Source organism: Exiguobacterium sp. s70 (assembly GCF_018618315.1).
GTDB classification, from domain to species: domain Bacteria; phylum Bacillota; class Bacilli; order Exiguobacteriales; family Exiguobacteriaceae; genus Exiguobacterium; species Exiguobacterium chiriqhucha.
Genome location: NZ_JACSLV010000001.1, coordinates 457,339 through 513,773, shown reverse-complemented (window position 1 = coordinate 513,773; position 56,435 = coordinate 457,339). Strand labels below are relative to the sequence as shown.

The following is a 56,435-nucleotide window of genomic DNA, read 5'->3' as shown; positions in this document are numbered from 1 at the left end:
CTGTTCAGCCTCGGCTCGGATACGGGTGGCTCGATTCGTCAACCGGCGGCCTATTGTGGCGTCGTCGGGATGAAACCGACGTACGGTCTCGTCTCACGTTACGGCCTCGTCGCATTCGCCTCGTCGCTCGACCAAATCGGTCCGCTCACACGTACGGTCGAAGATAACGCCTACTTGTTGAACGCGATTGCCGGTCATTGCGACATGGACTCGACGTCAGCGACGGTCGACCTTCCGGATTACACGAAATCGCTTCACGGCGACATCAAAGGCATGAAGCTCGCGCTTCCAAAAGAGTTCATGGCCGAAGGCGTGTCAGACGGTGTCCGCAAACAGATTGAAGAAGCGGTCGAGACGCTCAAGTCGCTCGGTGCGACGGTCGAGACGGTCTCGCTCCCGACAGTGAAATATGCGCTCCCGACATATTACTTGCTCGCGTCATCAGAAGCGTCTTCGAACCTCGCCCGGTTTGACGGCATCCGTTACGGACGCCGCGCCGAGGCCGATGCGCTCGAAGAAGTGTTCACGTATTCGCGCGAACAAGGTTTCGGGGAAGAAGTGAAACGCCGCATCATGCTCGGGACGTATGCACTCAGCTCGGGTTATTACGATGCGTTCTACAAAAAATCGCAACAGGTCCGCACGCTCATGAAGCAAGACTTTGCGAACGTGTTCGCCGACTACGATGCGATTATCGGACCGACTGCGCCGACGGTCGCGTTCAAACTCGGTGACCAGCTCGAAGATCCGCTCACGATGTATGCCAACGATATTATGACGATTCCGGTCAACTTGGCGGGCATCCCGGCCATCTCGGTACCGGCTGGCTTGTCAGAAGGCCTCCCGGTCGGTTTACAGATCATCGGGAACCATTTCAGTGAACCAACACTCTACCGCGTGGCCCATGCTTTTGAACAAGCAAACGGCGGTTTCAAGATGCCACAGTTCTAAGGAGGACGTACGATGAACTTTGAAACGATCATCGGGATCGAGGTGCACGCCGAGCTGAGCACGAAGTCGAAGATTTGGTGTGGCTGCTCGCGCACATACGGTGCCGAAACGAATACACAGACGTGTCCGATTTGTCTCGGACACCCGGGCGTCTTGCCTAAATTGAACGAAGAGGCGGTCAATCTCGCCATCAAGGCCGCGATGGCACTCAACTGCGAAATCGCGACCGATACGAAATTTGACCGCAAGAACTACTTCTATCCGGATACGCCGAAAGCGTACCAAATCTCGCAGTTCGACCAGCCAATCGGTTTCAACGGTCACGTCGATGTCGAAGTCGACGGTGAGATGAAGCGGTTCCGCATCGAACGCGTCCATCTCGAGGAAGATGCCGGGAAGATGAACCACACGGGCGAGAAACACTCGGTCGTCGACTTCAACCGGACCGGGTCACCCCTCATCGAAATCGTCAGTGAAGCCGACATGCGCTCACCGAAAGATGCCGTCGCGTACCTCGAGCGCTTGAAAGAAGTGCTCTCGTTCGCGGGCGTCTCGGACGTCAAGATGGAAGAAGGGTCGCTTCGTTGCGACTGTAACATCTCGGTCCGTCCATTCGGTCAAGAGCCGTTCGGAACGAAGACGGAGCTCAAAAACTTGAACTCGTTCTCGAACGTCTTGAAGGCGCTCGAGTATGAGGAAGACCGTCACCGCAAACTGCTCATCACGGGCGGCGTCATGCGTCAAGAGACGCTCCGTTTTGACGAGGCAGCGAAGAAGACGATCCTCATGCGTGTCAAAGAAGGAGCGGCCGATTACCGCTACTTCCCAGAGCCGGACCTCGTCCGTCTCGAAATCGATGAGGAATGGAAAGAACGCATCCGCGCCACGCTTCCGGAACTTCCGGTCGCACGTCGCGAACGTTATATGAACAACTACGGCTTGTCGGCTTATGACGCCAAGGCGCTCACGTCGACGCGGGAGTTCTCGGACTTCTTCGAAGCGACGACTGCGGCCGGTGCCGAACCGAAAGCGGCAGCGAACTGGCTCATGGGCGAAGTGCTCGGTCACTTGAACAAATCGGATGATACGATCGAGACGATGAAATTGACGCCGAGCTCGCTCGCGGAGTTGATTCGTTTGATTGGAGAAGGTACAATTTCTTCGAAGATCGCCAAACGCGTGTTCACAGCCATGATCGAAGAAGGCGCCGAGCCGAAGGCGTACGTCGAAGCGAACGGTCTCGCCCAAATCTCGGACGAGAACTTGCTCCGCGGCTACATCCTTGACTTGTTCGAAGCGCATCCGCAGATGATTGAAGACTTTAAGAACGGGAAAGACCGTGCCAAAGGCTTTATCATCGGACAGATCATGAAGCAGACGAAAGGGATGGCGAACCCGGCACTCCTCGATGGCTTGTTCCACGAAGAGATCGCCAAACGCTAAACAAGCGGCGAGGCACTTGTGTCTCGCTTTTCGCTCGACTTGAGCATGGGGAGAGAATAGTATGCAACGAAAACGCGCACGGGTCATCTATAACCCGACATCTGGAAAAGAAGTGATCAAACGGGAACTCCCGTACATTTTGAACCGCCTCGAGGATGCGGGTTATGAGACGTCGACGTACGCGACGAAAGCAATCGGCGACGCGACGCTCGAAGCCGTTCGAGCCGCGGAGGCCGAGTTCGACTTGATTATCGCGGCTGGTGGGGACGGGACGCTGAACGAGGTTATCTCGGGACTCGCCCCGCTCGACACGCGTCCGACAATCGGACTCATCCCAGTCGGAACGACGAACGACTTTGCCCGAGCGATGCGGATTCCGCTCAACGTCGTCGGTGCCCTCGACGTCATCTGTGACGGTTTCGAGATGCCGGTCGACCTCGGTGAGATTGAAGGGGAGACAGGGGATATCCACTACTTCATCAATATCGCCGGGGGCGGCATCATGACGGAGCTGTCGTACGAGGTGCCGTCGAAACTGAAGACGGCGCTCGGTCAGCTTGCCTATTACGTCAAAGGGATGGAGAAGCTTCCACTCATCAAGCCGACGTATATCGAGCTCGAGCACGATGAGGGCACGTTCAGCGGCGAGGTCATGATTTTCCTCACGTCGAACTCGAACTCGGTCGGTGGCTTCGAGAAGATTTCACCACACGCCTCACTGAACGACGGACTGTTCGACTTGTTCATCTTGCGCAAGTGTAACTTGTTCGAGTTCATCCACGTCGTCCGTTTGTTGCTCCGTGGTGAGCACTTGTCGAGTCCGCTCGTCGAGCACGTCAAGACGGGACGCGTCAAGATGAAGACGACGACGGAACGGATGAGTCTCAATATCGACGGCGAATACGGCGGCGAATGCACGGGCGAGATGCGAAACTTGTTCCGTCACTTGACGGTGCTCGCACCGAACGCGCGCATCCGTGAGATGGAAGACTTGAACGCCCAGTATGAACGCGAGCAGATGATCAAACAGCTGTTCAACGTGTCAAACGAGAAAGCAGAATGATTCGGCTCGGCGTGGCGCACACGCCGAGCTTTTCGTTCGCTTGGAACGGGTATGAACCAATACACACTATTTTTTGAATCGGGAAAGGAGAGACTCATGTTACCAGTCCAAAAAAATGACCGTCTCGACGTCCACATCCACGACCTCACACACGAAGGCGCGGGCGTGGCACGGGTCGACGGTTACACGTTGTTCGTCCCGAACGCACTTCCGGGAGAGACCGTGGAGATCGTCGTGACGAAGACGAATAAACAGTACGGATTCGCCCGCTTGATCGATGTGAAACAAGCGAGTGAGGACCGCGTCGAGCCACCGTGCCCGATTTTCTATCAGTGCGGAGGCTGTCAGCTCCAACACTTCAGCTACGACGGCCAGCTCCGCCAAAAACGGGACCGTGTCGTCGATGCGTTGAAACGACTCGGTCAGTTCGACGTGCCCGTCCACGAGACGATTGGCATGCCGGAACCATGGCGTTACCGCAACAAGGCGCAAGTGCCGTTCAAAGACGAAGCCGGTCGTCTCGTCGCGGGTTTCTATCGTCCACGTTCGCACGATATCGTCGAAATGAAGGAATGTCTCATCCAAGACGAGCGCAACGATGAGGCCGTCCAAGTCGTCCGTGACGTGCTCGCGGCGCACGGTGTGCCGGCGTACGATGAGAAGACAGGGCGCGGCGTCATCCGCCACGTCATGGCCCGTTACGGGTATCATTCGGGTGAATTGATGATCGTCCTCATCACGAAGACGACGAAAATCAAAGGTGTGAACGAGATCGTCGCCGACATCTTGAAGCGTCTCCCGGACGTGACGTCGATCATGCAAAACGTCAACCCGGACAAGACGAACGTCATCTTAGGGTCGACGAATAAATTGTTATATGGCCATGAGACGATTGAGGACAAGATCGGTGGACTGACGTTCACGATTTCCCCGCACTCGTTCTTCCAAGTCAACCCGGTCCAGACGGAGAAGCTATACGGCAAGGCGCTCGAATACGCGCAACTCACCGGGACCGAGCAAGTCGTCGACGCCTATTGCGGCATCGGGACGATCAGTCTGTTCCTTGCCCGGAAAGCGGCGCACGTATACGGCGTCGAAGTCGTACCGGAAGCGATTGAGGACGCGAAACAGAACGCGCTCGTCAACGAAATCGACAACGTGACATACGCGTGTGGAGCGGCAGAAGATGTGTTGCCAAAGTGGAAGCAGGATGGCATCAATCCTGACGTCATCGTCGTCGATCCACCACGTAAAGGCTGTGCCGAGTCGTTCCTTGAGACGATGGTCGAGATGGCACCGAAGCGGATCGTTTACGTGTCGTGTAACGTCGCGACGCAGGCACGCGATATGCGTTATCTTGCGGACCGTGGCTACCGACTCGTCGAAGTGACGCCGGTCGACATGTTCCCGCATACGGCGCATGTGGAGACGGTGGCGTGGCTAGAAAAAATGGAATAAGATGAATGCAGATGGACCTTCGATTTTGTTTGAAATCGGAGGTTTTTTGTTTAGTCGTGTCAAAAGGGGTGATGAAGATGAGGAAAATCATTGTACTTGAACATGTATCCTTGGATGGTGTGATTCAGTCACCGGGTGGGCAAGACGAGGACGTGAGCGAAGGGTTTACATATGGAGGATGGACAGAACCATTTGCGAGTGATGAGTTAGGTCGTCTGATTCGGACGCAAATGCACAGCGACTTTGCATTGCTACTTGGGAGAAAGACGTATGAACAATGGGGAGACTATTGGCCCCAACACGCGAATGTTTGGCCGGAAGCACAAATTGCGACAAAGTACGTAGCGTCACAAACGTTGCGTGAAAGTCTATGGGAGCCGACCGTTTTTTTGACGGACCCCATCAAACAGTTAAAGCTATTGAAGCTGGAAGCTGGGCCCGATTTTCATGTGTGGGGAAGCAGTGATTTGGCCCATGCTCTGTTTCAAAACGACCTAGTCGATGAATGTTGGTTGATTATCTATCCGATTATCATAGGGGCAGGGAAGCGCTTGTTCCCAAATGGGGAAATGAATCCAATCACTTTTAAATCAATTGAGCATTATCCGATGACGAAAGGTGTCATCGTCTCTCATTATCACAGGATGTGATTGCACATTGCGGTTTGAGTAGACCTTGAAGCTTCAATAGACAGAAACATATAATTGATGTAAACCCATGTTCTCCTAGCGAAAGGGAGCGAAAAAATGAAGACTATCACTAAACTCGTAATCGGTCTCTTGCTCGTTTTAATATTGGTCATTGGGTGGTGGTTAATCTCTCCTCTCTTTCTCGATCAAACAGTAGATGAGGGGCTCCCACCCGTCTCTACAGACACTGTTGAGATGACCGAAGAACCGGAAGCTGTAACGCCCGATGCGGAAGATGAAACAATGGATCCAGAGACTCTCGGTTTGTCAGGAATGTTTATGGATGGAGAAAAGAATTACCAAACTTCTGGAACGATACAAACAATTAACGCGGACGATGGTTTGTACCTCAGATTTGAGGATTTTCAAACGACCAATGGACCCGATCTGTTTGTTTATTTGATTCAGCCTGGGACGGAAACGACAGAAGGAATCAGCTTAGGGGCTTTGAAAGGAAACACGGGGAATCAAAACTATTTAGTCCCTGAAGACGTCGACCTCACTCAGTATTCGACGGTCGTGATTTGGTGCCGGGCCTTCGATGCGGATTTTGGTTTTGGTGAACTAAAACAATAATCGATTTACGAGTTGATTGCGCCTATGATGAAAGACTAAAGACTCCTCAAGAATGAACCCTTCAATCGGTAGATTGGAGGGTTCTTGCTTCGTCATGACCGGAACGCGCGTACGAAGAGACTGCGTTTTACTGCTAGTAGTGTCAAGCCGCTCCGCTTAGAGATTTCCTCGACGACCTGTTCGACTGTAAGGTGATCGGTCTCGATTTTGTCACGTGTGATGTCGTGATGAAAAGCGTGGAGGCAGCGGTCGATTTGTATCTTGCCCCACGAATTGAACCATTCGAAGCGTTTATTTAATCGTCTTACGAGTGTCCGTTTATCGGCGTGAAGAATATAATGGTCGACCCGAATCCCGTCACATTGTAAGGCTCCGATGATTTCATCGTAGTATGGGCGGTCCACGAGCGTCATCGGGACGATGACTACGCCATCGTATGAACGGGCAATCTTCGCCAACATCTCAACATTGAATGCCCGCCATTCCGGATGATGTTGGAAATCGGCAAGTTGCATGTCTTTGGGCAGATTGTCGCGAATGAAAAAGCCGACTTGTTCCGGGTCATAGATAAACGCGTTCGGTAACCGTTTTTGCAATTGTTTGGCGGCTGTCGTTTTTCCTGATCCGAAAGCGCCGTTGATCCAAACGATCATCTTTATCCATCCTTTCAAAATACTTTCTGTATTACCATTCTGATTGGTTTGATGATTGTCCTGTAAAAAATAAAAAAGACGGACTATCACGCAGTCCGTCTGTCTCATATTTACAGCACTCTACTGGCCGCAGTTTCCTGTTCAGAAACAGTGTCTTCACGCATCGCGTTGATTTCTTTATATTCGTTCGTATCTTTCCACAATTCATCTTTCAATGGATTGAGTTTATATTTGACGATTCGCGTCACTTGCCAGACGGCGAGGACGACGTTCAGTGCCAAACTGAGCAGGGCGATCGTCCAGTTCGCTGCCGGGTTGTATGACACACTCACATTGAACGTACTACCGACAGCAAAGAAGTAAGGGAACGTCATGACCCACATCATCCAAAACGAAAGCGTCTGGGCACGGTTTTGCATCCATGTACCTTTTGCCCATAAGAGTACGGGCACTGTCGCAGCGATGTTCAAAGCGAAGCCTGAGTAAAAAGCGTTACCCGGTGCACATGAATAGACGTAGGCAATGTTCCAAATACCATAGGCGATAATCCATAGCTTCGTCTGGTCCGGCCAGAGCATGTCTTTCTTTTTACCAGATGTCGCGAAAATCCCGACCCAGCCGCAGATGAGGACCAAGTTCAAGATTCCCGCGACGGCGTTCACGTAGTTCCAACCGCCCGAGATGTAGTACATTCCATCGACCATCCCTTCAAATCCCATGATCCCGACTTGGAACTCTCGAACGACGGCCTCGGCGATGTTGAGTGCCAAAATACCTGGGACGAGCATCAAATACCATGGATGCTTCTTATGGTAATCGGTGAAGCGGATGACCATGTAAATTAAGCTTCCGGCTAATGCTGAATACACTTTCACCCAATGGAACCATGAGGTAATTTCAGGATCGGCGGTGAAAAACCAAATCGGGGTCAAGGCGATCGGTACGGCCATGAACATGAAGATACTTGCTTTTTTGCTAGATCGGACGATTTCATTCAACCCGATCAATAGACCGAAGACGACGAACCACATCACGACATTGTACCAAGGGATAGACTCAAAGAAGAACATACGATAACGCCCCTTTCATTTCTAAAGGATAGTGATGAAGCAACGATGAAAAGATGATGTCTTTAAACATACCGAACGTTCGTTATGTTTATGTGAAAAGTGTAACAAACTAGTGAAAGCGATGTCAATACGGTTTGGTACGTCACAGGGACATGTCATAAATCAGACAAATCATTATGATATAATTAGCCATTATTACGTGAGGAGCGTCGGGCATATGATGAACGAAGGAAAACAAAAGATATTAGAAGCGGCGCGAGCGACGATTATCGAAAACGGGATTCAAGGTACGACGCTTCGAGGAATCGCAAAAAAAGCAGGCTTTAGCACGGGCGCGATCTATCATTATTACAGTTCGAAAGAGGCTATTCTGTATGACGTGATGGACGAAGGATTAGGTGAGATTCGACGAATCGCGACCATCTCGATTGAAGATAAGAAAGAGGCCCGCGAAATCATTCAAGAAATCTTTGATGGGATGCAAGACCGACTCAAAAAAGATGCGGAAAGCCGTTTGCAGTTTTATTTGGCTCATGAGGCGATGCTCGGGAATGTGGAGTTACAAAATAAGTTTAAGGAAAAATATGAGGATTGGATCAATCGCGTCGAAGCTATCTTTGTGAGAGCGTACGGCGTTAAACGCGGACCCTCGACGAGAGCGGTCGCCGCGTGGACGATGGCTGCAATCGATGGGATGGTGCTCCAAACGCTGTTGAATGTTCAAGTTGTCGAATCTGAGCACACGAATCGTATATTAGAGTATTTGCTGCAGGACGGGTTTACACACTTCTTTAAACTCATCGAAAATGAACAGCGTTTCGATTCTTGAAGTATTGTCAGTTGATACATTCCCGCGTCCATAATAAGATAGATAAAGTGATTTTATTGGATTGACTACGAAAGGGAATGATTTGACATGAAAGAAAACTTCTGGCGCGACTTGCCGCGTCCATTCTTTATACTTGCCCCGATGGAAGACGTGACCGATGTCGTCTTCCGCCACGTCGTCGCCCATGCGGGACGCCCTGACGTGTTCTTCACCGAGTTTGCGAACTCGGACAGCTACTGCCATCCGGAAGGGAAAGGCAGCCTGCGCGGGCGCTTGACGTTCACCGAGGACGAGCAGCCGATGGTCGCCCACATTTGGGGTGACAACCCGGATTACTTCCGTGAGATGAGCATCGGCATGGCCGAGATGGGCTATAAAGGCCTCGACATCAATATGGGGTGCCCGGTTCCGAACGTAGCCAAGCGTGGCAAAGGGAGCGGACTCATCCTCCGTCCTGACGTCGCAGCCGAACTCATTCAAGCGGCGAAAGCCGGCGGCATCCCGGTCAGCGTCAAGACGCGTCTCGGTTTTGCGAAGCTCGACGAATGGCGCGACTGGTTGACGCATCTTTTGAAGCAAGACATCGCCAACTTATCGATTCACTTGCGCACACGCAACGAGATGAGTAAAGTCGACGCGCACTGGGAGATGATCCCGGATATCGTGAAACTGCGTGACGAGATTGCACCGGACACGCTCATCACGATTAACGGTGACATCCTTGACCGTCAAATGGGATTAGAACTCGTCGAGAAATATGGCGTCGACGGCGTCATGATCGGCCGCGGGATTTTCAAGAACCCGTTCGCGTTCGAGAAAGAGCCGCGTGAGCATTCGATGGAAGAGTATCTCGACTTGCTTCGTCTCCAACTCGATTTGCAAGATAAGTTCCAAGAAGAGGTGCCGCGTTCAATCTCGAACTTGCACCGCTTCTTCAAGATTTACGTGAAAGGGTTCCGCGGGGCGAGCGACCTCCGTGTGAAGCTCATGGACACGAAATCGACAGACGAAGTGAGGGAGCACCTTGATGCGTTCGTCGAGAACTATCATAAAGAAGAAGCTGCGCTTGCCGAAGCGGCGTCGACAGTCGAATAATGTTTTACCGGGATTCAGTGTATACTGGGTCCCTTTTTTCGATAGAATTGGAAGAGAAGTTTGAGTAGTCGAAACGAAACAGGAGGAGTAGACATGCATATTTTAATCGTTGAAGACGACCGGACAATCGCCTCCGGTCTCCAATATTCGCTCGAACAAGAACAATTCACGACGACGCTATGCCAGAACGTGGCTGATGCGACCAAGTTGATTGAACAACAGTTACATACGATTGACCTGTGTCTGTTCGACTTGTCGTTGCCGGACGGGAGCGGCTATGACTTGTGTCGGCTCGTAAAACAAAAACAGGACATACCTGTCATCTTTTTGACAGCGTTCGATGATGAAGTGAACGTCGTCATGGGACTCGATATGGGGGCAGACGACTACATCACGAAACCATTCCGGGTCCGTGAACTCATCTCACGGATTCACTCGGTATTGCGCCGCTACAATAAACAAGCCAGCTCGCCCGTTTTGACAATCGGGGCGGTTGAAATCAATACCCAAGACGCCAAAGTCAAAAAAGATGGAAGCGAGATCCTGTTGACAGCGCTCGAGTATCGTTTACTGCTCATCTTCGGGAAACATACGGGCCAAGTGTTATCACGGGCCCAGCTGCTCGACCAGATTTGGGACATGGGCGGGGACTTCGTGAATGACAATACGTTGACTGTCTACATCAAACGGTTACGCGAGAAGCTCGAAGACGACCCGCAACGGCCGACGTTGATTAAGACGGTTCGCGGGATTGGCTATAAGGTGGAACGCTGACATGTTGCGCAATCGAGAAATCCGTATCTATTTAGTCAGTCTGTTGCTGCTGATTGGGGTGGCTTCTATCGTCGCAGCTTTGTTCCTATCGATGGAGGCCGTCATTCTCGTCCTCCTTTTGTCGGTCGCGTTCTTGATCGTGACATATCGGTTCACGGCGTGGCGCTATCGGGAGATCGATCAGTTGTCGAGTTACCTCCAAGAAATCAGCAACGGTAACTATAAACTCGATGTCCGCGACAACCGTGAAGGCGAGCTCAGTCTATTGAAGAGCCAAATCTATAAAGTGACGAAGATGCTGTCGGAACAAGGGACGCATCTCGAAGAGGACAAGCAGAAGTTGACGGATGCCATCTCCGACATTTCCCATCAGCTGAAGACCCCGCTCACCTCGATGACCGTCATGGCGGACTTGCTCAGTGACCCCCGGCTGTCAGATGACAAGCGTCAAGAGTTCACGCATAACGTACAGGTGCAGCTCGAGCGGATGGAGTGGCTCGTCTCGTCACTGCTCAAGCTGTCTAAAATCGATGCCGGGACGATTCAGTTTAAACGGGAACGGGTATCCGTCCCCGTGCTCGTTCAAGCCGTGACGGAACCGATGCTTGTGCCGATCGATATTAAAATGCAGCGGCTTCAGATTAAGGGTGAGCGTGATGTCACGTTCGAAGGCGACTTGAAGTGGACGACCGAGGCGCTCATCAACATCTTGAAGAATTGCGTCGAGCATACACCGGAACAAGGGGAGCTGTTCATCGACTTCAGCGAGAACACCCTGTATACGGAAATCGTCATTCGCGATACGGGGAGCGGCATCGCCAAACAAGACGTCCCGTATATTTTCCAACGTTTTTATAAGGGTATGAATGCGAGTGACGACAGCGTCGGCATCGGGCTCGCCATGGCCCACAGTATCATCACGAGTCAACAAGGGGAATTGACCGTCCGCAGTGAACGTGGAGCCGGGACCGCGTTTCAAATTCGATTCTACAAAGCAATCGTCTAAGTGACGAAACAGTCACTTTCGAGTCACGGACGTGTCACACTCGCTCGGTACACTCAAAGTAGATCAAGTACTGGAGGGTGCAAACATGAACATATTAGAAGTGCAACACTTATCGAAAGTATACGGAAAAGACGAGATGGAAGTCAGGGCGCTCGATGACGTGTCGTTCACGGTCAAAAAAGGCGAGTTCGTCTGTATCGTCGGACCGTCGGGCTCGGGGAAGTCGACGTTGTTACATTTGCTCGGCGGCGTCGATGTCCCGACGAGTGGACAAGTGTTGATTGACAACACGGATATTTACAAGTTAGACGAGACACAGCTCGCCATCTTCCGCCGCCGTCAAATCGGTTTGATTTATCAGTTTTACAACTTAATCCCGATTTTGACGGTCGAGGAGAACATTACACTGCCGATGTTGTTGGACGAGCAAAAAGTCGACGCCGCCCATTTGGAGCGCATCATCGGCATCCTTGGTCTGTCGAACCGATTGACTCATCTGCCGAACCAATTGTCTGGCGGGCAGCAACAACGCGTTTCCATCGGTCGGGCGCTCATCAGCAACCCGGCCATCATCTTGGCCGATGAGCCGACGGGGAACTTGGACAGTCAAAACAGTGAAGAAATCATGAGCCTCCTCAAACTGTTCAACAAGAAGTTCAATCAGACGCTGATCATCATCACGCATGACGAACGAATCGCCTTGCAGGCCGACCGGATCATCTCGATCGAGGATGGGAAGATTGCGAAGAACGAGGTCGTCCGCTCATGAACATCATCAATAAAATGACGCTTCGACACTTGCGTGAAAACAAGCGGCGTTCGCTCGTCACCATCATCGGGGTTATCATCTCGGTGGCGATGATCACGGCTGTGACGACACTCGGTTCATCGTTCTTAGACTTGATGATCCGTCAAGACATCGCGGACAATGGAGAATGGCACGTCCAATACATCAACACGAATGAGGAGCAGGTCGAGGCAATTCGAAATGATGCATCGACGAAGGATGTCATCCTTTCAAGTGACGGCTATGCAGAATTAAAGAATTCACAGAATGCCTATAAACCGTACTTATACGTCCGGAACTATAACACGTCAGGGCTCAAGAACTTTCCCGTCGACTTGACGGAGGGACGCTTGCCAAACAAAGAAGGCGAAGTCGTTATTTCTGAGGCCATCCGTCAAAATGCGCAAGTCACGTACAATATCGGGGATGAATTGACGATTGAGATCGGTGAGCGCATGGACGAATCATCAGGTCGCGTATTAACCCAAAACGATGGCTTGATCCGTGACGGGGAGACGATGCTTGAACAGTTGAAAATCGAGGATACGGTGACGTTGACCGTCGTCGGCACGATGACGCGCCCAGCCTGGGAGCCGACTTGGTCGCCGGGCTATACGGTCGTCGGATACATTGACGACAAAGCGTTGAACGGTGCGATCGTCGATACGTTCGTCGCCTTGAACGACGTGAACGGCTCGATCTATGAGGATACGAAACAAGTGATGAACGAACAGAAGATTGAAGGGGTCGCTTATAACTCATCGTTGCTCCGCTATTATGGGGTGACGGATGATGACGGCTTGCGCAAGACGCTGTACGGGTTCGGTGGCATCATCATGGCGGTTATCGTCATCGGCTCGATTTCGCTCATTTATAACGCTTTTGCCATCAGCGTATCTGAGCGCTCGCGTTATCTCGGGATGCTCGCGAGTGTCGGGGCGACGAAACGGCAAAAACGAAACTCGGTCTTCTTTGAAGGACTGATCATCGGAGGGATTAGCATCCCGATCGGTATCATCGCCGGGGTGACCGGAATCGGGGTCACGTTCTTGTTCATCAACGCTTTTGCGGAGAAGGCGCTCAACGTGACGGAGAAGTTTGAAGTCGTCGTCACCCCGCTCACACTCCTGTTGACGGTCTTCATTTCGAGCGTGACGATTTTCATCTCGTGTTATCTGCCGGCGCGCCGCGCTTCGAAGATTTCTGCGATTGACGCGATTCGTCAGACCCAGGACGTGCGACTGACGTCGAAGAACGTGAAGACGTCGAAACTCGTGCGACGGATCTTCGGATTGGAAGCGGAGATTGGGCTGAAAAACACAAAACGCAACCGGAAACGGTATTTGGCGACGGTGTTCTCGCTCGTCATCAGTATCGTGCTGTTTTTAGTCGTCAGTTACTTCACGGATCGACTCGAACAGTCACTCGAGATGTCACAAGGCACGTACGAGTTCGACATTCTCGTGAACGGGTCGAATCTCAGTAAAGATGACTTACGTCGCTATGAGACGTTGGATAATGTGACGAGCGGGACGTACTTCGAGAACACGACCGTCCAGACGGTGGTTGACGAAGCGCGGTTACCGAGCGCGGTCACCGAGAATGAAGACTTGGTGTCCACGTTCGTCGATGGGAAATTTGTGTACTACGTTTCTCTTTATCAATTAGATGATGAAAGTTTCGATGCGTACTTGAAGCAGATCGGGGCATCCGCCAGCAATTTTGAAGACGGGGAGATGCCGGGTGCTGTCTTGATTGATGAAGTATCGTATCAAGACGTCGACAAGAAGAAATTTGTGAACTCGAAGACGATTGAGACCGAAATCGGCGATACGCTTGAACTCCGGGACGAGAACGCAACGGACGAGACGGCACCGCTCAAAACAATCAAAATCGGCGCCATGACCGACGTCCCCCCGACCGGTGTGATGACGAGCTCACTTGGATGGCTTGATGTGATCGTTCGGGAAGGGACGTTTGAAGAGGATGCGATTGGTCAATTGATGAAACAATCAAGTCCATCAATCGCCTTGAACACGAGTAATCCTGAGGCGACGCAACAAGTGATTGAGGCGGAACAAAATATGGACCAATACATCTTCAACGTGTCGGAGCAGCGTGAACAACAAGAGCAGGTGTTGTTGTTGTTATCGATTTTTGTCTATGGGTTTATCGTCTTGATCTCGCTCATCTCGGTGGCGAATATCTTCAACACGATCTCGACGAGCGTCTCGCTCCGTCGTCGCGAGTTTGCGATGCTGCGGTCGGTCGGGATGACACCAAAAGGGTTCAACAAGATGGTGTACTATGAGAGCATTTTCTACGGCATGAAAGCATTGGCGTATGGGGTGCCCGTCAGTGTTCTGATCATGTACCTGATTTACCGGGCGCAAATCAACACGTTCGAAGCACCGTTCACGTTGCCGTGGGGCGATATCTTGTTCGTTACGGTCATAATTTTCCTGATCGTTGGTTCTTCGATGGTATACGCGATTTCGAAAGTGAAGTCGGATAATATCATCGACCGGTTGAAGCAAGAGAACAATTGATGATTGACGTAGAGTCACTCAAAAAATAGATGGAACGGGATTCAGTGTCTACTGAGTCCCGTTTTTTGTAAAATGAGAGAGAAGAAAGAGGTGGGAGAATGGACATCCGAGAAGTATTGAGTGGCGGGGATTTGCGCTCAATTGGTCATGTCGATGCGGTCGTCGCTTACGTCGGGAACGACCCGGACCGATTCAGCGAATTGATGACCGGCCTAACCGATGACCGTCCCGTCGTTCGGATGCGGAGCGCAGACGCGATAGAGAAAGTGACACGCCGTCATCCAAAGCTGCTTCGAGCTCATCAGGCGTCCTTGTTCGAGCAGTTACAGATTGCCACCCAACAAGAAGTGAGGTGGCACTTGGCCCAACTCATGCCACGGATGACGTGGACAGAGGAAGAGGCGTCCGGCATCGTTCACGTGCTCACCGATTGGATTGACACGGAGACGAGCGCCATCGTCATCGTCAACGCTCTGCAGGCGATGTTTGATTTGAGCGCCGTGCATCCACGATTTCATGACGAGCTGAAAGCCTTGCTCGAGTCGCAGATCGAGACGGGAAGTTCGGCCGTGAAGAGCCGCTCCAAAAAACTTTTACAGAAATTGTGACCGATGGACTTCATTTCCGGTCTATAAAGATGTAAGTACATCGAGAGGGGGATTCGATTGGACGATCAAGCGATTATCGATTTGTATTGGCAACGTTCCGAGCGGGCGATTGAGGCGACGGCGCAAAAGTACGGCGGCTATTGTCATACGATTTCTTATAACATTTTAAACAGCCGAGAGGACGCGGACGAGTGCGTCAATGATACGTACATGAAGGCGTGGCAAGCGATTCCGCCGACACGTCCAGCGCGGCTAGCCGCCTATTTGGCAAAGCTAGTCCGTAACGTCTCGCTCCATAAGTATGAGAAAACGAACGCGAAGAAGCGCGGGGCGGGGCAAGTCCCGCTCATTGTCAGTGAGCTCGAGCACTGTCTCGCCTCCTCCGTCGCGACGGATTCAGAAGTCGTCGAGTTGTTGAACGACTTTTTGGCCCAGTTGTCGCAAGAGACCCGGCAGATCTTTATGGGGCGTTACTTTCACTTTCAATCGATTAAAGACATCGCGAAGATGCGACACGTGAGTGAGAGCAAGGTCAAGATGGTGCTGCTGCGGACTCGGAACGACTTGAAGCAAGTGCTCGAAGCGGAAGGGGTGGCGCTATGAACGGAGATCGGCTCACACGTTTGATGGGAGACGTCGATGACCGTTTCGTTGAGGAATCGATGGAAGTCGAGGTAAAGAAACGAAGACATTGGCGTTGGATGGGCGGTCTCATCGCAGCAGCCGCTGTCACACTCTTTGTCGTGACATGGAACGGTTTTAAAGAATTGATTCCGCTGTCGGACAGCTCGAGCAACATGTCGGTCGCATATATCGATGAAGAGGACATCGATGTCGGGATGTCATCAGCAAACCTTGCCGAGATGAGTGAAGACGAGCTGTTCTCGAAATGGGAACCTGCGGTGGTACGGGGCGTCGTGAAACAGATTGACCACATCGAGCTCGACTTCAACGGACAAGCGGAATATCAGTCGATTGTGACGATTGGCGTGACAGACGTCTATCGGGGCGAGATCGAGCCAGGCAGCACGATTCAAGTCCTCACGGTTGCCGGTGTCGGTTCTGAAGTGCTTCAGTCGGATGCGGATGTCATCTCTGAACTTCGTCTCGGCATGGAAGGGATTTTTATGCCGAGACGGCATGATGCTTCCCACGTCTGGTCACAAAACGGGGCCACGCTTCAAGTGATGGACGTGAGTGATTACGGATTTCCAGACGGTGAGCGTTACATGTTCTTGAACACGGACGAAGGACTCGTTTTCAGTCGCGACGCTTATCCGTCGCTACGTGGCGCTGAAACACTCGATGACATAGAAGCGTTCATGATGGAACGGTTCCGTTAACGGGAAGGGGATACGGAAGGGAGGGGGACTACAATGACAGAGCAGAATTGGCGAGCGTCAGGGGTAGGGCTCGGTTTAGTATTCGGGGCAGGGATTGGCATTATCAGTTCGCTCCTACTTGGATTTGAATTGGTGTATGGGATTGCGGCAGGTGCAACATTCGGCTATCTCATCGGACTCGTGGTGTCATTGACAGCTCGGGCGTGAGAAGTGAGAAGCGTAAAAAAATCAACCTCGCCGATGATGGGAGGTTGATTCTGGCATCCATTATTCACAAGCCCAGCCGTCTTTATCACGGTCCATGCTTGGCTGATAAGCCGCATGATTTGAACTGACACCACCTGGGTAAGTGCCGCGGAGGTCCGTACAATTTTGGAACTTTTGACTTGTCGGCGCAGCAGCGGCCGAGTAAGATGAACTTTCATTTGCGGCTGCAGCTTTCAAAGCGCTTGCCTCTTGTTCGGCTTGTGCAATGAGATCGGCAGCTTCTTCTTTCGCTTCATTGAGTTGAGATTGAGCGACGCTAGCCGCTTCATCCTCGGCTTTGGAAACAATCGTGTCGGCTTTAGACTCTGCCTCTTTTACAAGTTGTAAAGCTTGTTTCTCGGCTTCGGCAATTTGAAGCTTGGCTTTTTCGTCAGCTTCTACACGAAGTACTTCGACTTCTTCCATCGAATCGTCTAATTCTTGTTGGGCGGCCTCGACTTTGGTTTGGAGAGCTACGTATTTAGCTTGTTCTGCCGAAAGATCCTGCTCATACACTTGTCGACTCACTTTCGTCGCTTGTGTGTAAGCCGAACCAACTAAAATCAAGATGGCGCAAGTAATCAAGACGCGTGTAGATTCGTTAAATTTTTGATGACGCCACATCAGGAATAATCCTAAAGGGAAAAGTAAAATGAGTGCAATGATAATGACATCAGTTCGTTCGAATATTTTTTTGTTCAATGAATAAATCCTCCTCGTATATAAGTGAAAAACAACTTTACCAATATACCATCATTTAACAATAAAGGGGAATGGAATAATTAATTTCCAGATAAAGAATTTACATGTTTTTTTAAACTCAGAAGGAGGAAATCACATGGACCGCACGATCACCGTGAAAGGAACAGGAAAAGTATCGGCTAAGCCCGATTTGATTGTCGTGAGAATGGATTTGACGTCAAGAGCCGTCCGTTATGAGGAGACGATGAACGGGGCGGCGATGGCCGTCACGCGTCTACAAAAGGCAGTCGAGCAGGCCGGATTCGAGAAAGCAGCGCTCAAGACGACCGACTTCTCGATCGACACGGACTATGAGAGTTATCGTGATAAGCAAGGCAACTATAAATCTCGTTTCCGGGGTTATGTCTGTCAGCAGAAGACGAAACTCGAGTTTCCGCTCGATACGAAACAATTGTCCTCGGTCATCGAACACGTCAGCAACTCGCTAGCCGAACCGAAACTGTCCATCTCGTTCACGATCAAGGATGCGGATACGATTCAAGATGAACTGCTCGCGAGCGCGGCGGCGAACGCGCGTCATCGGGCCGAACTGTTGGCGAAAGGGGCCGGGGCGACGCTCGGTGACTTGCTTCAAATCGATTACACGTGGGGCGAGCTCCATCTTTACTCCCCGACACGTCTCACGCTCCATGACGAGGTGCTCTTCTCAGAGGCCGCGATGCCGGAACTCGAACCGGACGAGATTGACTTGAGTGACTCGGCGACGTTCGTGTGGGCGATTCGATGAGGCGTGTCATCGGATTAGTATTGCTCCTTCTGTCTGTCTCTCTGTCGGCTCAAGCGTTGTCGTGGGCGTATGCGTTCGTCGTGTTGGATGGACGGGTGTATGAAGTGATGGATGTTGCCGTATTGGAGGCTGACTTGGGAGAAGTCGTCGGCGAGGTGAAGACGATGGCCGACGATATGGATGGCAGCTATTATGGGGATGCCTCGAACATGTATCCGATTGGGACGACCTATCGAGAAGTGAACGGGGAAGCGATGCAGGATGTGCTCGCGGTCGAGGACGAGTTGGGATGGAAGCGGGCCGAATATCGGCATGACGCCCCGTTCAGCATGCGTGACCATCTCGATACAGTCGCATATGCGGTACTTGGGATCGGCGCTGTCCTTTTTGTGTCCACACGAGTAAAGAAAAGATACAAAAAATAAATGATTCCGTGATGAGGTATCGTTCATTAAGGGAAGAGTCATATGTAGATACGTAGAGATTTCACTCAATGGAGGGATATTCTATGAAAATCCTCATCATCTTTGACTCGATGTACGGGTGTACCGAAAAAGTCGCATATGCCATCAAGGACGGGTTCAGCGACTTGCACCAAGTTGACATCATGCAAATCAGTCACGTCGGATACGGCGACCTTGCCAATCTCGATTTGTTCGTCGTCGGTTCGCCGACGCATGGCGGGCGCGAGACCGAGGACGTGAAAACCTTTTTAGACGGCCTGTCGGATCATGCGCTCCGAGGCATCCGGGCTGCGGCATTCGATACGAGCATGGCTGAAGAAGACCAAGGCTTTTTCGTCGGAAAAATCGTCAAATGGTTCGGCCACGCCTCGACCCGGATCGAGCAGCTCTTATTGGACAAAGGAGCGGAACCGGTGTTGAAAGAGTCGTTCATCGTCCTTGATAAAGAAGGTCCACTCAAAGACGGAGAGCTCGAGCGGGCGACCGAATGGGCTCGTCACTTGATGGACAAATAATCTGGCGTGTTCCTTATGGGACGCGTCTTTTTTGACGCGGAATTGTCCGAAGCGTTCGCAAAACGGGTAAATATAAGGGTAGCTCTTTTGTATGGAACGGAGGGAGAATGATGAAAAAATGGGAACGTGACGTCCTCATGGGTTGGATTGTCGTCTTGTTGGTGCTCGTTGCGCATTATGTGATCACGGTATCGCTCGGAAACACGTATTTTGCCGAGTCGACGATGAATCGGATGCTTTGGCTCAGTAGCTTCCCGGCCTTTTTGATTGCCTTTCTCGCAGCCCTCTTCCAAAAAACGAACACGCTCATGCTCGCCGTGCGTCGTGGCGTCATCTGGACGGCCGAACTTGTCGTCGGCTTCTCGCTCGTCGCCTGGTTTTTCCGGGCGTTCGAGACGCTGTTCGTGTCTCCGGGCGCGTATTGGGTGTTCGGAGCGGTCCTACTCGCACCGCTCGTCTATTTGTTCGAATTCCGCCGTCAGAACCGGGGCACGAAGGCCGGTGCCCACTAAGCGTAGAAAACGTCTCCTCAAGGGGGCGTTTTTAGTCTGGCCAGGAATGGGAATGGGATACAGAAGATTAGAATGGAGGGAGTCACTATGAGTCAGTATTTTTCATCATCATACGAAGAGTCGCGCGAGAAGTTTCTCGCCCTGCTCGACCGCGTCAAACCCTATTATCCGACGGCCCGCGTGATGTCCCACTCAATCGGCGAGGATACGATTGATGTCATCATCGGTGAACCTGCGGGATCACGCGAAGCGGTGCTTCTCATGACAGTCGGGGAGCACGGCATCGAAGGGTACGCCGGGGCCGCCGTGACACACCAGTTCGTCGAGACGCAACTTGAAAACCTTCGGCACGAGTCGACCGGCATCTGTCTCATCCATGCCGTCAATCCGTGGGGAATGAAACACTTCCGCCGCGTCAATGAACATAACGTCGACTTGAACCGAAACTATGTCATCGACCGGAAGGCCCTCCCGCGTAACGTCAATAAAGAATATGAGGTCATGCGGCACTTGTTCGTCCCGGACGGCGTCATCGATGATTACCATGAGGCGCGCGAACACATCTACTCGTTCCTCGGATCTGGCATCAAGCTCGACGGGTTTGACGCGATGACCGAGGCGAAAGGCATGGGACAGTATCAGTTCCCGAAAGGTGTCTATTACGGCGGCGAGTCAGATGAACCGTCCGCCATCTTTTTAAAGGAGATTCAGCACGATTTGCTCGACCGCTACGACCGCGTCATCCACATGGATTGGCACACGGCGCTCGGTCCGACGAACGAGGTGACGATGGTCATCAGTGAACGGGACGGGCGTGATGCGGACGAACTGAAGCGGACATACGGATTGAAAAATATCCAGACGTATGACCCGACCGACGTCCTCGGAGACTCGACGAACCATTTTTATTACGTACGGGACACGCACTATCCGGGCAAACAACTCGTCTCGGCGTTGTTCGAGTTCGGGACATTCGGGACGTCGACGAAAGCGACGATTCGCGAGTTTTTGACGATTATTCTCGAGAACCGGCTCTACTTTGAAGGAACGAAAGACCCGGAAGCCCGCAACGGCATTCGAAAAGAATTCATGGCCATGTTTTATCCGGAAGATGAGTCGTGGCGGACGTCCGTATTACGCGAAGGAGCGGCGGCGATTGAGCATGTCTTGAAAGCCGAATCGCTCTGGCGCGACAGTTGACAGGTTTCCACTTCGGTCAAACGGGAAAAAGTGGGTTGTGGGCAAACACGCACGCCGCTCAACAATTCAACTGGGGGTTTTGACCAATGGGGAACTATATTACAGCACATGATGGAACGAGTATTTACGTGGAAGACGTCGGGACAGGCGATGCCGTCGTCTTCTTGCACGGCTGGCCGGCCAACAACAACATGTTCGAGTATCAAAAGAATGCGTTGCTCGAAGCAGGCTACCGTTACGTCGGGATCGACTATCGTGGCTACGGCAAGTCGGATGCACCGGCGACAGGTTATGACTATGCGACGATGGCGTCGGACGTGCACATGGTCGTTGACGGGCTTGGCATCAAAGATTTCACGCTCGTCGGCTTCTCGATGGGTGGGGCAATCGCCATCCGTTACGCCGTCGATTTCCCGGATGACGGGTTGAAGAAACTTGTCCTGTCAGGTGCTGCGGCACCGGTGTTCACGCAACGTCCGGACTATCCGTACGGTATGACGCAAGCCGAGGTCGACGCGTTGATTGAAGACACGTTGAAAGACCGACCGAAGATGCTCGAAGGGTTCGGTGAGATTTTCTTCGAGAAAGAACATTCGAAACCGATGCAAAACTGGTTCCATCATCTGTCGCTCGTCGCGTCGAGTCACGGGACGATCGCTTCGGCGAAAGCACTCCGAGATGAAGATTTGCGCGAAGACTTGCCGAAAGTCAATGTCGAGACGCTTATCATCCATGGCGTGCATGACAAGATTTGTCCGTTCGAGTTCGCGCTCGAGATGGAAAAAGGGATCCCGAACTCCCGCATCGAGCGGTTCGAGGAGAGCGGTCACGGTACCGTCCTCGACGAGATGGCCAAGTTCAACAAGACGTTGCTCGAATTTATTTGAGTGTGTGACAAGCCTAGGACGTTCCTAGGCTTTTTTTAATGGCTATCTGTAGCATGTTTGTTACGGTTTTTGAGGCTAGAATGACTTCTAGTCGGGTATAGCTACAGTGAAGCCGTTTCGGGTGATTTCGTTTAGATTGGTCAACAATATATGTGAGACAAGAGGTTTGATTCACGGTCAAGATTGGCTTTGTAGAAGCCGCTCCGGGCCGTGCCTGTTTGTGTGCTGTCACACAATGCGAATAGCTTGTCTGGAAACGCTTCATCAGAAAAATGAAATGAACCTCCTTTTGACAGAACAGATGCAGATTAGATGGTCAATTTGTGCTGACTAGACCCTAATACATGGTACAATGAAGAGGTGGATTTTTAGATTGAGGAGAGATTGTACATGAATATCGCTTTCTTTTTATATCCGAAAGAAGACGTCAAATATCTAGACCCGGAATCGACGGTACGTCAAGCGCTCGAGAAGATGAAGCATCATCGCTTCACCTCGGTGCCGCTCGTATCCGAGAACGGCTTTTACGCCGGGACGATGACAGAAGGGGATTTACTCTGGGCACTCGCCGAACAGCTTCGCGGGGAAGAAGACTACGAAAAAGTGCTCCGGACACGGTTGAAAGACATCAAGCAACGCGTACGGTATAAGCCGGTCGCCATCACGGCGCAAATCGAGGAGCTCGTCGATGCGATCACGGATCAAAACTTCGTGCCGGTCGTCGATGACGGGAAGTATTTCATCGGTATCATCCGGCGCCGCGACATCATCGAGTACTACTCGACGAAGTTGCAACAGCTCGAGAATAAAGTGAACTGAACGAACGGACCAACCTGTGTGAAAGCAGGTTGGTTTTTGTATGTGTGAGTACAAGCAACGGGGAGGCGAGCTATAGATGGAAGCACGAGTCATTGAATCGATTGAGCTATGGTTTCAAGAGGCAGGGTCTGAGGAAGCGGTGAACTTCATCGATTTCATGCTGTTTATGAATGAGTCCGCCTATTCTTTGCTTCATCGAGACACGTTACATGGCATCTTCACCTATCAGGTCCGCTACCAAGACGGGACCTCTCAGTCCGTCTCGTACGATAAAGACGAGTGGGTCGGCTATGAACGTAATGAATGGCAAACCGGTATGAACGGCGGTGAGTGGGTATGGTGGCTCATCGAACGATGGCGTTTTGTCGTGGAGTGGCGCAGTGGTCGGGACTTCCGGTCGGGTGACGTAATCGAAGAAAACTTCTATGGGATGATCCCATACGGTGAAATTCAACACCTCGACACTCTGCTGTATTCAATTATTGAAAATGATGACCTCAATACAAAAGCATTGATCAAAGAAGGTTATTACCATGACCCGCTACTGCATGAATGGATTGTCATTCCCGATTCGACGGACAGCCTACGACCGCTCGTCTTGGCCTTCTGTTACAACGAAGGGATTCTGGAGCCACACCGAACCATCGAGCGGATTGAGGTGACGTTCACCGATTTGACGACAGGAGCGGTCCAATCACTTGCGAGTGCACTCGAAACGTATGAGAAGCCGGCAAATCTCGATTTAGATAATATGAGGTATCGCCATGACATGTTTTATCGCGACGAGTCCATTCAAGGGACGATTCGTTATGAGGTGACGTATCAAGGCGGAAGGGTCCAATACGTCGAGCATGACAAATCAGAAATGTTCATGGATTGGGACATGGCGTTGATCAATTGGTTTTTCGAGCATTGGCGAAAACTGTACGAAGCGTATGCTGAAAAGTCGTTTCCATCAGGCCGACCGTTGCAACGCTTTGAATCGGGCTATGATTATTGGAAAGCCAGACTGTCACCGGAAGCGTGGGACGAGCTCATTCATTCAACAGACCCCTTCGACCAGCGGCGTTTAACGGATCGGGAACCGCGTGACGAGATTCAAAGAGCAAAAGAGCAGTTTGAGATGATGTTCAATCAAACAGCGGGACTCCATCTCGAAGATTTACGTCACGGATTCTATGTTGATCAACTGTTGGAACAACGAATCGACGTCGAAAGTTCGTTCGATGCCGTGATTGCGCTTTACGAAGAAATATCCGAGGCAGAGCAGAAAAGGCGAACGAGGGAGCAACTGCTTTATGGGAAAAAGGATGAAGGCAACGCTAATTGATTGAATAAAGACTATGGAAAAATAGGGACATTCCTTATACTTATACGTATAGAGTCAAGACATAGAAGGAAGGAGTGACAATGGATGGCGATGCCCGATTTACATATGCTGCGTGAATCGCTCAAACCGGATTGTGCGAATTGTTTCGGTCTCTGTTGTGTGGCGTTCCACTACTTGAAATCTGAGGATTTCCCCATTGATAAACCCGCAGGACAGCCGTGTGTCCATTTGGCAGATTCGTATGCCTGCAACATCCATTCCGAACTGCGTGAGCGGGGCTTCAAAGGATGTACGGTGTACGACTGTCTCGGGGCCGGGCAGTTCGTGTCACAAGTGACGTTTCACGGACGAAGCTGGCGGGAGGGGGAGGTCGATGGGACGCGCATGTTCGCGACGGTGCCAATCATGAGCCAAGTCCATGAGCTGTTGCTCTACATCACTGACATCCTGACACGGGAGATCCCTGAGCACGATGCTCGGTTACTCGAGACGTTATTGGAAGAGCTACTGGCTTTCCGTGAGTTGCCGCCTGAACAGTTGACCGGGACGGCGCTGATGGCATTCCGACAACAAGTCCGCCCGTTGTTCGTCCGACTCAGTCAGCACATACGTGCGGAAGGATTGAAACAGGACGGCCTGACGTTGACGTCACGACATGAGCAAGATCGGGCCGATTTGATTGGACGAAACGTGAGTCAGCGTGACGTGAGAGGCACGTGTTATCGAGGCGCCTTGTTGATTGGTGCTAACTTACGTGGGAAAGACCTGTCCTATGTCGATTTCATGGGGGCAGACGTGCGAGATTTGGACGTGCGAGGAGCAACGTTGACTGATAGTCTGTTTTTGACACAGATGCAAGTGAACGCGATGAAAGGGGACCGGCATACAAGACTGGCACCCGTTTACACGCGACCGAGCCACTGGCTGTAACGCAAGAGACGACTTCCATGTAGGAAAGTCGTCTTTTTTGAGTACATGAGTATTACGAAAGCGGTGGGAAATGGGGGAGCACATATTCCCCGAGCTCCTCGATGACCTCGTCGGCCGGACGCTCTCCGTCGAACAAGGCGAAGAACAGATGATTGACGCCGATGGCCCGATACGCCTCGAGCAGTTTGATTAACTGATTGCGACCGACACGGAAGCCGAGCCGGATTGGAGTCGGCAGTTCGTCCGGGTCATGCGCCAAATCGAGATGCATCGGCATCGAGAACGGACGGAACCCTTTTCCATGCGTCCGACCTGATTCGCGCCAATCGTTGAGTACTTGCTGTTGGGCGAACGGGGCCTGCGGATAATACATCCACCCGTCCCCGTGTTGCCCAAGCCAGTACATGTCCTGCTGCGCGAACCCGGTGATCATCGTCGGGATGCGTTTTTTCGGACGGGGAACGAGCGTCGCCTCATGGACCTCGCCGTACGACGAATCGATGGTCGGATAGTTGTGGTAGAGCGCCTGCTCCATGACACGGAGCGACTCTTTGAACTGCTCGCCCCTTGTCGCATGGTCGACCCCGAGTCCTTTGAAGTCGGCTCGACGGTCACCGGACGAGATGCCGAGAATCAAGCGTTCTGGGCACAAGGCTTCAATCGTCGCGACTTCTTTCGCCGAACGGAGCGGGTGCCTGAGTGGCAAGACGAGGGCGGACGTGCCGAGGGCGATGCGTTTCGTCTGACCGAGCAAGTGTGTCCCATAGATGAGCATGTCGTAAATCTGTCCGACGGCCGGGTCTAGGAAGTTCGGGTCTTTCAGCAAGACATCTCGGAGCCAGAGCGCCGTGAAGCCATAGTCGTCTGCTCGTTGGGCGAGCTCAATTTGACGTTCAAGCGTCGGGGTGCGCATCTTGAAATTTTCTAACGGGATGTGGAGGCCGAGCGTGAGCTCGCCCTCCCGATACATCCGATTGTAGCTGACATGATTGTTGAACATGGTGTCCTCCTTATTTGGCTTCCAAACGACGTGAGACGGCAGTCAAGATGACAGCGATGATGACCATGATGCCACCGACCCAAGGCGTATGCACGAGACCGATTGAGTCCGCGACAAACCCACCGATGGTCGCACCGAGTGCGATACCGATATTGAAGGCGGCGATGTTGAGCGCCGACGCGACATCGACCGCAGCCGGTACATACTTCTCTGCCAACTGCACGATATATAGTTGAAGGCCAGGTACGTTCATGAAGGCGAGCAGTCCCATCAAGACGATGGCGATGAGTCCCGCAACTTTGAACGGAATCATGAACGACATGACGATCATGACTGCGGCGTGGACGATGAACATATAGAACAACGCCTTGGCCGGGTCTTCATTGGCGAGTTTTCCGCCTGCCCAGTTGCCGATGGCGACGGCGATCCCGTAGACGAGTAGGACGATACTAATCAAGCTCGGACTGATGTTCGTCACGTCCTGCATGATTGGCGTCAAGTACGTGAAGGCGACGAACGTTCCGCCGTAACCGAGTGCGGTGATCAAGAAGCCGAGCATGATTCGGCCGTTCGTGAGCAATTTCTTCATATCGGAGAACTTCGCGGGCGGCGACTGTTTCAAATCTTTCGGAATCAAGAAGAAGCTGGCGATGATTGATACGATCCCAAGTGCGGCGACGGCGAAGAACGTGGCGCGCCATCCGAACGCTTGACCGATGAACGTGCCGAGCGGGACGCCGGTCACGGTCGCGACCGTCAAGCCGGTGAACATGAGTGCGATGGCACTCGCTTTTTTATGCGGTGGCACGAGCTGTACGGCGATTGTCGCCCCGATGGAGAAGAATACACCGTGTGCGAACGCGGTGATGAACCGGGCGGCAATCAGCAGTTCAAAACTGGTCGACAGGGCAGAAACCAAATTCCCGCCGATAAAGACGACCATGAGTGCCATGAGCAACGTCTTGCGATTCATCCGGTTCGTGAGTGCCGTCAAAATCGGCGCACCGACGGCGACGCCGATGGCATAACCGGAGATGATAAGACCGGCGAGTGTGATGCCGATGTTCAAGTCGCTGGCGATTGATGCGAGCAGGCCGACCGGGACAAACTCGGTCGTCCCGATGCCGAAGGCGCTAATGGCGAGGGCGAGCAGTGCCAGCCCTCCGTTTTTCGGTGCCTGTTTGTCGACAGGTTGGGTGTACGGTTGATTCATGAGTAATTCCTCCTAAAGAATGTTTGTTGAGATGAGGGCCCTTCATCTCGAGGCAGCTCGAGCATCTCCCATCTTCTTTATTGTCCAGTACGGTCGAAAAAGATCCTTACTGTCTCAAGAAGAGGTTACTGGTGAGATGAACTTGTATAACTGAGCTACAGTTGCTATCATAAGTCCATCGAATTTAATTGGGAAGTACGCACTTTCAAGTACGATAGGCACCGAAAAGTACCTATCCCGGTCCATAAGGAGGAACCATCATGCCATACAACATCCCGGTCGAGGCGACGCTTGACGTCATCGGCGGCAAGTGGAAAGTCGTCATTATGTGTCATCTCATCAAAGGGGAACGCCGGACGAGCGAATTGAAAAAGCTCATGCCGAACATCACGCAAAAAATGCTCACGCAACAGTTGCGCGAGCTCGAGGCGGACGGTGTCATCATCCGCACGGTGTATGAACAAGTCCCGCCGAAAGTCGTCTATTCCCTGTCCGACTATGGCTGGTCGCTCCAACCGATTTTGGATGCGATGTGTGCCTGGGGCGAAGGACATATTGAACAGACAGGGGAAGACGTCATCTCCTGACGAAACGGTTGCTCATGCCGAGCAGCCGTTTTTTGTTGCCTCATGTCGGGTACAGTCACAAGAGACAAAGGAGGGGATGACAATGGATATGAAGACATATCGATTTGAAGACGACGGTTCGATTCCGAACAATCCAGATTTTCCGGTGCTTTTATACCGAGGCGTGTTCGACGAGACGGACGGCATGCAAGAGACGTTCGAACATAACGGCTGGGGGAACAGCTGGGTCAACGGGGTGTTCGATTACCATCACTACCACAGCAACACACATGAAGTGCTCGGCGTGAAATCGGGCCGGGCTACGGTTCAACTCGGTGGTGCGACGGGAGACCTCGTCTCGCTTCAAGCGGGGGACGTCTTGATTTTACCGGCCGGGACGGGACATCGCCGTCTCGAGGCGAGTGAAGATTTCGCCATCGTCGGTGCGTATCCGGAAGGACGCGACTACGACACGTTGACAGGGAAACCGGAAGAGCGACCGGACAGTTTGCAACGGATTGAACGAGTCGACAAGCCGGCGACCGATCCCGTCTTCGGGACGACTGGACCGTTACACGAACAATGGACGAAGGAGGAGATGGCATGAACCGCATTCCACATACATTAATTTTGGCGGCATTGAAACAACACGTGGCTGAACTGCCAGACGGGCGTGAGATGAGGGCCCTCGGGCAAGGCACATGGCGCATGGGAGAAGACGAATCGAAACGGGAAGCCGAGATCGAGGCACTCCGGACGGGACTCGACTGCGGGTTGCACGTCATCGATACGGCCGAGATGTACGGGGAAGGAAAAGCGGAGTCGCTCGTCGGTGAAGCAATCCAAGACCGGCGAGAAGACGTGTTCCTCGTCTCGAAAGTGTATCCGCATAACGCCGGGGGCGACAAACTCGTCCAAGCGTGTGACGCGACGCTCGAACGGCTTGGTACGGACTATCTCGACTTATATCTCCTGCATTGGCGCGGGAACATCCCGCTCGAGGAGACGGTCGACGGGCTCGAACAGTTGAAGGCGGACGGTAAGATTCGAGCGTGGGGTGTCTCGAACTTTGATGTCGACGACATGAAAGAACTGCTCGCCTTGCCGAACGGGAAACATTGCGCCGTCAACCAAGTGCTGTATCACCTCGGCAGCCGTGGTGTCGAGTACGACTTGTTGCCGTTCTTACAGGAGCAGGGCATCCCGATGATGGCTTACGCCCCGCTCGCCGAAGGAAGCGACGTGAAAGAGAAAGTCTTCAACGACGAGACGGTGAACCGAATCGCCGAGGCGTATAGCGCGACACCGGCCCAAATTTTGCTCGCGTGGACGGTGCGGAGCGGAAACGTCATCGCCATCCCGAAAGCGGGTCAAAAAGCGCACGTTGAAGAGAACGGAGCGGCGATGCTCCTCAACTTGACCGAGGACGACTTTAACGCGCTAGACGAGGCGTTCCCGCCACCGAGTGGGAAAGAACCGTTAGATGTAATTTGAAGCTTGTCCATAAAAGCGGGGTCCAGTCACTGATTATTCGTGACTGGACCCTTTCCTTTGAATCGATTAACTTAATTGGTTGTTCGATAAAAACAACACAATTCTTCTTCAGTGCTATAAAACTTCCAAAGGCATGTATTGTAATGACGTGATGCGAGTGCCGGGATTAGATTTGAAAAGCTGAACACGGAGCATAGCTCAACTTCATGCGCCAACGCGATTTGCATGATTTCTTTAGATGCCTCATTTTCTCTTTTTTCTTTGAGTACAATGCAACCTGTCTTAGAAGAACCTCTCATCATCTCTACTGCCAAAGGTAAAGCGTTCAAATCAAATTCGGCTACTCCGATGTAACCTAACTCTTCATGCACTACGATGGGCTCTTCTATTCTTGATGTAAAGCCATGTACATCATAATCTTTTTCGAGTTCTTTCCAATACTTAAAGTGATGAACGATTTTCTCGCTTCTTTTTGATTCATTTCCGATAATACCTAGCCACCAAAACGTATAGTTCGCTTCACTCTTATCTGTCATAAAATGACGCAACAATAATTCATCACATACTGTTTTGAATAAAAGCCCGTCTTCATATGTGATTAATCGATCTCCTACAATACTAAACGATTCAAGCGGTGGCCGATTCTTTCTCCACTGTGGAGCTAGATTATCGGATAACCACCAGAATGATTCATAGGCGTTTTTCGTCTTTTCGATATAATATCTCATGATTCACTCTACTTAGTTTGTACATCAATTTCAGAGAAGATGAACGTCGTCTTTGTGTGCGCGTATGGGATTGCAGCATCGATGAACTGTTCGGCTTCGGCGAATGTTGTGAAGTACATCTTCATGAGAAAACAAGCGTCTCCAGAAATGCGATAGCAAAAGGCGATGTTGTAATAAGCCTGAAGAAAGCGTGTGAACGCCTCATAGTTCCCGTTCTTTACGGTCGCCTCAATCAGACATTGAATCGGTTGACCGAGCAAGTCATGATCGACCTCGATCGTGTAACCTTTGATGACGCCGAACGATTCGAGCCGTCGAACACGTTCGCCGACGGACGGGGCTGATAAGTTGATGCGACGTCCGAGTTCGCTCATCGAGAGGCGGCTGTCTGTAGCCAGTTCGGCGAGAATGAGTCTGTCTGTGTCATCGATTTTAAGCATGGAACGAAATCCTCCTCATCTCGTACGATATGGCATGTATTGTACCGTGATTCCATTCAGAATGAAATGGGAAATCGTAAAGACACCTTCTATACTGAAATCAGGAGGTATAACAATGACACGAATTCAACCATCGACAAAAGGAAAGACCCCATTTGAACGCTTGCTCGGCCACGATGAGGACGTGATGCGACAATGGTCCACGCTCGGAGACATATTAGCGGGCGACGGGAAGCTGTCCTCCGAGTTGAAAGAACAGGTACGGCGAACGCTTGCCCAACAGAACGGGTGTGACTACTGCCGGGCAAAAGGAAAACCTGAACCGGATACGTTCGACGAACGGACGTCACTCGCTGTCGGATTCGCCGATGTGTTCTTACAACTGAAAGGCGACACGCCAGCCTCGTCAATTCGTGTGCTCCAAGACGTTTTCACAGATGCCGAAATCAGTGAGCTTTGCGCCTTCATCGCCTTTATGACGGCTTCACAGTACGTCGGCGCCATGCTCGGGCTGGAACGAGAAAACCCACTCACGCTGACGTGAGTGGGTTCGTTTTAGTTCGCGAGCGGATGCTTCAATAGATAGTCTTCAATCTGTCCGACCGTCTGTTTCAACACGCCGTCCTCGAACGGTGACTTGAGACCGGCCAATTCGACGAGCTCGAGGAACGAGCGGCTACCGCCGGCTTGGCAGAGCGTGAGGTAATCGCTCCACGCCGCCTCACGGTCCTCATGCATGCGCACCCAGAACTGGAAGGCACACACTTGCGCGAGCGTGTAGTCGATATAGTAGAACGGGCTCTGGAAGATGTGTCCTTGTTGGTGCCACCAAGCGCCTGACTCGAGATAGTCGTTCGTCTCATAGTCGCGGTGCGGGAGATATACCTTCTCAAGGTCGCGCCATGCCTGGCGACGTTCAGCGGCCGTCATTCCTGGGTTGCGGTAGATGACGTGTTGGAACTCATCGACGAGGACACCGTACGGCAAGAACGTGATGCTTCCGGCCAAGTGATTGAACTTGTACTTGTCGACTTGATCGCCGAAGAACAGCTCCATCCATGGCCAGCAGAAGAACTCCATCGACATCGAGTGAATTTCACACGCCTCGTATGTCGGGAACGCATATTCCGGCGTCGTCAAATGACGGCTCTCGTACACTTGGAAGGCGTGACCGACCTCATGCGTGAGCACGTCGATATCGCCGGCCGTCCCGTTGAAGTTTGAGAAGATGAACGGGAGACCTTCAGACGGGAGGTACGTGCAATAGCCGCCTCCGGCCTTGCCCGGTTTCGCCGTAAGATCGAGGGCGCCGCGCTGTTGCATGAATTGGAAGAACTCGTCCGTCTCTTTCGAGAGTTCACGGTACATCGTGTTCCCGCCTTCGATGATGAACGCCTCGTCACCCTGTGGCGTCGCGTTGCCATCTGGGAAGACGAACGACTCGTCGTAGTACGTGAGCGCATCGACATCGATCCGCTTCGCTTGCTTCTCTTTTAACGTCGTCGCGAGCGGGACGATGACGTCGCGCACTTGTTTGCGGAAGTTGTCGACTTTCGACTCGTCATAGCCGACACGTTGCATCCGGGCGTAACCGAGCTCAACGAAAGACGGGAAGCCTAGCGCGTGAGCGATGTCGGTCCGGACGCGTACGAGTTCGCCGTAGATGCGGTCGAGTTCGTCCCCGTTGTCGGCGAGATATGTATAACGGGCCTCGGACGCCGCTTTTCGCACCGAACGGTCAGGGGATTGCAGATACGGGCCGAACTGAGACAAGTTGAGCGTCTTGCCGTCGAATTCGATTTGGGCCGCTGACATGACTTTCTGATAAGCGGTCGCCAATCGGTTCTCTTCTTGAAGTTTCGGGATGAGCGACTCTTCGAACGTCTTGAGGGCGCGCTCGGCAAGTTCGAACAACTGGCTGCCCCATTCCTGTTCGAGTTGGTTGCGTAGGTCGTGCTCGGTCAAAACGCGATAATACGCCTGCACTTCTTTTTCGTACACCGGCAAGGCATCGTCAAAGAACGTCTGCTCGGCCTCGTAGAACGCATCGCGCGTGTCGATCGAGTGGCGGATCGAGACGAGCTGACTTTGCGTCTCGAATTCGTTCCGTTCCTGGTTGATTTGGCGAATCAATTCGTTCGCTTCCTCGAGTGTGCTCGCTTGTTGCAATTCGACTGAATAGTCCGACAATCGGCTGTTTAGAGCGTCCAAGTCGGGCCGTTCATATGACAATTTTGTGAAAGTCGTCATTGTAAGCGCCTCCATCATGTGAAATTTTTATAAAGTGTAAAAAGGGCTTGCAAAAGCGATTGCACACTCGTATTCTTACGATGTGTAAACGAATTCGCACTACCTTATTACAACTATACCGTTTATAGGGTAGGGATTGAAGAGGAAGCTTTTCGGGTATAAAAGCTAAGACTTTGATTAACAGAACATGTTGGAGGGATTAAGCTATGGGATTCTTTAAAAAACTATTCGGTGGTAAAGAAGAACAACTTAACGCGGTTTCACCGCTTACAGGGAAGGTCATTGACATCACGAACGTTCCTGACCAAGTGTTCTCGCAAAAAATGATGGGTGACGGCATCGCCGTCGAACCGACAGACGGCAAAGTCGTCTCGCCGGTCAACGGTACAATCGCGACTGTCTTCCCGACAAAACACGCGATTGGGATCAACGCTGACAACGGTGCCGAGTACTTGATTCACATCGGTCTCGACACGGTCAACCTTAAAGGTGAAGGCTTCGAAACGCACGTGACAGAAGGTCAAGCGGTTAAAGCTGGCGACACGCTCGTCACATTCGACCTCGACTTCATCAAAGCGAACGCGCCGTCGACGATCACACCGGTGATCATCACGAACCATGACAGCTTCGGCGTGAACAAACTCGTTGCTGAAGGCGACACGGTCACAGCCGGTTCTACAGAAGTCGTCGAATTGACGAAAAAATAAGTTGAACATTTTACTCGGAGGCATACGCTTCCGAGTATTTTTTTATGGATTCGGGAACTATACTAAAAAGAGAGGGGGAGAGACACATGGATGGAAAGAACGCACCGTATCGGGGTTATGGGGATCGGATTCGAATTTTACGTGAACGGGCCGGCATCTCGGTCGAGGCACTCGCCGACCGCATCGGCGTCGCCCCGTATTTTATTCGCCGGACCGAACTGAGTGAAGTCTACCCGACGATGCCTTACATAGAGGCGCTCGCCGAGGCGCTCAAAATCGACGCGAATTATTTGGCTCGCCATATTTGGACGGGCGAGTCGCTCAAAGTGCTCATGAAAGGGACGGTCCCGGAGCTCGAACAGATGAAGCTCGCCTACGATGAGGCGATGCACGGCAAGTCGACCGAGGACATGCAGCGGCAGCTCGAGGCGCGTATGCGCATCTTTGACCTGATGCATGAGGAAGAACTCCGTCGCATCTTCGCCGAAGACGAGGAACCGACGTCACATCATGCGCTCGAGGCGCTCGTCGATGCTGTGCTCGACCTAGGACGCTCGCACGAACCGACGCATCGGATTGTGCCGTTCGCTCGCTATATCGAGCAACTTGTACCAGACCAGTTCGTTGACAACTCGTTCCAATACACGGAGTTCGGGGTCGTCGATAAATCGTATAAATTGCAGTGACAGCCGTGGGAGACCACGGTTTTTCATTATGGATGAAAGGAGAAATGTGATGATTGCTGTTCAAGCACTGAAAGAACGATTGGTGAACAACCGGTTGGAGGTCCAGTTAGAAGAAGGATACGTGAACCAGTTGGCATTCTCTTTCAACGGTCCAGCTACTGCGACGGAGCTAGAGCGGTTGCCAAAAGAAACACCGGCAGCGGTCCGTTCATGGTTAATCGAACAGAACGGAGCCAAACTGTTCGAAGACCCGGAATACGGCGGAGCAATCGAATTGTTCTCGATCGATGAAATCCTTGAGCACCAAAAGCTTTGGGAATGTCCGGCACCTTTTTTGCCGGTGGGGGCGGGGCGTGACGGAGAATGGATGGTTTGTGAATACATAAGCGAGAAGGAAAATCGGATGTGGATTGGGGAGTTTTTGAGCTTTGATGAAGAGGACGCTAGGTTGAACCGCTTGCCCTTCAATTTTTCGGATTGGTTGGATTATGTGATTGTGGCACAAGGTGCTTCGTTCTGGAACTGGTTTCGAGTATAAAAAAGAACGGCCGCCCGAATGGGTGGCCGTTCTGTCGCTTAACGCGCCATGCGCGCGTCGTAGCGTACTTTCGGTCGTGTCCCGGCAAGTAGGAAGCCGAGCACGATATTGAGAATCGTGAGCACCCAGCCGACGTAACCGAACGTATAGGCGAGGCTCGCGAGCATCGTCTGCCAGTCGAGTAAGGACGCGGCGTCACCACGAACGGTGAAGCGGATTGCGGTGAATCCGATAAGCGTCGTTGCTGTGATCAAGATGCCGATCCACGCGCCGCCGAACCGCGACGTCTCCGGACGCCGGCTGACCGGATACCAAAAAGCGAGCGTCCCGAGGAACGTGCTTCCTGCGTATGCGAGCAAGATTTGCCACAGCGCATCGGCGTCCAAGAAGACGGTATAACAGATGAACGTCGTGAGCGTCGTCATGAAAGTAAAGATTAAAGCTGCGAGTAATCGTGATCGCATAGTTCGTTTCCTCCTCATTTTGCACATTCTTTAGAGTATACGAAAACGAAAATGCTGTAAACGTTATTGTCGATTCTGTAATATTTGTCGCCATTGTTTAATCGCATTGTTGCCGTAGAACAAGACGCCGCCGCGATAAAATTTCGAGCCGACCCACAAAATCACACCGATTGTGGCAATCATGATACCGATTGATAACGCGACTTCCCACACTGGGACATCGACGAGCATGACGCGAAGGAACATGAGCATCGGCGTGAAGAACGGCACGTACGACAGAATCGTGACAATCGGTGCCTCCGGATTGTTCAAACCGAACATGGCGGCGAGGAACCCGGCGACGAGGAGCATGATGACCGGCATCGTCATTTGTTGCGACTCCTCGACCCGGCTGACGAGCGAGCCGAGCACGGCGAACATGGCCGCATAGAGCAGATAGCCGAGCGTGAAGAACGTCAACAGATAGACGACGGCGCGGACGTTGCCGGCGTTGTCGATGACCGACTGGGCCATCTCGTTGCTGCGGGCGCTGAAGTAACCGAAGCCGAGGAAGATGGCGATTTGGAGCAGGGCGAGTGTCCCGATGGCCGAGATTTTAGCGAGCATGTGTGTCACCGGATGCGTCGTCGAGATGATGAGCTCCATGACGCGCGACGATTTCTCGGTCGTGACCTCGGTCGAAATCATCGACCCGTACGTGATAATCGAGACGTAGAGCAACATGAGCATGACGTAGACGAAGGCGAACGACGAGAACAGCTCGTCCGAGTTCTCTCCGCCGCGGCCGAGATACGATTCCTCGACCGTCACGGGCTCATTCAACGCCGCGAGGACGGTCGGATCGATGTTCGACGCCTCAATCAGTTCGGCGTTCCGGACTTCGCGTAGCGCCGTCTGTAACACCGTCGTGAAATCCGGTTCCGGCCGTTCCGATAAAACGCGGGCCGAATCCCCTTCGATGAAGGCGACGATCTCATAGTCGCCGTTATCGAGCCCAGCGCGCGCTTCGGACTCGGAGATCGCGGACGATTCGATGTCCTCATAACCGAGCGACTGCATGAGAGTCGTCAGTTCATTATTGTCGGTGACGAGGATGGCTTGCGCCTGGTCTGTGTCCTCGAAATTCGCGAGCAATCGGTCGATGTTCGTGAAACCGAAGATGAACAGAATCGTCAACAGCGTCGAGATGAGGAACGCCTTCGAGCGCAGTTTCGAGCGTAACGTGAACGAGTAAAGTGGTCCGAAGTTATGAAACATGTTGGCCGACCTCCTTGATGAAGATGTCGTTTAATGAGACGGGCTGGCGCATGAACGTCTTGATGGCGGCCCCGTTCGCCACGAGGGCACCGAGCACCGCATCGCTGTCGTCGAACGAGTCGAGCCGAACGAAATGGCCGTCCTTATGTGGTTCGACCGCCCGGACGACCGGGAGGGCTTGAAGCAGGTCCGGGCGATCGGTCTCGATGAATAGTACCGGCTCCTCGTAACGAGTTTTGATCGTCGGGACGTCGCCGCTGACGACGGCACGGCCGCCTTTCAAGATGCCGATATGTTGGCACAGCTCTTCGACATGTTCCATCCGGTGACTGGAGAAGACGATCGTCGTCCCGGCGTCACGGAGCGCGAGCACTTCACGTTTCAAGATTTCGACGTTGACCGGGTCGAGCCCGCTGAACGGTTCATCGAGAATAAGCAGTTCCGGGTTGTGGAGCAGGGCGGCCACGAGTTGAATCTTCTGTTGGTTCCCTTTGGATAGTTGTTCGACGCGCATCGTCTCATACTGAGGGATCTCGAGCCGTTCGAGCCACGTCTTGACGGCCCGCTTCGCCTCGGCCTGCCGCATGCCTTTCAGGCTAGCCAAGAAGACGAGCTGGTCACGGACGGGTGATTTCGGATAAAGGCCTCGTTCTTCCGGCAAATAGCCGACGATGCGATGGTCGACGTTGCGACCGTCCCACGTAATCGTCCCGGCACTCGGTTTGAGGATGTCGAGAATCATGCGGAACGTCGTCGTCTTACCGGCGCCGTTCGCCCCGAGCAGCCCGAACATCTCGCCTTTTGGGACATGAAAGCTCAAGTCGTCGACGGCCGTGAAGTCGCCGAACTGCTTCGAGACACGATCAATTTGTAACGTCATAGAATGTACCTCCTTATAGGTGTCTACTAGTAGCGTACGCCATGTTGAGCAAAAAGTTTCACATTTCTTCAAAAATGATTTATCTTGAAATCAAGATAATAAAAAGGAGGACATGACATGACGAAGCAATCAGCGGGTATCCATCACATCTCGGCGATGGTGAAAGACCCACAACGTACATTAGATTTTTATGGGAATGTCCTCGGACTTCGATTCGTCAAACAGACGGTCAACTTCGACGACCCGGGCACGTATCACCTCTACTTCGGGGACGAGCAAGGAGCGCCGGGGACGGTCATCACGTTCTTCCCGATCCCTGGGATCGGCAAAGGTAGCGTCGGCAGCGGACAGGTCGGGGTCACGGCTTATCTCGTCCCGGAAGGCAGTCTGTTGTTCTGGGAGAAACGATTGAACGACCATGGCGTCGGTACGGTCGCGACCGAACGGTTCGGCGAGCCGTCGCTCCTGTTTGAAGACCCGGACGGACTTGTCGTCGAGCTTGTCGCCCGGACCAGTACGAAACAGACAAGTTGGGTCGTGCCGGGCGTGACGTCACGCGAGGCGATTGTTGGTTTTGCCGGGGCGACGTTGTTGTCGAAAGACCCGGAGGCGACGGTTCGCCTGTTGACGGGGCTGTTTGGCTTTGAGACGGTAGGGGAAGATTCAGAATGGATTCGCCTTGAGGCGACGGCCGACTACGGCAACGTCATCGACGTGAAAAAGACCATCCTGCCGAACGGGGTTCCTGGTTCGGGGACGGTCCATCATATCGCCTGGCGCATCAATGACGGGGAAGACTATGCCTCATGGCAAGACGCCATCTTCGAGCTCGGGCTACGCCCGACCGAAGTGAAAGAGCGTCATTATTTCCGCTCGGTCTACTTCCATGACGGCGGCCGAATTCTTCACGAACTGGCGACCGATGCCCCTGGCTTTTTGATTGACGAGAGCTTGGAAGGCCTCGGCTCGACACTCAAACTCCCGGCTTGGTTCGAACAAGACCGCGAGGCGATCACTCGCACGTTACCGACGATTACAATCCCGAGAGGAGACATGACATGATTCATCAATTCATCAAAGGCACGACCGAGACGACACTCGTTTTATTGCACGGAACAGGAGGGACGGAACAGGACTTGATTCCGCTCGCTCGAATCCTCGCCCCGGAGGCGAACATTTTGACGCTGCGCGGGGACGTCCTCGAGAACGGCATGTCCCGCTTCTTCCGCCGTCACGCGGAAGGCGTACTCGACCTCGAGGACTTGAAGAAACAGACGGAACGGTTCTTGACGTTCTTGGATGACGCCACGACAGAGTACGGCATCGACCGGGACAAGATGATTCCGCTCGGTTATTCGAACGGCGCCAACTTGATCGGCTCGGCGCTGTACCGACAAAACGCATTCCACGCGTCGCTCTTGTTCCACCCGATGGTCCCGGACCGCTCGCTCACGTTACCGGACCTCGCTGGTGCGAACGTGTTTATCTCGGCCGGGGAGCGTGACCCGATTTGCCCGAAAACAGAAACAGAAGAGCTCACGTCGACGCTACGGGGTGCCGGAGCGGACGTCGAACTCTTCTATCACGGAGGTGGGCACGAGCTGCGCATGGAAGAAGTCGAGGCAGCTCGGGCATGGCTAGAACCGTTCCTCGGTTAAGCCATCTTCTTCGGTTTCGGTGGTCTCGAATAGACGACGAGCACACCTCGATCAATCAAATAGGCGGCGAACAGACGTTTCGCCTCTTCAGAACGAACGGTTCGGTCGATTTGGATATACAATCGGCCGAGCTTTTTTTGTGACGTGCGGGTCAATAACCAGATGGAGTCGAGCGTGTACTGCCAACCGCGGAGCGTATCCGCGCCGATGTACATATACCGGTTCGATGTGCGCTCAAGCAAGTAATTGAGCCACCAGACGTCCCGGGCGAGCTTCATGGCGACACCGATGAAGAACGAGATGAACACGAACGACAGGGCAGACAGAATCGGATGGATGGCGGTAAATCGTTCCCGGATGGGTTCGAAGGCGACGATGAGCAGTCCGACGGAAAAGGCGCCGGTGAACCACCAAAATCCGAAGTTAGAGAATGAACGTTTCGGGTCATGCACCATATGATGACGGTTACGGATGACGGAAGCCATTCTCCACACCTCCTTTTATTAGAATATTCTGATTATTTAGTAAGACTACTATACTATACTGTACCCACTCTCGTCTATTTGAATACGCGCGAAACGTGCTCTAGCTTGAAGATTTCTTGACGTTTCGGCTTGCGGAGGGCAAATCCGGGGAATGATGACAGTGAAGTCATCATTTTTTTGTGGAATCGTAATTTCATCAGCTCAAAAAATCGGCTATGATGGATGAGGCAAAAAAGAGAGAACATCAGAAAACTAATAAAGAACTAGAGGGAAAGACATGCGAAATCATTGGTACGATAATATTAAAGGCGTGCTCGTCTTGCTCGTCGTGTTCGGTCACTTGTTGACCGACGTACGCGGCGCGTATGACGACATCCTGCCGAAATGGGTCTATTTATTTTTATACACGTTCCACATGCCGTTGTTCATCATGTTGAGCGGTTACTTCTTCCGGGAGAACCGTTATTTGCGCGTCATCCAGTTGTTCGTCGTCTACGTCATCTGGCAAGTGATTCTCGGCTCGTGGTTCGCCTTCACCGAGGGCATCCCGCTCTTATCACTCGAGAACCCTGCACTGAACATCTTGACGCCGTATTGGGCGCTCTGGTATTTGATGGCGATTATCATCTGGTACGTCATCACCCCGTACGTGACACAATTGAAAGGATACGTGCTGTTCGCGCTCTTGTTCGCGCTCCTGTTCGGCTTCCAAGCTGAGTCGACCGGGTTCTTCGCGCTGCGAAAAGTCATCATGTTCTACCCGTTCTTCTTGATCGGGAACTGGATGAGCGAACGGAACACGTTGAACTTCTTTGAATTGCCGAAGCGGGCCGAGCAGCGCAACCGTTACCGGATTGGCGGTTTTGCCGTCTTCACGACGCTCACGCTCGGGCTACTCGCCTCGATGAGTTTCCAACAGGAGGGTACGTTCTATCATATCGGTAACTTGTTCAAATTCCGGTTCGCCTATGAGTCGGCGGTGCCGGAGGCGATTTGGAGCGGGCCGTTCGCTTTCTTGATCGTCTACACGGTGTCGATTCTTATGGCGATCAGCTTCGCCTTGATGATTCCAGGGCGTGAACTGCCGGTGTTCACCCGGGCCGGGAAGTATAGCCTCTACGTCTATTTGGTGCACGTCTTCCTCGTCGTCGCCTGGAAGGCGTTCATCCCAGCCGGTTTCATGCCGACGTCGTGGCTCCAATTGCTCGTCTTGTTCGGCGTCGCCTTCTTGATCGTCCTGGTGATTATCAGCCCGCCGGTCGTCAAGCTGTTGAAGCCGCTCGTCGAGATTGACGTTCGCCGTGCCCAAGATATGAAGGACGTGAAATCGTAAACCCTTTTCTAAATGGCGGTTTTCCGCTACACTTTAAGATGGGAAGCGAAACTAGAGTTAAGGAAGTGACACCATGCCATACGAAAATGGAATGCACAGCACTGAAGGAGACGTCAACGTCTCACGCCACGTCGTGGAAATGATCGCCGCTGTCGTGGTCAAAGAGACGAAATACGTGTCGTTCACACAAGAAGATACGAAATTGTCAGAGCGCGCGCTCATGAAGCACGTCAAAGTCGACGAGTCGTCAGAAGGCGTCACAATCAACTTGTCACTTTACATCGCGTACGGTCAATCGATCGTCAAGACGGTGACGGCCGTGCAAGAACGCATCACGCAAGACATGGACACGATGCTTGCCATGACACCGTTATCGGTGAACGTGAAAGTCGTCGGAATCCAATTATAAGTCGTAGGAGAAGCACCTGCTTCTCCTGCTTTTTTATTTTTTTGCGAAAGCGGTTGCATGATGATGGCTTTTTCATTTATAATAGAAATCGAACAAGTGCAACCGTTTGCATCAATGACCAATCGTGCAACGGGTACTTGTCAAGTTCCCTTAATGTAGTCTGACGACAGAAGCATTAGAAGGAAAGGCGGAAAGCATGTATGTCGACGATTGAAGCAGTCATTTTTGATTTGGACGGTGTCATCACTGACACCGCGGAGTACCATTACCTCGCTTGGAAACAACTTGGAGAAGAGCTCGATATTCCGTTTGACCGCGAGTTCAATGAGACGCTAAAAGGCGTGAGTCGGACGGACTCGCTCGAGCGCATCCTCGCGCTCGGTGGAAGACAGGACGATTTCACACCGGATGAAAAAGCGGAACTCGCACAGAAGAAGAACGAGCATTACGTTGAACTCATTCAACACATCTCTTCAGCTGACTTGTTGCCGGGCATCATTTCATTCCTCGATGAAATTAAAGAGGCTGGTCTCAAAATCGGAATGGCTTCGGCTTCTAAAAACGCATTCGCGGTCGTAGACGCACTTGGTGTCCGTCATTACTTCGATCACATTGTCGATGCAGCAACTGTCGCCGAATCAAAACCACATCCCGAAGTGTTTTTGAAGGCTGCCTCTGCCCTTGGCGTGAAACCCGAACATGCCATCGGCGTTGAAGACGCAGCTGCAGGCGTAACTGCAATCAAAGCGGCAAACATGTTTGCTGTCGCCGTCGGGGAAGAGTCGATGCTCGGTCATGCAGACCTCATCGTTTCTTCGACCGATGAACTCTCGCTCGCACGCATCCTCGAACGCGTCGGCGCGTAAAGACTACGATCATCTTCCGTGAGATGACGACTGCCCCGAACAGTCGTCATCTTTTTGTGTTGGTCCAAAAGACCTAAAATAGATAGAAATGCCTAAAAATAGATGACAAGTACATTACAAAACCGTTACACTTTTATATGGGAACAAGTAATAACTGGTAATAATTGATGAATTTGGGTGATGGGGAACATCAATTAGGTGTAGAGGAGGATTTGTGCATGGAATCTACAAACGTGAATGAAAATATTTATCGGGAACTGATGGAGATCGAAGAGTCGTATCGCCAGCTGCAACGCCGGGCCGAGTATTTGATTTCGGAACTGAACCGGAACAAGCGGGAAGAAGAATCGCTACTCGATCCGTCGAAACGAATGCGCCCACGTCGCGTCAATCAACGTTATCCGCTCGAGGTCTATGTCCATCAGGTAACAGACCTGTTGAAGGAACGGAAGACGATGAGCGTGCGGGACATTCAAATGGAGCTCGAGTTGCGTTATCGTCACCACATTAGCAATATTTACCAGCTAATGGTGAAAATCGAGTCCGTCAATCCTGACATCAAAAAAGTAGGACGCGGGTTATATACATACGAAGCCACGGATGACGTGACGACGCACCCGGCCCACGCCTGACCAGACCCGACGAGATTCACTCGTCGGGATTTTTTGTTGTAACATTTCTGATACGTCTCGCCTCACGGGAAATATGCTATAATTCGCCAGAGTCTATTTTTTTATGAGAGAGGAACGTTGGCCCATGTTATGGATTGCCATGTTGGTCAGTTTTGTGATGGCCATCTTGATCACGCCGCTCGTTCGCCGGTTTGCTTTTCTGATCGGAGCGGTCGATCACCCGAACGCCCGAAAAGTACATTTACGGACGATGCCACGGATCGGCGGCCTCGCCATCTTCATCGCTTTCTTTATCGGCTATGCGCTCCTGTTGCCGACGAGCCGTTATAACGATGCCATCTTGATCGGAGCAGTCGTCATCCTGTTGACCGGTTTGATTGATGATCGCTTCCAACTGACGGCCCGCGTCAAACTGATGGGCCAGATGATCGCGACGGTCATCGTCTTGAACTCAGGCATGCGCATCGAATTGATTAACCTGCCGTTCGACCAACAGCTGTATCTCGGTTCGTGGAGCATCCCGGTGACGGTGCTCTGGCTGATCGGCATCACGAACGCCATCAACTTGATCGACGGTCTCGACGGACTCGCCGCCGGGGTCTCGAGCATCGCCCTCGGGACGATCGCGCTGCTCGCAATCATCCAAGGGAACGTTTATTTGACGATGATGGCGCTGTTGCTCCTGGCGAGCACGCTCGGCTTTCTCGTCCATAACTTCTATCCAGCGAAGATATTCATGGGCGACACCGGGGCGCTCTTCCTCGGCTATATGCTCGCCGTCTTCTCCTTGATCGGATTCAAGAACGTGACGCTGTTCTCGCTCGTCGTCCCGGTCCTCTTGCTCGGTCTGCCGATCTCGGACACGATTTTTGCGATCGTCCGCCGGCTCGTGCAAGGGCGTCCGCCGATGTCGCCTGATAAGTCGCATATGCATCACCAGTTGATCGATATGGGCTTCACGACGCGGCAAGCCGTCCTGCTCATGTATGGGATGACGTTCTTCTTCGGCATCGCCTCGATTCTGTTCGCGAAGACGACGATGCTCGGAGCCATCATCACGTTCGTCATCGTCCTGATCGTCATCGAGCTGATCGTCGAGTCGACCGAGTTGATTCACCCGAACTATAAGCCGATTATCCAGACGTCCCGGCGTCTGCTCGGACGACCGAAGACGTGAAGCATCAACAAAAGCCCAAGGACATCGTGTCCTTGGGCTTTTGTTTGGTCAGTAGGTCGTCGTTTCGCTGAAACCGTCTTCTGTTTCATTCAAACCGTCGCCGGTCCCGTTGTCATGATCTTCCGCCGTGAGCGGGAGGCCGAGCTCGGTTTTCAAGAGCGAGCGCTTCTCACTCAAGTCGGCCGGGTCGAGCTCGTAATAGTAGACGCCGCCGAGCGTCAAGTCGCCGCCTGCGAGCGTCTCCTGGTTGAACGAGCGGAGCGACTTCGTATACGGCTGCAACTGGGACGCCTCGGAGAGGGACATGTTCGTTCGGATGTTATCGCCGACCGCATTCATGATCCGGTTTAGCTTCGTGAACGAATTGATCGTCGTCGCCTCATTGATGATGGCCTCGAGCACTTGCTGTTGACGCTTCGCCCGTCCGACGTCGCCTTCAGGGTCGTCTTTGCGCATGCGCGCATAGGCGAGCGCTTCCTTGCCGTCTAGCGTCTGGACACCTGGTTCGAGTTCGACGTTGCCGGTCGCCCGCCCGGAAATTGGGACGAGCACATCGACCTCGACGCCGCCGACCGCATCAACGAGATCCTCGATGCCATCAAAGTTGATCGTCGCATAGTAGTCGATCGGGATGTCGAACAGTTTCTCGACCGTCGCGATCGTCGTGTCGATGCCACCGTAGGCGTAGGCATGGTTGATTTTGTCTTTGAACTCACCGTCAGTCGTGACGATATCGACGTACGAGTCGCGCGGGATGCTGACGAGCGTCACTTGGCGCGATTCCTTGTTGAACGTCGCCACCATGAGCGAGTCGGTCCGTCCTTCTTCGAGCGAGGCGCCGCCATCGACGCCGGCGAGTAAGACGGAGAAGTGATCTTTCGTCAAATCGACCGTCTCTTCTCGACGGTCCGACTTGTCCCCGCGTGTCAGTTCGCTGTTCGTGTTCTCCGCCGTCTGGTTCGCCTTATAGACGAAGTAGCCGAAGGCCGACCCGCCAATCAACAGGACGAGGCCGAGCACGAGCAGTACGATTTTCCACACGGGACGTTTCTTGCGGGAGTCTTGTTCCATGTCGTCTCCTCATTTCATTCGTTTCCTTTAGTATACGTGACCTACCGCACAAAATCACGTTCGATGATACGTTGGTCCTGGGTCTCGAGTCCTCCTTGGCCGTTCGTCAAATCGACGAGCCAGGCGAGGGCGGCGTCGGTCTCTTCGACCGGTACCGAGATGTGGAACGTGACGGTGTCCGCGTAGACGATGTCGTCGAGGAGGTACGACGATTGCCGCAGCTCGTTCTCGACCTTGCCGATCCAACCGTAATCGACCGTGAGCGTCAAGCGTTGCATCGGGATGCGTTCGACGATGCCGACCGCGTCGAGCCCTTCGCTCACCGTGCCGCCGTAAGCGCGGATGAGTCCGCCGCCGCCGAGCTTGATGCCGCCGAAGTAGCGGGTGACGACGACGACCGTATCCTTCAATTCGCGTTTACGGAGCACCTCGAGCATCGGCAACCCTGCCGTCCCGCTCGGTTCCCCGTCATCGTTCGCTTTTTGGAACTCGTTCCGTTCGCCGATGATATAGGCCGAACAGTTATGATTGGCGTTCCAATGCGCCTTCTTGATGGCTTGGATGAACGCCTGCGCCTCCTCTTCGGACGTGACCCGTTTGAAGTGGGCGATAAATTTTGACTTTTGAATGACGACCTCGTATTCTCCGTCTTGTTTTATAGTATAATTTTGTTCAGCAGACATTTCTGAAAATTCTCCTTTCTATTTTTGAATATTTTTTTTAAAATTCAAGTAGGCGTCAACGCCAGTTGCGGCGAAAGGGAAGGAGAGCCTCCAAGTTTTACTGTAAACGAACGTTCCGCAGACGATAATAGGAATAGATGAGGACTTACTACCGAATTATTAGGGGATGGCATCGTGAATCATATTACCGATCGTACAGCTTTAGAACATATCATAACAAATATGATTGATACGGTGACGGAAAGTAAAGAGGAGATCGTCCGGATTACCGAGAGTTCGGCCAACGAATATTCGTTGATTCAGAACGAACTGAAAGAGTTGACGCAAAAGATTGAGTTTTACATCGAGGAGTCGGAACGGCTCGACCTGCTCGTGAAAGCGGCGAAGAACAAACTCGTCCAAGTGAGCAAGAAGTTTCATATACATAGCGAGCAAGAGATTCGGGAGGCGTACGAACGCGCCAACCAAATGCAGCTCGAGCGTTTTCTCATCCAAAAAGAAGAGATGGCCGGCCAACAGCGTCGCAACGACCTTGAACGCCGCCTGCTCATCCTCGAGGACACGATTGAGCGGGCCGACAAGCTCGTCAGCCGCGTCTCCGTCGTGCTGAACTTCCTGCGGGACGACCTGCAACAAGAGTACTCGGACATGATGAAGAAGCAAGAGATGGCAATCAGCGTCTTTGAAGCGGCCGAACGTGAGCGGCGCCACCTCGCCCGTGAAATGCACGACGGACCAGCGCAATCGCTTGCTCACATCTTGATTCGGGCCGACTTGATCGAGAAGACGTTCGACAAGCGGGGGAAAGACGAGGCGTTCGCCGAACTGCACGAGCTGAAACGCCTCATCCGCGGCGCGCTCGTCGACGTCCGGCGTCTCATCTACGACCTTCGTCCGATGTCGCTTGACGACCTCGGTTTCTTGCCAACGCTCGAACGGTATCTCCATCAGACTGAGGAATACACGGCCATCAAGACCCGGCTCAACTACCGGGGGTCGCGGGCCCGACTGCCTGAGAAATTGGAGATTAACGTGTTCCGGCTCGTCCAAGAGGCCGTCCAAAACGCGATCAAACATTCGAAGACGGCGGAGATTATCGTCAACGTCGAGCAAGCGCATGATGCGATACATATTCATGTACGCGACCATGGGGTCGGATTCGTGCCGAGTTCGATTGGCGAAGAGTCATTCGGGATCGTGGGGATGCGAGAACGGATCGAGCTGGTGAACGGAAGCATGACCATTGATTCGGAAGTCGGCAAAGGGACAGTCGTCCGCATGTCGATTCCGATCACGTAAGACAAGAACAAGGGGGAGTATCCAGATGGAACAATTACAAACACGCATCGCGATTGTGGATGACCATGAGCTGTTTCGAGAAGGCTTGAAACGGATTTTTGATTTAGAGGACGAGTTCACGGTCGTCGCCGAAGGGCGCACCGGGATCGAGGCGATTCGCATCGCCGCGGACCACAAGCCGGAAATTTTGATTCTCGACATCAACATGCCGGAATTGAACGGGATTGAGGCGACGAAGCAGTTGTCCGTGCTCTCACCAGAGACGCGCGTCCTCATCTTGTCGATCCACGACGATGAGTCGTACATCACGCATGCACTCGAAGCCGGGGCATCTGGGTTCTTGCTCAAAGAAGTCGCATCGACCGAGCTAATCTCGGCCGTGCGCTCAGTCGCGAAGGACGGGGCCTACTTGCACCCGAAAGTGACGACGAACGTCTTGAAAGAGTACCGTCGCTTGCTCCAATTCAAAGGCGAACAGGCCGGTCGTAATGTCGAGAGCCGAACTGACGACCCGGTCTACCAATTACTCTCACGCCGTGAAGTCGAAGTGTTACACTTGCTCGCCGAGGGCCGCTCGAACCGTGATATCAGCGACATGCTGTTCATCAGTGAGAAGACGGTCAAGAACCACGTCTCGTCAGTGCTCCGCAAGATGGAAGTGAACGACCGGACACAAGCCGTCGTCGATGCCATCCGTCGCGGATGGGTTGAGATTTGACCTCTTCCGATGCAATATATCGTTTTTATGCTACAATATGGAATGGAATCCACATTCAATTGGAAAATGAAACGATGTAAAGTGAGGATATAGCATGGGAAACATAGCCATTTTGACCGACAGTACCGCCTATTTGCCGGCCGAATTTTGTGAGCGCCACGACGTCCACGTCGCACCGCTCAGCGTGATTTTTGACGGGGAGTCGTTCCGCGAAGCCGTCGATATCACGACCGAGGCTTTTTATGACCGGATCGAGGCAGGGAACTTGCCGACGACGTCCCAGCCGAGCATCGGTGAAACGATTGAACTGATTGAGCGTCTCCCGAACGAGGTGACGGACGTGATCGCGATCACGCTCTCGAGCGGCATCAGCGGGACGTATCAATCGATGATCGCCTTGAACGACATGGTCGACGTCAACGTTCACGCATTCGATTCGGAGATCTCATGTATGCCTCAAGCGTTCCTCGTCGAGGAAGCGATTCATTTACGCGATGCAGGCGCGTCGGCGCAAGAAATCATGGCTCACCTTGAAAAGATGCGCGAGTTGATTCGGGCGTACTTCGTCGTCGATGACCTCGACCACCTCCAACGAGGCGGCCGACTCAGCGCGGCGCAAGCGCTCGTCGGGTCGTTCCTTCAAATCAAACCGGTGCTTCATTTCCAAGATCGGATGATCGTCCCGTTCGAGAAGATTCGGACGTACAAGAAGGCGGTCCGTCGCATCGAAGAGATGATGGAACAGTCGATTCAAGGCGACGGGACAGGCTACTGTATCGGCATCATCCACGCCAACTGCCCGGAACGTCAGGCCGAGGAGATCGCCTCGATGAAACAGAAGTTTCCGCAGGCGCATGTCACGGGCGGTCATTTCGGACCGGTCATCGGGACACACCTTGGGCCAGGCGCAATCGGCATCACGTGGTATCGCCGCGAATGGTAAACAAAAGACGGCCATCTGGTCGTCTTTTTCGATAGAGAGGAGTGAGCCTGTGGCCAAATATCGTCAAATCTATGAGCGCCTCGCCGAGCGGATGAAGACGGGCGAGTATGCGGCGGAGTCGAAACTGCCGTCCGAGACCGAACTCATGCACGAGTACGAGGCGAGTCGAGGGACGGTCCGGAAAGCGCTCGATTTGCTCCAAGAGCACGGCTACGTCCGGAAGCATCACGGGAAAGGCGTGTTCGTCCTGCGGCGCGATCAAATCGAATTCCAGTTCAACGGCATCGTCAGTTTCTCCGAAGTGTACGCCAGCATGCTCGGTCGCTCGATTCAGACATCGGTCGCCTCGTTCGAGGACATCGAGGCGCCGGCGTGGCTCGCCGACCGAATGAATTTGACGCCGGGGACACGGATGTACCGGATTGAGCGGGTCCGCAACTTCGATGGTGAGAACGTCATCTTAGACGTGAACTATTTCGTCAAAGACCTCGTGCCCGGCCTGACAGAAGAAATCGCCGCGCAATCGATTTACGCCTATGTCGAGCACGAGCTCGGGATGCAAATCAGTTACGCCAAACGGAAGATCGCGGCCGAGGACGTGACCGAGCTCGACCGCTTGCGGCTCGACCTGCACAATTATGAATACGTCATCGTCATCACGAACGACACGTTCCTCTATGAGGGCAGACAGTTCGAATATACCGAGTCCCGCCACCGGCTCGACAAGTTCCAGTTCAGCGATGTGGCGCGCCGGTAAGGCTCCTTTTTCGAAAGGAGTCTTTTTTTCGTTTTGAATCAAGGCAAGAGGGAACAAAAATACTGAACGCCTGTCACATAGTTGTCACACCTAACTTATATAGATAAGTTGTTGACATGACTTATCTATATAAGTTAAACTTTGTTTGTACTCATAAGTAACCGTTTTCAACAAACGCTTTCAAACAAAGGAGGCCTACAATATGAAGGCAGATTATCGTCAAATCGCCGCGGATATCCTTGAAGCCATCGGGGGCAAGGATAACGTCGACAAAGCGGCACACTGTGTCACGCGGCTCCGTCTTTCGTTGAAAGACCAGTCGCTCGTCAATGAAGCGAAAGTGAAAGAAGCCGATCTCGTCAAAGGCGCATTCGAAAACTCGGGTGTGTATCAGGTCGTCATCGGGGCCGGGGACGTCGAGCGTGTCTACGCCGAGTTCATCAAACTCGCTGGGCTTGAAGCGGCGACGGTCGCCGAGGTCAAATCGTCGGGCGGTAAGAAGATGAACCCGCTCCAGAAGCTCGTCAAAGTGTTCTCGGACGTGTTCATGCCGATCATCCCGGCCATCATCGTTGCCGGTCTATTGATGGGGATTAACAACCTGCTCGCTTCAGAAGGACTGTTCGTCGAAGGCGCGACTTTGATTGAGGAGTATCCGAATCTGCAAGGGTTATGGGATCTCGTCAACATGATGGCGAATACGGCGTTCGTCTTCCTTCCGGCACTCGTCGGTTGGTCGGCGACGAAACGGTTCGGCGGCAGCGAAGTGCTCGGGATCGTCATGGGTCTCTTGCTCGTCCACCCAGACCTCTTGAACGCTTGGGGTTACGGACAAGCGGCGCTTGAAGGCGATGTTCCGACGTTCAACATTCTCGGCTTGTTCGAGATTGAGAAAGTCGGCTACCAAGGTCAGATTCTTCCGATTTTGGCCGCGGCCTTCATTTTGAGCCACATTGAGATCTTCTTGAAAAAACATGTACCGAACGCGATTCAATTGCTCGTCGTGCCGATTACGACGATCGTCATCACCGGTTTCCTCGCCCTCTCGATCGTCGGACCGCTCACACGCGGCCTCGGTAACGTGATCGCAACTGGAATCGTCAACGTGTTCGAAGCGGTACCGGTCGTCGGGGCACTCCTGTTCGGTCTGCTCTACGCACCGCTCGTCGTCACCGGGATGCACCACTTGTTCCTCGCGATCGACTTGCAACTTATCGCGGAGACGAACGGGACGTTCCTCTGGCCGATGCTCGCTTTGTCGAACATCGCCCAAGGTGCAGCCGCACTCGCGATGTTCCTCGTGTTCAAACACGACGCCAAACAAAAGAGTATGGCGTCGACGTCATCGATCTCGGCATTCTTCGGGATTACCGAGCCGGCCATGTTCGGGGTGAACTTGCCGAACAAGTTCCCATTCTACTCGGCGATGATCGGGTCGGCCGTCGCGGCGGTGTTCATCACGTTGAACGACGTCCAGGCGTTCGCTGTCGGGGTCGGGGGTCTTCCTGGATTCCTGTCAATCTTCACCGATAAGATTCTCATCTTCATCGTCGGGATGGTCATCGCCCTCGTCATTCCGTTCGTGTTGACACTCGCACTGTCGAAACGTTATATGAAAAAAGGCGAGATCGAAAAAAACAAAGTTGCATAAGAAGATTACTGACAAGGGGAGGGACGGAGGTTCTTCCCCTTTTCCTATCGAAATGAAAACTCTTACAAAAGGAGACTATATCTATGACACAACCAAACTGGCGCAAATCCGTCGTCTATCAAATTTATCCGAAAAGTTTCTATAGCCCGGAAGGCAATGCCACCGGCTCAATCAAAGGGGTGACGGCGAAGCTCGATTACTTGGCCGAGCTCGGCATCGAATACATTTGGATGACCCCGGTGTACAAGTCGCCGCAAAACGACAACGGCTATGACGTCAGCGATTATTACGCAATCGATCCATCATACGGGACGATGGACGACCTCGACGAGCTTGTCCGCGAGGCCGAAGCACGTGGCATCGGGCTCATGATGGACATCGTCGTCAACCACTCCTCGACCGAGCATGAATGGTTCCAGAAGTCGCTCGCCGGGGATGCGCGTTATCGCGACTACTACATCTGGCGCGACGAACCGACGAACTGGGAGTCGAAGTTCGGCGGCAACGCCTGGAAATATGACGAAGCGAGCGGTCAGTACTACCTTCACTTGTTCGACGTGACCCAGGCCGACTTGAACTGGGAGAACGAGCAGATGCGCGAGGACGTCTATGAAATGATGCGCTTCTGGCGCGACAAAGGCATCAAAGGGTTCCGTCTCGACGTCATCAACTTGATTTCGAAGCAGCAGGACTTCCCGGAAGACGACTCGGACGGCCGCAAGTTCTATACGGACGGGCCGCGCATCCATGAATATTTGAAAGAGATGAACCGCGAGGTGTTCGACGGCCACGACGTCATCACGGTCGGCGAGATGTCGTCGACGACGCTCGACCACTGCGTCCGCTACTCGAGTCCGGACGAGCGCGAGCTCAGCATGACGTTCAGCTTCCATCACTTGAAAGTCGATTACCCGAACGGGGAGAAGTTCGTCGCCGCACCGTTCGACTTCGTGCAACTGAAAGACATTATGTCGACGTGGCAGGAAGGCATGCACGGCAAAGGCTGGAACGCTATCTTCTGGTGCAACCATGATCAACCGCGTGTCGTCAGCCGCTTCGGCAACGACACCGACCATCGCGTCGAGAGCGCGAAGATGCTCGCGACGGTGCTCCACGGCCTGCAAGGGACGCCGTACATCTATCAAGGCGAGGAGATCGGGATAACGAACCCGGGCTTCGACTCCCTCGACGAGTACCGCGATATCGAGACGCTCAACGTCTATAAGTTGAAGCGCGAACAGGGCGTGTCGCATGAGGACATGATGGCCGCCATCAAACAAAAGTCGCGGGACAACTCGCGGACGCCGATGCAGTGGGACGCGACGCCGCACGCCGGATTCACGAGCGGGACACCGTGGATCAACGTGGCGCCGAACTATGCGGACGTGAACGTCGAGACGGCGCTCGACGACCCGAACTCGGTATTCTATCACTACAAGAACTTGATCTCGCTCCGCAAAGAGCTCGACGTCTTGACGGACGGGGACTATACGATTCTCACGCCGGACGCGCTCGACGTCTGGGCGTACACGCGCAAGACGGAACACGAGGAAGTGCTCGTCGTCGCGAACTTCTACGGACCGGAGACGACGTATGAGATTCCGGCCGGCTTCACGCATGCCGACGTCGTCAGCCACAACTATGACGTGCCGCAGCTCGACGGGACGACGCTGTCGCTCCGGGCGTATGAAGCGATCATGTTCTATAAACAAAATTAAGTGTCAGGAGGCGTTCCCTGCGGGCGCCTCCTTTTAGTTGCCGAGAGGCAGGCTATCATGGTAGGTTATTCATTAGGCAAGGAACACAGTCGTGTGACCTTGTAAACTATTTATATGGAGGTGACCCTCGAGTCTCTCGAGGAACATGTGGACAGGATCTACTCTACACACGTAATGGCTGCCGGTGGCGGTGGCGGAGAAGTGGAAGGCCCGATTTGGGTATTATTGTTGTTGGTGGCGCTATTGATCGCGCTCACCGCATTCTTTGTCGGATCGGAGTTCGCGGTCGTCAAAGTGCGGATGTCGCGGCTTGATCAATTGGTGGCGGAAGGGAACAAGTCGGCGATTCTCGCGAAAAAGGTCGCGTCTGACCTCGACTATTACTTATCGGCGTGTCAGCTCGGGATCACGGTGACGGCGCTCGGACTCGGTTTCCTCGGGGAACCGTCGGTCGTGCGATTGCTCACCCCGCTGTTTAACGAGTTCGATATCCCGGCGTCGCTCGCATCGATTATCTCGTTCGCCGTCGCGTTCGCAATCGTGACGTTCTTGCACGTCGTCATCGGGGAACTCGCACCGAAGACGCTCGCGATTCAATATGCGGAACGGATGACGCTCATCTTCGCCCGACCGTTGTTCTGGTTCGGACGGGTCATGTTCCCGTTTATCTGGTTGTTGAACGGATCGGCCCGATTGTTGCTCGGATTGTTCGGCGTCAAACCGGCCGGACATGAACAAGCGCACTCGGAAGAAGAGTTGAAGATCATCATGGCGCAAAGTTTCCAAAGCGGTGAAATCAACCAGACGGAACTTGCGATGATGCAAAACATCTTCTCGTTCGACCAACACGTCACGAAAGACGTGATGGTGCCCCGGACGAAAGTCGAGGCGATTGATATCGAAGCGACGCGGGCCGAAGTGCTCGAGACGTTCGCGGACAGTCAATACACCCGTTACCCGATCACAGAGGACGGCGACAAGGACAACTTGATCGGCTACATCAACGTCAAAGAGGTATTGATGGGACTCGCGGTCAGCCCGTCCATCAATCTCTCCACTTATGTGAAAGAGCTTCCGGTCGTGCATGAAATGACACCTTTGGAAGATACATTGAAACAGATGCGTGAGGCCCGGACCCATATCGCCATCGTCTTGGACGAGTATGGCGGGACGGCCGGTCTTATCACGCTCGAAGACTTGCTCGAAGAGATCGTCGGAGAAATCCGTGATGAGTTCGACGAGGACGAGGTCGACCCGATTCATACGGTCGACGACATGACGTACGAAATCGATACGCGCGTCTTGCTCGAAGAACTCGAGGAGCGGTTCGGCATCACGTTCGATCGGTCCGAAGGCATCGATACGCTCGGCGGTTGGCTCCAAGTCCACCGCGAGACGCATGAGGTCGGAGACACGCTCGAGTTCGACCGTTACGTTTTGACCGTCATCGAGATGACGGAGAATCACGTGGAGAGGGTGCGACTCGTCGTCCGCCCCGACGTCCAAGAAGCATAAGAAAAAGGTTCATCCGTTACCGGATGAGCCTTTTTTTAGTCGCTCATCCGTTGTTTTAGCCGTGCCAACAGATGAGGCGAATCGAGGTCACTGTATCGAATCCCTTCCGCATAACGTTCGTTGCCGTCGATCGTGATTTGCAGCGTGACGGAATGGAAGGGAATCTTGCTCTCGTCGGAAACACGTTTCACGTCCTGCAGTAGAGCGATCACGTCGTCGTATGTATAGGAGTCGTCTTCCGCATATAGGGAGAGGATACCGTAGCGCGCTCCGTAAAATTCGAGGTCGACGGCTTGATCGAGTTGCAAGTGAGTCACATCATCGCGCCAAGCTGAATCAGAGAGTTCGGTCATCACATCGATGCGGTCTGAAAAGGTTGGTGCGATTGTCTGTTGAACGGCAGCGTCATAAGCCTCGCTGATGCGTCGGTATGTGTTTTCCTTTGAGACGACGTCTTCTTCATAGCTGTCATCGACGACATGGCCGCCTCGGGTGATTCGTACCACGAACTCGGTATCGACGCTTGTGTCAGAAGACATCGTCACGTGGTATTTCGGATCGTAGAGTGATAAATACATGACGTCCGATACATGAAGAGACAGATCCGGGTAAGTGACGTTGACATACTCCTGTGCCGTCTCAATTGCGCGTTGCTCCGCTTTGTCGCTCCCGTCAAAGACATACCAGCCCCACCATCCTACAAAGAAGACGCCGAGCATGCCTAAACCGGTCAAGATGTTGTGGATGGGTCGTTTAAACATCATAGTTGCCTCATTTCCAATAACTGGTCTATTTCTAGTATAGTCGGTCGTTTGCTCGTTCACCTCCGTCTACAGAATGAAATGAAGGGACGTCTTTCCGTTAGCCGTCCCTGTTCCATCGACTAACATGACATGTGGATGTGAGGGTTGTATGCTAGCGTCAACAGAAAAAGGACTGATCTTATGGGTCAACTCATCGTGTCACCCGTTGGAACTCCCGCCATCCGATTCGGCGTCTGCCAGCGCTGTCTGAGCACGGACACGCGTTCTTACACATGCTATCACGGGCAGTGCCGCTATTGCCGCAACTGCCTTCATCTCGGTCGCGTCTGTCAATGCGACCGTCTTGCCGAAACGGACATCACGACGCCGCTGGAAACGACCGACCTCGTCATGCCGTTCGAGCTGTCGGGTGACCAGCAGCACGTCAGCCGACAGCTCCTCGCTTGGTGGGCATCTCGGACGAGCGGGCTCGTCCATGCCGTCTGCGGGGCCGGGAAGACGGAGATGACGTTCCCCGTCATCGCGAGCGCCGTGAATGAGGGGAAGCGTGTCCTCATCGTCTCACCACGACGTGACGTCGCCATCGAGTGGGCCGATCGGGTCGAGGCGGCCTTCTCCGTTCCGATCACTCGGCGCTACGGAGGTGGGGACAAGGACACGATTGGGATGATCACCGTCGCGACGGCGCCGCTGCTCGTGAACTTGCGACATGTGTTCGATTACGTTCTCGTCGATGAGTCCGACGCCTTCCCGTTCGCTTTCGACCTCGCGCTCTGGTGGACGCTCCGCCGGGCCGGGAAAGGATTGTTTTTATTCGTGACGGCGACGCCGACCGTCTGGCAACGCCAGTTCCCGACCGTTCATCTGTCCCGGCGCTATCATGGACACGATTTGCCCGTGCCCCGGCTCATCCGTGAGACAGAGCCAGCCATCCTCGACTTCTGTCGCCAGTACGAGGCGTCACCACGTCTGTTGTTCGTCCCGACGAAACCGGACCTCGTCCGTTATGGGGAACTGCTCGCGGCGAACGGGTTCGCCTACCAAGCCGTCTCGGCCGACAGGGACGAGCGGACGGACGTGCTCGATTGGCTCGAGGCGAGGAACGGAATCGTGCTCGCGACATCGATTTGGGAGCGGGGCATGACCGTGACCGGGGTTCACGTCGCCGTCCTCGACAGCAGTCACACCTTGTTCTCGTCCCGCGCCCTCATCCAGATGGCGGGCCGGGCCGGGCGCAAACCGACCGC

General features: G+C 53.0%; 62 protein-coding genes (2 of these 62 only partly in view). 47 read left to right on the top strand and 15 right to left on the bottom strand.

Annotated elements, in window-relative coordinates:
• From gatA to KNP84_RS02620, 6 genes are all read left to right on the top strand, one after another.
• Nucleotides 1-951, top strand: the 3' portion of a protein-coding gene (gatA, locus tag KNP84_RS02645) for an Asp-tRNA(Asn)/Glu-tRNA(Gln) amidotransferase subunit GatA (RefSeq protein ID WP_215114169.1). Its footprint begins 492 nt before the window's first position; 951 of the gene's 1,443 nt are visible here — the last part of the coding sequence; the start codon falls outside the window, past its left edge; its stop codon occupies nt 949-951.
• A 12-nt stretch (nt 952-963) separates the two neighbouring features.
• Complete coding sequence (gatB, locus tag KNP84_RS02640) at nt 964-2,394, top strand: Asp-tRNA(Asn)/Glu-tRNA(Gln) amidotransferase subunit GatB (RefSeq protein ID WP_021066489.1); 1,431 nt, start codon at nt 964-966, stop codon at nt 2,392-2,394.
• A gap of 61 nt (nt 2,395-2,455) precedes the next feature.
• Nucleotides 2,456-3,457, top strand: coding sequence for a diacylglycerol kinase (locus tag KNP84_RS02635; RefSeq protein WP_021066490.1), 1,002 nt, complete (start codon nt 2,456-2,458; stop codon nt 3,455-3,457).
• A 96-nt stretch (nt 3,458-3,553) separates the two neighbouring features.
• Nucleotides 3,554-4,915 carry a 23S rRNA (uracil(1939)-C(5))-methyltransferase RlmD gene (gene rlmD / locus KNP84_RS02630; RefSeq protein WP_215114168.1) on the top strand — a complete coding sequence of 454 codons (1,362 nt, stop codon included), beginning with the start codon at nt 3,554-3,556 and terminating at the stop codon, nt 4,913-4,915.
• A 77-nt stretch (nt 4,916-4,992) separates the two neighbouring features.
• Nucleotides 4,993-5,565, top strand: coding sequence for a dihydrofolate reductase family protein (locus KNP84_RS02625; protein ID WP_215114167.1), 573 nt, complete (start codon nt 4,993-4,995; stop codon nt 5,563-5,565).
• A 96-nt stretch (nt 5,566-5,661) separates the two neighbouring features.
• Nucleotides 5,662-6,180, top strand: a complete 519-nt coding sequence (locus KNP84_RS02620) for a DM13 domain-containing protein (protein ID WP_215114166.1) — start codon at nt 5,662-5,664, stop codon at nt 6,178-6,180.
• A gap of 92 nt (nt 6,181-6,272) precedes the next feature.
• Here KNP84_RS02620 and KNP84_RS02615 read toward each other — a convergent pair whose 3' ends face one another.
• Nucleotides 6,273-6,833: an AAA family ATPase gene (locus KNP84_RS02615; protein WP_215114165.1), complete on the bottom strand. Its 561-nt coding sequence runs from the start codon at nt 6,831-6,833 to the stop codon at nt 6,273-6,275.
• A 110-nt stretch (nt 6,834-6,943) separates the two neighbouring features.
• On the bottom strand, nt 6,944-7,903 hold the full coding sequence (locus tag KNP84_RS02610; RefSeq protein ID WP_215114164.1) for a DUF5692 family protein: 960 nt from the start codon (nt 7,901-7,903) through the stop codon (nt 6,944-6,946).
• A gap of 217 nt (nt 7,904-8,120) precedes the next feature.
• Between KNP84_RS02610 and KNP84_RS02605 the strand changes: the two genes are divergently transcribed.
• The 10 genes from KNP84_RS02605 (at nt 8,121) to KNP84_RS02560 (ending at nt 17,101) form a co-directional block, all read left to right on the top strand.
• Nucleotides 8,121-8,732, top strand: coding sequence for a TetR/AcrR family transcriptional regulator (locus KNP84_RS02605; RefSeq protein WP_215114163.1), 612 nt, complete (start codon nt 8,121-8,123; stop codon nt 8,730-8,732).
• Nucleotides 8,733-8,819: 87 nt separating this feature from the next.
• Nucleotides 8,820-9,827 carry a tRNA dihydrouridine synthase gene (locus KNP84_RS02600; protein WP_215114162.1) on the top strand — a complete coding sequence of 336 codons (1,008 nt, stop codon included), beginning with the start codon at nt 8,820-8,822 and terminating at the stop codon, nt 9,825-9,827.
• A 93-nt stretch (nt 9,828-9,920) separates the two neighbouring features.
• Complete coding sequence (locus tag KNP84_RS02595) at nt 9,921-10,601, top strand: response regulator transcription factor (RefSeq protein WP_215114161.1); 681 nt, start codon at nt 9,921-9,923, stop codon at nt 10,599-10,601.
• 1 nt (nt 10,602) lies between these two features.
• Nucleotides 10,603-11,607 carry a sensor histidine kinase gene (locus KNP84_RS02590; RefSeq protein ID WP_215114160.1) on the top strand — a complete coding sequence of 335 codons (1,005 nt, stop codon included), beginning with the start codon at nt 10,603-10,605 and terminating at the stop codon, nt 11,605-11,607.
• Nucleotides 11,608-11,692: 85 nt separating this feature from the next.
• Complete coding sequence (locus KNP84_RS02585) at nt 11,693-12,376, top strand: ABC transporter ATP-binding protein (RefSeq protein WP_021066503.1); 684 nt, start codon at nt 11,693-11,695, stop codon at nt 12,374-12,376.
• Complete coding sequence (locus tag KNP84_RS02580; RefSeq protein WP_215114159.1) at nt 12,373-14,943, top strand: ABC transporter permease; 2,571 nt, start codon at nt 12,373-12,375, stop codon at nt 14,941-14,943. The genes KNP84_RS02585 and KNP84_RS02580 overlap by 4 nt, the downstream gene beginning before the upstream one ends.
• 98 nt (nt 14,944-15,041) lie before the next feature.
• Nucleotides 15,042-15,551, top strand: a complete 510-nt coding sequence (locus tag KNP84_RS02575; RefSeq protein ID WP_215114158.1) for a hypothetical protein — start codon at nt 15,042-15,044, stop codon at nt 15,549-15,551.
• Nucleotides 15,552-15,608: 57 nt separating this feature from the next.
• On the top strand, nt 15,609-16,154 hold the full coding sequence (locus KNP84_RS02570; RefSeq protein ID WP_215114157.1) for an RNA polymerase sigma factor: 546 nt from the start codon (nt 15,609-15,611) through the stop codon (nt 16,152-16,154).
• Nucleotides 16,151-16,894: a hypothetical protein gene (locus tag KNP84_RS02565; protein WP_215114156.1), complete on the top strand. Its 744-nt coding sequence runs from the start codon at nt 16,151-16,153 to the stop codon at nt 16,892-16,894. The genes KNP84_RS02570 and KNP84_RS02565 overlap by 4 nt, the downstream gene beginning before the upstream one ends.
• Before the next feature lie 33 nt (nt 16,895-16,927).
• On the top strand, nt 16,928-17,101 hold the full coding sequence (locus KNP84_RS02560) for a hypothetical protein (RefSeq protein ID WP_215114155.1): 174 nt from the start codon (nt 16,928-16,930) through the stop codon (nt 17,099-17,101).
• Between the two features lie 60 nt (nt 17,102-17,161).
• Here KNP84_RS02560 and KNP84_RS02555 read toward each other — a convergent pair whose 3' ends face one another.
• Nucleotides 17,162-17,842: an excalibur calcium-binding domain-containing protein gene (locus KNP84_RS02555; protein ID WP_215114154.1), complete on the bottom strand. Its 681-nt coding sequence runs from the start codon at nt 17,840-17,842 to the stop codon at nt 17,162-17,164.
• Between the two features lie 136 nt (nt 17,843-17,978).
• Between KNP84_RS02555 and KNP84_RS02550 the strand changes: the two genes are divergently transcribed.
• The 9 genes from KNP84_RS02550 to KNP84_RS02510 all read left to right on the top strand — a co-directional run bounded on the left by KNP84_RS02550 (nt 17,979) and on the right by KNP84_RS02510 (nt 25,286).
• Nucleotides 17,979-18,629 (top strand): SIMPL domain-containing protein, encoded by a 651-nt coding sequence (locus KNP84_RS02550; protein WP_215114153.1) that lies wholly within the window; start codon nt 17,979-17,981, stop codon nt 18,627-18,629.
• Nucleotides 18,626-19,054 carry a hypothetical protein gene (locus tag KNP84_RS02545; protein ID WP_214756290.1) on the top strand — a complete coding sequence of 143 codons (429 nt, stop codon included), beginning with the start codon at nt 18,626-18,628 and terminating at the stop codon, nt 19,052-19,054. Before KNP84_RS02550 ends, KNP84_RS02545 begins: the two co-directional genes overlap by 4 nt.
• Before the next feature lie 83 nt (nt 19,055-19,137).
• Entirely contained in the window at nt 19,138-19,608 is a 471-nt protein-coding gene (locus tag KNP84_RS02540; RefSeq protein WP_021066512.1) for a flavodoxin family protein, read from the top strand.
• A 110-nt stretch (nt 19,609-19,718) separates the two neighbouring features.
• Complete coding sequence (locus KNP84_RS02535; RefSeq protein ID WP_029594974.1) at nt 19,719-20,120, top strand: hypothetical protein; 402 nt, start codon at nt 19,719-19,721, stop codon at nt 20,118-20,120.
• An 87-nt stretch (nt 20,121-20,207) separates the two neighbouring features.
• Entirely contained in the window at nt 20,208-21,320 is a 1,113-nt protein-coding gene (locus KNP84_RS02530; RefSeq protein ID WP_215114152.1) for a M14 family metallopeptidase, read from the top strand.
• Between the two features lie 86 nt (nt 21,321-21,406).
• Nucleotides 21,407-22,207: an alpha/beta fold hydrolase gene (locus KNP84_RS02525; protein ID WP_029594976.1), complete on the top strand. Its 801-nt coding sequence runs from the start codon at nt 21,407-21,409 to the stop codon at nt 22,205-22,207.
• A 390-nt stretch (nt 22,208-22,597) separates the two neighbouring features.
• Nucleotides 22,598-23,026 carry a CBS domain-containing protein gene (locus KNP84_RS02520; RefSeq protein ID WP_021066516.1) on the top strand — a complete coding sequence of 143 codons (429 nt, stop codon included), beginning with the start codon at nt 22,598-22,600 and terminating at the stop codon, nt 23,024-23,026.
• A 76-nt stretch (nt 23,027-23,102) separates the two neighbouring features.
• The gene (locus KNP84_RS02515; protein WP_215114151.1) at nt 23,103-24,356 is read left to right on the top strand and encodes a hypothetical protein; all 1,254 of its coding nucleotides are present in this window, start codon (nt 23,103-23,105) and stop codon (nt 24,354-24,356) included.
• Nucleotides 24,357-24,440: 84 nt separating this feature from the next.
• Nucleotides 24,441-25,286 (top strand): pentapeptide repeat-containing protein, encoded by an 846-nt coding sequence (locus KNP84_RS02510; protein ID WP_215114150.1) that lies wholly within the window; start codon nt 24,441-24,443, stop codon nt 25,284-25,286.
• Between the two features lie 52 nt (nt 25,287-25,338).
• Here the strand turns inward: KNP84_RS02510 and KNP84_RS02505 are convergent, their stop codons facing one another.
• Together KNP84_RS02505 and KNP84_RS02500 are read right to left on the bottom strand one after the other, a co-directional pair.
• Nucleotides 25,339-26,286: an LLM class oxidoreductase gene (locus tag KNP84_RS02505; protein WP_215114149.1), complete on the bottom strand. Its 948-nt coding sequence runs from the start codon at nt 26,284-26,286 to the stop codon at nt 25,339-25,341.
• 10 nt (nt 26,287-26,296) lie between these two features.
• Entirely contained in the window at nt 26,297-27,499 is a 1,203-nt protein-coding gene (locus tag KNP84_RS02500; protein WP_215114148.1) for an MFS transporter, read from the bottom strand.
• A gap of 257 nt (nt 27,500-27,756) precedes the next feature.
• Between KNP84_RS02500 and KNP84_RS02495 the strand changes: the two genes are divergently transcribed.
• The 3 genes from KNP84_RS02495 to KNP84_RS02485 all read left to right on the top strand — a co-directional run bounded on the left by KNP84_RS02495 (nt 27,757) and on the right by KNP84_RS02485 (nt 29,559).
• The gene (locus tag KNP84_RS02495; protein WP_200881502.1) at nt 27,757-28,086 is read left to right on the top strand and encodes a winged helix-turn-helix transcriptional regulator; all 330 of its coding nucleotides are present in this window, start codon (nt 27,757-27,759) and stop codon (nt 28,084-28,086) included.
• A gap of 82 nt (nt 28,087-28,168) precedes the next feature.
• Nucleotides 28,169-28,672 carry a cupin domain-containing protein gene (locus tag KNP84_RS02490; protein WP_215114147.1) on the top strand — a complete coding sequence of 168 codons (504 nt, stop codon included), beginning with the start codon at nt 28,169-28,171 and terminating at the stop codon, nt 28,670-28,672.
• Entirely contained in the window at nt 28,669-29,559 is an 891-nt protein-coding gene (locus tag KNP84_RS02485; protein WP_285800453.1) for an aldo/keto reductase, read from the top strand. Before KNP84_RS02490 ends, KNP84_RS02485 begins: the two co-directional genes overlap by 4 nt.
• 71 nt (nt 29,560-29,630) lie before the next feature.
• Here KNP84_RS02485 and KNP84_RS02480 read toward each other — a convergent pair whose 3' ends face one another.
• Entirely contained in the window at nt 29,631-30,287 is a 657-nt protein-coding gene (locus tag KNP84_RS02480; RefSeq protein ID WP_215114146.1) for a hypothetical protein, read from the bottom strand.
• Between the two features lie 8 nt (nt 30,288-30,295).
• On the bottom strand, nt 30,296-30,727 hold the full coding sequence (locus KNP84_RS02475) for an Lrp/AsnC family transcriptional regulator (protein WP_215114145.1): 432 nt from the start codon (nt 30,725-30,727) through the stop codon (nt 30,296-30,298).
• A gap of 115 nt (nt 30,728-30,842) precedes the next feature.
• On the opposite strand from KNP84_RS02475, the gene KNP84_RS02470 reads away from it, so the two are divergent.
• Nucleotides 30,843-31,271 carry a carboxymuconolactone decarboxylase family protein gene (locus tag KNP84_RS02470; RefSeq protein ID WP_214835344.1) on the top strand — a complete coding sequence of 143 codons (429 nt, stop codon included), beginning with the start codon at nt 30,843-30,845 and terminating at the stop codon, nt 31,269-31,271.
• An 11-nt stretch (nt 31,272-31,282) separates the two neighbouring features.
• On the opposite strand, the gene KNP84_RS02465 is transcribed toward KNP84_RS02470, so the two are convergent.
• The gene (locus KNP84_RS02465; protein WP_215114144.1) at nt 31,283-32,977 is read right to left on the bottom strand and encodes a M3 family oligoendopeptidase; all 1,695 of its coding nucleotides are present in this window, start codon (nt 32,975-32,977) and stop codon (nt 31,283-31,285) included.
• Between the two features lie 206 nt (nt 32,978-33,183).
• On the opposite strand from KNP84_RS02465, the gene KNP84_RS02460 reads away from it, so the two are divergent.
• The 3 genes from KNP84_RS02460 to KNP84_RS02450 all read left to right on the top strand — a co-directional run bounded on the left by KNP84_RS02460 (nt 33,184) and on the right by KNP84_RS02450 (nt 34,908).
• On the top strand, nt 33,184-33,684 hold the full coding sequence (locus KNP84_RS02460) for a PTS sugar transporter subunit IIA (protein WP_021066526.1): 501 nt from the start codon (nt 33,184-33,186) through the stop codon (nt 33,682-33,684).
• Between the two features lie 86 nt (nt 33,685-33,770).
• Nucleotides 33,771-34,370 (top strand): helix-turn-helix domain-containing protein, encoded by a 600-nt coding sequence (locus KNP84_RS02455; protein WP_021066527.1) that lies wholly within the window; start codon nt 33,771-33,773, stop codon nt 34,368-34,370.
• 49 nt (nt 34,371-34,419) lie between these two features.
• Complete coding sequence (locus KNP84_RS02450) at nt 34,420-34,908, top strand: SMI1/KNR4 family protein (RefSeq protein WP_214835340.1); 489 nt, start codon at nt 34,420-34,422, stop codon at nt 34,906-34,908.
• Between the two features lie 38 nt (nt 34,909-34,946).
• Here KNP84_RS02450 and KNP84_RS02445 read toward each other — a convergent pair whose 3' ends face one another.
• The 3 genes from KNP84_RS02445 to KNP84_RS02435 form a co-directional block, all read right to left on the bottom strand.
• Complete coding sequence (locus KNP84_RS02445) at nt 34,947-35,372, bottom strand: hypothetical protein (protein WP_021066529.1); 426 nt, start codon at nt 35,370-35,372, stop codon at nt 34,947-34,949.
• 63 nt (nt 35,373-35,435) lie between these two features.
• Nucleotides 35,436-36,629 carry an ABC transporter permease gene (locus tag KNP84_RS02440; protein ID WP_021066530.1) on the bottom strand — a complete coding sequence of 398 codons (1,194 nt, stop codon included), beginning with the start codon at nt 36,627-36,629 and terminating at the stop codon, nt 35,436-35,438.
• Nucleotides 36,619-37,509: an ABC transporter ATP-binding protein gene (locus tag KNP84_RS02435; RefSeq protein WP_021066531.1), complete on the bottom strand. Its 891-nt coding sequence runs from the start codon at nt 37,507-37,509 to the stop codon at nt 36,619-36,621. Before KNP84_RS02435 ends, KNP84_RS02440 begins: the two co-directional genes overlap by 11 nt.
• 117 nt (nt 37,510-37,626) lie before the next feature.
• On the opposite strand from KNP84_RS02435, the gene KNP84_RS02430 reads away from it, so the two are divergent.
• Both KNP84_RS02430 and KNP84_RS02425 read left to right on the top strand, forming a co-directional pair.
• Nucleotides 37,627-38,571, top strand: a complete 945-nt coding sequence (locus tag KNP84_RS02430; RefSeq protein WP_058764237.1) for a VOC family protein — start codon at nt 37,627-37,629, stop codon at nt 38,569-38,571.
• A complete protein-coding gene (locus KNP84_RS02425; protein ID WP_021066533.1) occupies nt 38,568-39,167 on the top strand; it encodes an alpha/beta hydrolase in 600 nt (199 codons plus the stop codon). Before KNP84_RS02430 ends, KNP84_RS02425 begins: the two co-directional genes overlap by 4 nt.
• Here KNP84_RS02425 and KNP84_RS02420 read toward each other — a convergent pair.
• Nucleotides 39,164-39,652, bottom strand: coding sequence for a hypothetical protein (locus tag KNP84_RS02420; protein ID WP_029594986.1), 489 nt, complete (start codon nt 39,650-39,652; stop codon nt 39,164-39,166). The genes KNP84_RS02425 and KNP84_RS02420 overlap by 4 nt on opposite strands.
• Before the next feature lie 277 nt (nt 39,653-39,929).
• On the opposite strand from KNP84_RS02420, the gene KNP84_RS02415 reads away from it, so the two are divergent.
• The 5 genes from KNP84_RS02415 to KNP84_RS02395 all read left to right on the top strand — a co-directional run bounded on the left by KNP84_RS02415 (nt 39,930) and on the right by KNP84_RS02395 (nt 44,069).
• Entirely contained in the window at nt 39,930-40,985 is a 1,056-nt protein-coding gene (locus KNP84_RS02415; protein ID WP_029594987.1) for an acyltransferase family protein, read from the top strand.
• A 91-nt stretch (nt 40,986-41,076) separates the two neighbouring features.
• The gene (locus KNP84_RS02410) at nt 41,077-41,394 is read left to right on the top strand and encodes an Asp23/Gls24 family envelope stress response protein (RefSeq protein ID WP_242686694.1); all 318 of its coding nucleotides are present in this window, start codon (nt 41,077-41,079) and stop codon (nt 41,392-41,394) included.
• A gap of 200 nt (nt 41,395-41,594) precedes the next feature.
• Entirely contained in the window at nt 41,595-42,260 is a 666-nt protein-coding gene (gene pgmB, locus KNP84_RS02405) for a beta-phosphoglucomutase (protein WP_021066537.1), read from the top strand.
• Between the two features lie 218 nt (nt 42,261-42,478).
• A complete protein-coding gene (locus tag KNP84_RS02400; RefSeq protein ID WP_021066538.1) occupies nt 42,479-42,892 on the top strand; it encodes a Rok-like winged helix domain-containing protein in 414 nt (137 codons plus the stop codon).
• A gap of 124 nt (nt 42,893-43,016) precedes the next feature.
• Nucleotides 43,017-44,069 carry a glycosyltransferase family 4 protein gene (locus tag KNP84_RS02395; RefSeq protein ID WP_021066539.1) on the top strand — a complete coding sequence of 351 codons (1,053 nt, stop codon included), beginning with the start codon at nt 43,017-43,019 and terminating at the stop codon, nt 44,067-44,069.
• A 48-nt stretch (nt 44,070-44,117) separates the two neighbouring features.
• On the opposite strand, the gene KNP84_RS02390 is transcribed toward KNP84_RS02395, so the two are convergent.
• Nucleotides 44,118-45,140, bottom strand: a complete 1,023-nt coding sequence (locus KNP84_RS02390) for an LCP family protein (RefSeq protein WP_215114143.1) — start codon at nt 45,138-45,140, stop codon at nt 44,118-44,120.
• 41 nt (nt 45,141-45,181) lie between these two features.
• Nucleotides 45,182-45,823 (bottom strand): YigZ family protein, encoded by a 642-nt coding sequence (locus tag KNP84_RS02385; RefSeq protein ID WP_058764228.1) that lies wholly within the window; start codon nt 45,821-45,823, stop codon nt 45,182-45,184.
• Nucleotides 45,824-45,997: 174 nt separating this feature from the next.
• Between KNP84_RS02385 and KNP84_RS15325 the strand changes: the two genes are divergently transcribed.
• The 7 genes from KNP84_RS15325 to KNP84_RS02350 all read left to right on the top strand — a co-directional run bounded on the left by KNP84_RS15325 (nt 45,998) and on the right by KNP84_RS02350 (nt 54,424).
• A complete protein-coding gene (locus tag KNP84_RS15325) occupies nt 45,998-47,122 on the top strand; it encodes a sensor histidine kinase (RefSeq protein ID WP_201455031.1) in 1,125 nt (374 codons plus the stop codon).
• A gap of 25 nt (nt 47,123-47,147) precedes the next feature.
• The gene (locus tag KNP84_RS02375) at nt 47,148-47,840 is read left to right on the top strand and encodes a response regulator transcription factor (protein ID WP_021066543.1); all 693 of its coding nucleotides are present in this window, start codon (nt 47,148-47,150) and stop codon (nt 47,838-47,840) included.
• A 94-nt stretch (nt 47,841-47,934) separates the two neighbouring features.
• Nucleotides 47,935-48,783: a DegV family protein gene (locus KNP84_RS02370; protein WP_058764224.1), complete on the top strand. Its 849-nt coding sequence runs from the start codon at nt 47,935-47,937 to the stop codon at nt 48,781-48,783.
• A 91-nt stretch (nt 48,784-48,874) separates the two neighbouring features.
• A complete protein-coding gene (treR, locus tag KNP84_RS02365; RefSeq protein ID WP_251131139.1) occupies nt 48,875-49,540 on the top strand; it encodes a trehalose operon repressor in 666 nt (221 codons plus the stop codon).
• 202 nt (nt 49,541-49,742) lie between these two features.
• Nucleotides 49,743-51,191, top strand: a complete 1,449-nt coding sequence (gene treP / locus KNP84_RS02360; protein ID WP_214756316.1) for a PTS system trehalose-specific EIIBC component — start codon at nt 49,743-49,745, stop codon at nt 51,189-51,191.
• 83 nt (nt 51,192-51,274) lie between these two features.
• A complete protein-coding gene (gene treC / locus KNP84_RS02355; protein ID WP_215114141.1) occupies nt 51,275-52,909 on the top strand; it encodes an alpha,alpha-phosphotrehalase in 1,635 nt (544 codons plus the stop codon).
• Nucleotides 52,910-53,083: 174 nt separating this feature from the next.
• Nucleotides 53,084-54,424 carry a hemolysin family protein gene (locus tag KNP84_RS02350; protein WP_251131108.1) on the top strand — a complete coding sequence of 447 codons (1,341 nt, stop codon included), beginning with the start codon at nt 53,084-53,086 and terminating at the stop codon, nt 54,422-54,424.
• Between the two features lie 35 nt (nt 54,425-54,459).
• Here the strand turns inward: KNP84_RS02350 and KNP84_RS02345 are convergent, their stop codons facing one another.
• Nucleotides 54,460-55,185, bottom strand: coding sequence for a hypothetical protein (locus tag KNP84_RS02345; RefSeq protein WP_215114140.1), 726 nt, complete (start codon nt 55,183-55,185; stop codon nt 54,460-54,462).
• 183 nt (nt 55,186-55,368) lie between these two features.
• Here KNP84_RS02345 and KNP84_RS02340 point away from each other — a divergent pair, with 183 nt between their 5' ends.
• On the top strand, nt 55,369-56,435 hold the 5' portion of the coding sequence (locus tag KNP84_RS02340; RefSeq protein ID WP_215114139.1) for a helicase-related protein. The gene runs 91 nt beyond the window's last position; 1,067 of the gene's 1,158 nt are visible here — the first part of the coding sequence; its start codon is at nt 55,369-55,371; its stop codon lies off the right edge, out of view.

Coding starts and splice junctions, on each gene's coding strand:
- KNP84_RS02370 (WP_058764224.1), top strand. CDS start 47,935: ATGGGAAACATAGCCATTTTGACCGACAGTACCGCCTATTTGCCGGCC.
- KNP84_RS02475 (WP_215114145.1), bottom strand. CDS start 30,727: ATGCTTAAAATCGATGACACAGACAGACTCATTCTCGCCGAACTGGCT.
- pgmB (WP_021066537.1), top strand. CDS start 41,595: ATGTCGACGATTGAAGCAGTCATTTTTGATTTGGACGGTGTCATCACT.
- rlmD (WP_215114168.1), top strand. CDS start 3,554: ATGTTACCAGTCCAAAAAAATGACCGTCTCGACGTCCACATCCACGAC.
- KNP84_RS02440 (WP_021066530.1), bottom strand. CDS start 36,629: ATGTTTCATAACTTCGGACCACTTTACTCGTTCACGTTACGCTCGAAA.
- KNP84_RS02375 (WP_021066543.1), top strand. CDS start 47,148: ATGGAACAATTACAAACACGCATCGCGATTGTGGATGACCATGAGCTG.
- KNP84_RS02490 (WP_215114147.1), top strand. CDS start 28,169: ATGGATATGAAGACATATCGATTTGAAGACGACGGTTCGATTCCGAAC.
- KNP84_RS02510 (WP_215114150.1), top strand. CDS start 24,441: ATGGCGATGCCCGATTTACATATGCTGCGTGAATCGCTCAAACCGGAT.
- KNP84_RS02455 (WP_021066527.1), top strand. CDS start 33,771: ATGGATGGAAAGAACGCACCGTATCGGGGTTATGGGGATCGGATTCGA.
- KNP84_RS02620 (WP_215114166.1), top strand. CDS start 5,662: ATGAAGACTATCACTAAACTCGTAATCGGTCTCTTGCTCGTTTTAATA.
- treC (WP_215114141.1), top strand. CDS start 51,275: ATGACACAACCAAACTGGCGCAAATCCGTCGTCTATCAAATTTATCCG.
- KNP84_RS02465 (WP_215114144.1), bottom strand. CDS start 32,977: ATGACGACTTTCACAAAATTGTCATATGAACGGCCCGACTTGGACGCT.
- gatB (WP_021066489.1), top strand. CDS start 964: ATGAACTTTGAAACGATCATCGGGATCGAGGTGCACGCCGAGCTGAGC.
- KNP84_RS02470 (WP_214835344.1), top strand. CDS start 30,843: ATGACACGAATTCAACCATCGACAAAAGGAAAGACCCCATTTGAACGC.
- KNP84_RS02560 (WP_215114155.1), top strand. CDS start 16,928: ATGACAGAGCAGAATTGGCGAGCGTCAGGGGTAGGGCTCGGTTTAGTA.
- KNP84_RS02525 (WP_029594976.1), top strand. CDS start 21,407: ATGGGGAACTATATTACAGCACATGATGGAACGAGTATTTACGTGGAA.
- treP (WP_214756316.1), top strand. CDS start 49,743: ATGAAGGCAGATTATCGTCAAATCGCCGCGGATATCCTTGAAGCCATC.
- KNP84_RS02345 (WP_215114140.1), bottom strand. CDS start 55,185: ATGTTTAAACGACCCATCCACAACATCTTGACCGGTTTAGGCATGCTC.
- KNP84_RS02635 (WP_021066490.1), top strand. CDS start 2,456: ATGCAACGAAAACGCGCACGGGTCATCTATAACCCGACATCTGGAAAA.
- KNP84_RS02430 (WP_058764237.1), top strand. CDS start 37,627: ATGACGAAGCAATCAGCGGGTATCCATCACATCTCGGCGATGGTGAAA.
- KNP84_RS02590 (WP_215114160.1), top strand. CDS start 10,603: ATGTTGCGCAATCGAGAAATCCGTATCTATTTAGTCAGTCTGTTGCTG.
- KNP84_RS02565 (WP_215114156.1), top strand. CDS start 16,151: ATGAACGGAGATCGGCTCACACGTTTGATGGGAGACGTCGATGACCGT.
- KNP84_RS02485 (WP_285800453.1), top strand. CDS start 28,669: ATGAACCGCATTCCACATACATTAATTTTGGCGGCATTGAAACAACAC.
- KNP84_RS02530 (WP_215114152.1), top strand. CDS start 20,208: ATGAGTCAGTATTTTTCATCATCATACGAAGAGTCGCGCGAGAAGTTT.
- KNP84_RS02480 (WP_215114146.1), bottom strand. CDS start 30,287: ATGAGATATTATATCGAAAAGACGAAAAACGCCTATGAATCATTCTGG.
- KNP84_RS02420 (WP_029594986.1), bottom strand. CDS start 39,652: ATGGCTTCCGTCATCCGTAACCGTCATCATATGGTGCATGACCCGAAA.
- KNP84_RS02500 (WP_215114148.1), bottom strand. CDS start 27,499: ATGAATCAACCGTACACCCAACCTGTCGACAAACAGGCACCGAAAAAC.
- KNP84_RS02390 (WP_215114143.1), bottom strand. CDS start 45,140: ATGGAACAAGACTCCCGCAAGAAACGTCCCGTGTGGAAAATCGTACTG.
- KNP84_RS02535 (WP_029594974.1), top strand. CDS start 19,719: ATGAAAAAATGGGAACGTGACGTCCTCATGGGTTGGATTGTCGTCTTG.
- KNP84_RS02615 (WP_215114165.1), bottom strand. CDS start 6,833: ATGATCGTTTGGATCAACGGCGCTTTCGGATCAGGAAAAACGACAGCC.
- KNP84_RS02445 (WP_021066529.1), bottom strand. CDS start 35,372: ATGCGATCACGATTACTCGCAGCTTTAATCTTTACTTTCATGACGACG.
- treR (WP_251131139.1), top strand. CDS start 48,875: ATGAAGACGGGCGAGTATGCGGCGGAGTCGAAACTGCCGTCCGAGACC.
- KNP84_RS02550 (WP_215114153.1), top strand. CDS start 17,979: ATGGACCGCACGATCACCGTGAAAGGAACAGGAAAAGTATCGGCTAAG.
- KNP84_RS02540 (WP_021066512.1), top strand. CDS start 19,138: ATGAAAATCCTCATCATCTTTGACTCGATGTACGGGTGTACCGAAAAA.
- KNP84_RS02545 (WP_214756290.1), top strand. CDS start 18,626: ATGAGGCGTGTCATCGGATTAGTATTGCTCCTTCTGTCTGTCTCTCTG.
- KNP84_RS02605 (WP_215114163.1), top strand. CDS start 8,121: ATGATGAACGAAGGAAAACAAAAGATATTAGAAGCGGCGCGAGCGACG.
- KNP84_RS02610 (WP_215114164.1), bottom strand. CDS start 7,903: ATGTTCTTCTTTGAGTCTATCCCTTGGTACAATGTCGTGATGTGGTTC.
- KNP84_RS02595 (WP_215114161.1), top strand. CDS start 9,921: ATGCATATTTTAATCGTTGAAGACGACCGGACAATCGCCTCCGGTCTC.
- KNP84_RS02350 (WP_251131108.1), top strand. CDS start 53,084: ATGGCTGCCGGTGGCGGTGGCGGAGAAGTGGAAGGCCCGATTTGGGTA.
- KNP84_RS02505 (WP_215114149.1), bottom strand. CDS start 26,286: ATGTTCAACAATCATGTCAGCTACAATCGGATGTATCGGGAGGGCGAG.
- KNP84_RS02515 (WP_215114151.1), top strand. CDS start 23,103: ATGGAAGCACGAGTCATTGAATCGATTGAGCTATGGTTTCAAGAGGCA.
- KNP84_RS02450 (WP_214835340.1), top strand. CDS start 34,420: ATGATTGCTGTTCAAGCACTGAAAGAACGATTGGTGAACAACCGGTTG.
- KNP84_RS02400 (WP_021066538.1), top strand. CDS start 42,479: ATGGAATCTACAAACGTGAATGAAAATATTTATCGGGAACTGATGGAG.
- KNP84_RS02425 (WP_021066533.1), top strand. CDS start 38,568: ATGATTCATCAATTCATCAAAGGCACGACCGAGACGACACTCGTTTTA.
- KNP84_RS02580 (WP_215114159.1), top strand. CDS start 12,373: ATGAACATCATCAATAAAATGACGCTTCGACACTTGCGTGAAAACAAG.
- KNP84_RS02520 (WP_021066516.1), top strand. CDS start 22,598: ATGAATATCGCTTTCTTTTTATATCCGAAAGAAGACGTCAAATATCTA.
- KNP84_RS02395 (WP_021066539.1), top strand. CDS start 43,017: ATGTTATGGATTGCCATGTTGGTCAGTTTTGTGATGGCCATCTTGATC.
- KNP84_RS02410 (WP_242686694.1), top strand. CDS start 41,077: ATGCACAGCACTGAAGGAGACGTCAACGTCTCACGCCACGTCGTGGAA.
- KNP84_RS02415 (WP_029594987.1), top strand. CDS start 39,930: ATGCGAAATCATTGGTACGATAATATTAAAGGCGTGCTCGTCTTGCTC.
- KNP84_RS02600 (WP_215114162.1), top strand. CDS start 8,820: ATGAAAGAAAACTTCTGGCGCGACTTGCCGCGTCCATTCTTTATACTT.
- KNP84_RS02625 (WP_215114167.1), top strand. CDS start 4,993: ATGAGGAAAATCATTGTACTTGAACATGTATCCTTGGATGGTGTGATT.
- KNP84_RS02585 (WP_021066503.1), top strand. CDS start 11,693: ATGAACATATTAGAAGTGCAACACTTATCGAAAGTATACGGAAAAGAC.
- KNP84_RS02435 (WP_021066531.1), bottom strand. CDS start 37,509: ATGACGTTACAAATTGATCGTGTCTCGAAGCAGTTCGGCGACTTCACG.
- KNP84_RS02460 (WP_021066526.1), top strand. CDS start 33,184: ATGGGATTCTTTAAAAAACTATTCGGTGGTAAAGAAGAACAACTTAAC.
- KNP84_RS02575 (WP_215114158.1), top strand. CDS start 15,042: ATGGACATCCGAGAAGTATTGAGTGGCGGGGATTTGCGCTCAATTGGT.
- KNP84_RS02385 (WP_058764228.1), bottom strand. CDS start 45,823: ATGTCTGCTGAACAAAATTATACTATAAAACAAGACGGAGAATACGAG.